This is a genomic window from Vibrio artabrorum, from assembly GCF_024347295.1.
Lineage (GTDB): Bacteria > Pseudomonadota > Gammaproteobacteria > Enterobacterales > Vibrionaceae > Vibrio > Vibrio artabrorum.
The window spans coordinates 692058-749728 of the sequence record NZ_AP025459.1; the positions used below are offsets into that span (position 1 = coordinate 692058).

Consider the following 57671-nt stretch of genomic DNA (forward strand, 5'->3'; position numbering starts at 1 on the left):
TAATGATGGATTCGTGTTAGGTACGTCTAGTATGACTAAAGAAGGCTCTAGCGTTGTTGAAGTGACGGGCTTAAAAGTTAAACCTAGCAATCCTCAGGGTCGTATCTACGATACGGAATACATTCTAGCGCACTTAGACGTTGATAAATAATCTCAAGAGTATTGATTGATTTGAAGCACCCTACTTGTTAACGGTCGGGTGCTTTTCTTTATCTAGGGTAGGCAAGCTTAATCTCATGCAGGCGCCACCAAGATTTTGTGAACGATGGATTGAGAGCTTCGACCCCATCCAAGCACCGATTCGCATCACGATCGCAAGCCCCATACCATGTCCTGCGTTATCTCGGCTTTGAAGCCCTCTCACAAAGGGCTTGATCACTTGCTTTGCTTCTTCCTCATCAATGCCCTTGCCATCATCAGATACACTAAGCTCAGCAATCCCATCCTTTAGCTCTAGCTGTACGGCTATTTGCGAGACCCCAAAACGTTCAGCATTACTGAGTAAATTCCCTAATTGCATTGACAGGTACTTGGGGTCACTCTGCACGATTATAGGCTGAGAGTTGGGTTTGAATTCGAGCTGATGGGTGGCCGAGGAATAGGTAGACAATTTATCTTCTAACCAGCTATTTAGTTCGATAACCTCAAGGTTAGGCTCAATATTAGCTTGATCAAGTCTTGCATAGCTTAATAGAGTAGATACCAACTCTTCCATAGTATCTAAATCACGATTGATGCGGGTAAAGTACTTGAGCTTTAGCGTTTCGCTATCGGTTTCTTCGAGAGCCTCAATGCCAAACCTGAGTCGAGCTATAGGGGTTTTTAGATCATGAGAAACTGCGCGACTTAGTAACTTATTGTCATCAACAAGTTGTGATATACGGTCGGCCATTCGATTAAATTCGGTTTCTATCTCAGCAATATATGATGACCGATTCACCTGTATACGTTGTTGAAGATCACCCATGCCGAAGGATTTGGTCACCTTACTTAGATTCAGTAACTGCCGAATCAATGGAGACACCCAGAGCAACAAAATAATCACGATCCCAACATAAAAAAGTGTGGTGTAGATTCGATTAAGTGCCAGTGACTGATCTTCTAAGGGCAATAAGTGAGTCTTAATATTAAGTACCTTGCCGATATTAGGTAAGCGATAGTGAAGTGAGACACCTTCATCTGATTCAAGGACTAAGAATCCTTGCGATTCAAACTGCAATTTTAATGAAGGTGGTAAAGGAAAACTCGTCTCATTAATCAGTGATAATTGTTCATCATTGCTCCGATTCCAGCCTTTGATAAGCGGTTGGCTATCTAACTTAGGATCATCAAGGGTGCGAGACAAGCTTGTCCCAGCTATCTTCAGCGCCACTATTCGCTCTCTCGCGACTGTTGATGCCGACGGAACTTCGTGTTGGGACGCATACTCAGTGATTGACCAACCTAAGATGACGATGGAAGCAAGGACGACTACAACTAGCGAAGCAATGAGTTTTCTCATATTAAGATAATAATCTACGAGTTATCATCACGGCAAAATAGATAGCCTTGACCACGAATAGTTTTGATTTTGTAGGCTTGCTGAGGGGCATCGTGGAGCTTTTTCCTTAGGCGTGAGATACGGTTATCAATCGAACGATCAAAGCCATCATATTCTATACCTCGCAACTCAGTAGTCAGGTCTGTACGGGGAATTACCGTTCCCACTTTAGAGGCTAACAACCAAAAAGCATCAAATTCATTGGCGTTGAGATCGAGATTGTAGCTGCCAACCGAGACTGATTTTGCTGTGGCATTTAGTGTTAAAGAATCAAACTGCAGTAATTGGCTCTGCTTTTCATCAGTAGAGCGGCGCAGTAGTGCTTTAATGCGAGCGAGCATGACTTTGGGGCGTACTGGCTTAGTGAGGTAGTCATCCGCACCCACTTCGAGGCCTTTGATTTCATCCCCATCTTCCACGCAAGCTGTCATAAACAATATGGGACCGGAATAGAACACTCGCGCCTCTTTGCAGACATCAAACCCATCTTTTACGGGGAGCATGACGTCCAGCAAGACAAGATCTGGGCTTTCTTCAGCGATCATCTGTAGCGCAAAATCCCCCTGACTTGCCACCGTCACGCTGTAGTCGTGATCGAGTAGATAATCTCCGATCCACTCGGCCAGCGATGTGTCATCTTCAACAACCAATATGTGTTTTTTGTCGCTCAAAATAATCTCCATCCTGATTGAGATTGCTTAGGTGCTTTATACACCCAAATCACCACCACTTTAACCTCGGCCAATATCCTATCTGTCGATTGCTCAATTAATCGATAAGCCGTGGTGTTTGTGCGTTCAAAGCTGTATTCATAGTGTTGCAAAAAATTGCCTTCCCAACAAATAACCCTTTGACTATCGGCTGCCTGTAATAAGCAGTATTTTCCCTTATTGGGGGTTTGCCATTTAAACTGAATGTTTTGATAGCAGGTCTGCCCTTTGTGAAGGGCAACGCATTGCTCCGGAGTTGCTGTGAAATTGACGGTTTGTTCAGCCGCTGACGCTGGCTGGGCATTCATCAACAAGAGAAAGAGACAACACAAAAAGAGTTTATTCATGCCTCCCCCTAAAATACATAGCTTACAGAGACGTTAAATAGCGAGCTATAATTCCCCAAACTAAAGGGGCTCTCCGTAATCTCATCTGATAGCGCAGTAATGCGGTAGATAGAGCGGAATACGAAGTTTTCGCTGATAGGGTAGGCTGCACCCACCTCTAGACTGTAGTTAAACGCACTTTCAGGTGTGTATTGGTAAAATTGCCCAGTTGCTTCTTCGTTGCTGACACCATAGACATTACGAGTTAATTGTTTAGACAGGTAGGTCACTCCACCTAGCGTATATAGGTTCAGGTTTCTCAACTGCCAAGACTTACCTAACCTTATTGTGCTTTGAAAGCCTTGGTTATTGTAATAATCACTCACGGCACGAAACTGAAATACGTAGTTTTCATCCCAATAGCGGGTAGCACGCATACCAGCACCGATATAGAGAGACTCATTAGACATCAGATACTCATTTCTTTGCGCTTCGTTCAATGAGCTAACGTCTAGGCCATTAGGTCGTTGCCATGTCATCTCGACATTTGCGGCCAAGAAATCAAGGGACCAGTGTTCTGAGTTCCAAAAGTTATACCCTAGATTGGTCCCATCTTGAGATAGATGAACCAACTCGACGAACAGCCCTTTATATTGATAAATGCCATTGAGCATAAACAGTGGCTGAATATCACTGTGTTCGATATCACGAATATCGACTTGATTGAGGGCAATAACACTCGCTCCAAGCTCAAAGTAACCACCGCTATCTAGGCGACTCCCACCTTGAGTTACATTGCTGGATATATCTTCGGCAGACGCCGCAATGGAAAAAACAAAACTACTTAAAAGAAGTAAGGTTAAAAGCGGTCGCACAAAATAGTTAGATAGGTACGTAATATCAATGTCCTCGCTACAATCTATGAGTCTTGAGTTATTCATTTTATTCCATCTTATTACTTTGAAGTAAGTCGATCACTTTGTCTACTTAGGTGGCTAAACGCACTATACCTTACAATGACATGGAGAGACTTTAAAGTGGCTTTTTTGTCTGAAATATGGCTGCGGCAGGGTGAAAAGAGATGACACTGGCAGATTTCAGAGTCGGATAAGTGAAAATCCCGTTTAACTATGTGTTAACCGGGATTTTGAACGGTGAGTTTGTGTTTGACAGCATTAAGAAAGACTGTAATTTTTCGGGATTTTGGCAATGTATACCGCCATATTTTAACTTGTTAGCGTCTGACTTACCGTTATGTCTTAATAGTGTTAGTGCTTTAAGAGTAATGGCTACTTCGCAAGTGATATTGTGAGTAGCCATTGAATTACAAGTTATTGTTTATCGAACTGATGAAGTGACAGTTTTAACGTCATCAACGCCAGCGCTCTTCTTCAAGACGAAGCCGATAAGGAAAATAGCCGCCGCACATCCAAGGAATAACAATCGTCCCCACATTGGGTTAGGAATCATTGTCATTATTAATAAGCCGGCCCCCATAACCATCACGAGCGTTCCAAGCTTGTTACGTTGCATGCGGTCGTAGATATCTTGATCTTCTTCAGAGATAACTTCCGTTTCGATATCTTTAAAGAAGGCTTCTTGGGTTTCTAGGTTTTCATTGCTTTCTTCTTTGTAGAACAAGGTTGAGGCACAGAAGAAGCCAGCCGTGAAGACTAAGTGAGCAATGATGGTTGTGGTGGTACGGAATTCTGAAATTTCACGTCCTGTTAGGTTTTCTAGTCCAAACCATGAACCGATCACTTGTGGGGTAAAGACATTAATCATCATGTAAGAAACGAAGGCGCCAAATACAACGGTTGCCCATGGTGCCCATTTAGGTGTTTTACGAATGAAAATACCAAAACACAGAGGTACAAGCATTGGTGCAGAAAGCAACGTTGACGTTTGCATCATCAAGTCAAATAAGCTGAGTTCTTTCAATGAAGTAAAGAATTGAGCAGTCAAGATGACTAATAGACCATTTACAATACAGGTGATTTGACCAACTCTTAGCTGCTCACGATCACTTGCTTGACCTTTGCGAATGATATTGGCATAGAAGCTACGAACGAAAATACCAGAGTTACGGTTAAGTGCTGAATCCATAGAGGACATGGTAGCAGCGAAAAGTCCCGCCATTAATAAACCAACGGTACCAATTGGCATAGCTTCGCGAGCAAAGACCAAGTAAACCGCATCACGAGCCTTATTTCCTAGGTCTGGGTATTGTGCTGCCGCGTCTGGATACATAATGGCAGATGCCCACGGTGGGATAAACCAAATAAATGAACCGACTAGCATCATCATCCCAGCTAACAGAGCGGCTTTACTTGCGTTTTTAGAGTCTTTTGCATTTAGGAATCGATATGAATCCTGCATGTTATTAATATTCTGTAATTGTTTTACAATGAAGAATAAGAATGAAGTCACGATCAATATTGGATAGTTCATATCAGGGCCAGAGAAGAACCCAGATGGGAATTCATGAACAATCTCACTGGGTCCGCCAACCATTACCAGAGCGACAATCGCACAAGCAATAGAAACAACCGCAATAACTAAGGTTTGGATAAAGTCCGACGCAACCACGCCCCACGCTCCACTTAATAAAGATATTATGAGGACAGCAAGGCCTGTTACCCAAATAGTGGTCATGATGTCGGCATTGAATACCGCAGATGCGAAGACACTTAAGCCATTCAACCAAACCCCACCGGTTATAATACTAAGTGGGATAATGATCCAAGTGAAAAATTGTTCATTAGTTTTATCGAAACGGCGTCGAATAGCTTCGGTTGGGGTGTCTACACGCATTTGACGAAAACGGCGCGCGAAGTAGAAGTAAGCGACAATATAGGCGAATATGTTACCGATGAACACACCTAAAACAGCAAAGCCATCACTAAACGCCTTACCAGCGGCACCAGTAAAAGTCCATGCTGAGAATTGTGTCATGAATGCGGTGGCACCAACCATCCACCAAAGCATTTTACCGCCCCCACGGAAATAGTCACTGGTACTGTTACTGGCCATCTTTTTAAATAGCAAACTGATTACTACCATTAAGGCAAAGTAACCCACTATTACGAGGTAATCATAATTCATAGAACTCATCCTGAAACGTTGTTTTAATTTTGATTATATACTAGATATTATTAGTGCCTTTTAATGTGATTAAAATCAAAACGGCAGTTCAATTTTGTGATTTGAGTTAGAAGTGTGATGTAAATCGTCTTTATTGAGCCGCTGAAATAAGGTTTTCATGAAGTAAATAGAGCAATGTTGTTCGTCAAGCTTTCTGCCCTCTCGATGGGGGGAAGTACTTTGGATTGGTCTGTTGGGGCAATCGTTCGTGAGAGTTTTCGTTTTGCGATCCATGACGTTGGAGGAGCCTGAATCAGGATTTGATCGGTATGGTGAGTGTTCAGTTGTTAGGCGGTGAATAACTTCAGTTTGAAATCATTTTTATCGTTCAGGTGTGAGACTTGTGTCAAGTACGATGAGGCGTTAGATTGTTGAGTTGCGGAATGAAGATATTAAAGAGGTCACCTCATTTTGATTAAGGTGACTTCTTTAACTTGTGTCTGATGTCACTCAGTGAAAGCTATTTAATTATACCCGCAACATCCGCGATTAACGTAGCAAGCTCATCCCATTTTTCATCATCAATGAGATCGGTTGGGATCATCCACGTACCACCACAAGCAAATACCGATGGAATCGCTAGGTAATCGTTGACATTGTTAGGGTTAACACCGCCAGTCGGCATAAAGCTTACTGGATAAACCGCAGTTAATGCTTTGAGCATGTTCACCCCACCTGAAGGTTCAGCGGGAAAGAATTTTAAGGTCTCTAGGCCAAGTTCCATGGCTTGCTCAACTAGGCTTGGGTTGTTTACCCCAGGGACGATTTGTACACCGCGTTGTTGGCAATATTTCACGGTTGTTGGGTTAAGACCTGGGCTGACAACAAAATCAACACCCGCTTCAATCGATTCATCGACTTGTTTCGTGGTTAGAACCGTCCCTGAGCCGATCAGCATGTCTGGGTAAGCTTCACGCATATTTTTGATCGCTTGCGCTGCGGCTGGAGTTCGGAAAGTCACTTCAGCACACGGAAGGCCGTTTTCAACCAGAACTTGCGCAAGTTTTGTTGCTTTATTCGCATCTTTAATGGCAATCACTGGAACGACTTTTATTTCACTTAAACGTTGTTTAACGGTTGTCATAGTTTGTCCTTAATATCATCAATTATGTCTTGGTCTTGCGACCGTAGCTTTGTCTGCTTGCCACTTTTTTGCTTAATTTGGGGCAAAAAAGTGCATTTCTCGCGGATTTATTTTGGGTTAGTTTAATTCGGGCATTTCTTGTGCTGGTATAATTGCTCCACGGAAACAAATGACGGTACCCGCTAGTTTATGCCCCATTTGAGCTGACTCAAGTAAGCTGCCACCAGAAAGTCGTTTGGCTAAGTAACCGGCACTGAATGAATCACCAGCTGCGGTCGTATCTACAATGTTGTCGACTTTTTGTGGAGCAACTTCTATTCGCTCATCTTGTGTGATCACAAAGCACGCTTCCCCACCGCGCTTAATAATAATTTCATTTACGCCGAAAGCTTGGGTGCGAGCAATCGCTTGCTCTTCATTCTTATCACCGTATAACATTTCTTCGTCATCGTAAGTTAAGAAGGCAATGTCTGTCAGTTTCAAAATCGCTTGGTAGGCCTGTTGAGCTTGTTGTGGAGTCTTCCATAGAGCAGGGCGGTAGTTATTATCAAAGGCAATTTGACAACCTTGCGCTTTGCAGGTCGTTAGAACGGTCACCAGTTTTGTGAGTGCTTCTTCAGGTAAAATTGCCAAGCTTACGCCACTTAAATAAATCAGGTCGTATTGGCTAAGAGTATCGATCACTGCGGCTTCTGACTGCTCAAGTAACCAGTAACGAGCAGCGGCATCACTACGCCAATATTGGAAGCTACGCTCACCATCGTCGCTGGTGGAAATGGAGTAAAGTCCAGGCAATTTTTTATCGGAGATATGTACATGAGAAGTGTTGATCGCTTCTTTGTTCCACGCCTCCAACATAGCCTGGCTAAATGGGTCTTTACCTAAACCTGTCACATAAGAAGTGACAATATTTGTATGGGTAAGACGAGAGAGATAAAGCGCGGTGTTTAGTGTGTCACCACCAAAGCTTTGTTTATATAATTGTTCACCGGCTTTTTGTAGCTCCACCATACACTCACCGATAACGGCAACACGACTGACTAGCATATATTTCTCCTAAAAACGTAATGAATCCATTATCTTTAATCGTACCATTAAGGTTTGTAAAAATGGAACGCTGTTTCTTTTTTATTTCTTTCGTAAAGGAATAGACAAAAAAGCCGATCAGATGATCGGCATGGTCTTAGTGACATCATTTGTTTCTTGGCCAGCACCATAACCCACAATAATACAACCAAAGGTTTTAAGCTTCGTAAAATACTCACTTGAATCTCGCGTTAGGCATACGTTTGGGGCTGATCGTTTTTATCGATAATTTACGATAGAAATTGGGTAAATCTTTAATGTTGACTGTCTAAATTATATTCAAATTGGACAGCCGAATGATTGATTATTCGATAAAGTCTTTACGCATTGGGGTAAAGTTATCGAGCAATACGCCTTTTTCTAGACAGCGACACCCGTGAACAATATTTGGCTTTTTATACAATGCGTCACCGGTTTTTACTATTTTGGTTTCATCACCAATAGTGAACTCAAACTCACCGGATAAAACATAAGTCACTTGTTCATGCGGATGACTATGAAGCGCACCGATTGCGTCTTTTTCAAAGTAGACTTCTACTGACATGATGTTATCGCTATAAGCCATAATTTTACGTGAAACACCATCACCTAGGTCTTCTAGTTGAATATCATTGTTGTATAGAAACATTATTAATCCTTACTTTAATTAGCGTGCTAACCAACCACCGTCGACAGCAACTGTGTAACCATTAATGTAGCTTGCTGCATCAGAGGCTAAGAATACACAAGGGCCAGCTATATCTTCTGGTTTGCCCCATCGATCAGCGGGAATACGTTCGAGAATCGCGGCATTTCGGTCTTCATCGGCACGCAGTGCGGCAGTATTATTGGTTGCCATGTAACCTGGGGCAATCGCATTCACATTGATGTTGTGTTTCGCCCACTCATTGGCCATTGCGCGGGTGATCCCCATAACTGCACTTTTAGAAGCGGTGTAAGAAGGGACACGGATCCCGCCTTGGAAAGAAAGCATAGAAGCGATATTGATGATTTTGCCTCCATTGCCTTGAGCTATGAACTGCTTCGCAACGGCTTGAGACATGAAGAACACCGTTTTAGAGTTGATGTTCATGACATCATCCCAATTCTGCTCTGAAAATTCGATAGCATCTTCACGGCGAATGATACCGGCGTTATTGACTAAAATGTCAATTTTGCCAAATTCAGCGACTGCTTTTTCAATGATCGTTGGGATATCGTCTTGTTCGAGCAAGTTAGCACGAATATTAAGGAATGTATGGCCACCCGCGTTCATTAATTCAATGGTTTCCTCTGGTGCCGTGTAGTTAACTCCAACTACTTTACAACCCGCTTGTGCTAACCCTAAAGCCATACCTTGACCAAGACCTGTATTACAACCGCTAACAATTGCGACTTTACCTTCAAGATTAAATGCATTCAGAATCATAGTTATTTCCTTTAATGCCTAGTGTGGCAATCAATTTAGATAGGGTACCCCCTTTAGGCCGGTAACATTATCAATATTGAAACTATGTTTCAATAATTATTGTAATCATGTTTTTTAAAAGTGATGCGGATCTACATTATTTTTAATCTATTGTGTTTTTTACTGAGTCGTTCTTAAAAAGAATGAGGTGAGGGGGAGAGTGAATGATGAATTTGGATCTTATTCTAGGCTGTTGAAGGTATCGGCAGTGATGGATAAGGAAAACAATCAAATGCTGTTTCATCGGTGAGGAAGCGAGGTTGTCTTACTGCTCATTATTACGAAACAATACAAACTAGTTAATTGACGGTGAACTTTGAGTTTTTGGATTAATACGGCGGGGTTATAAGCGGATGAATAAAAAGCAATTTGAGATTTAATTTAGGGTATAAAAGTTGTTTGGTTCAAAATGCATATTGGAAACAGTGACGAGTGATGCATCGAGCTAAGAAGCACTAAAAGTATAAAAATGCTCGATGAGATACATCGAGCATTTTTTGATTAAGATGTAAGCCTAAAATAACTTACAGTAGAGATTATTTTACTTGAGAGAAGAAAGTATTATAGTCTTCTAAGTGCCAATTTTTTGTAATTTTACCATCATGCACTTCGTAGATATCGACTGCTGGGAAATCGACAACTTGACCTTGACCTACAGTATCGCCCATCTTGCCGTTAAAATTGCCTTTGAAACGGTATCGAATCGTTGCAAAGTCACCAGTAATAAGTAAATGTTCTACTTCTACATGTAAGTTTGGTACGACCTTACGGAAGTTTTGAGAAGCTTCTAGTACACCTTCAATGCCTTCTTTTCTGCCTTCTGGCGGCGTCATGTCTTGAAAGTTTTCAAGCAAAGCTTCACGCGCATACATTTCTTCACCAGTATCCCAAAACTTAGCGTAGTTCATTGCTGCTTGCTTAATTTCTAATGTTTGAGCTGATTGATCCGCACTAACAAATATTTGAGGTGTAAGTTCACTCGCTTGAACTGCATTACCTGCTAACAATGAACCTGCTATTGCCATAGTTTTGATCGAGTTTTGAATTTTTGACGTTGTCATATAAGCACTCTTGTTCTTTAAGTTTAATTCGTTGATATCAATCACAGAATCCGTTGTATAAGTCTGTTTGCTATCCTTTTGCTTGAATAAAGTATATCTATTCAATGTCTATCTTATAATGGTGCTAATTGTGAATTCATTATTTGTCTCAGGTGAATAATGAGGCGATAAAAGAAGGTTTGCTAAATAAAATACTGCTAAGGTTTTGTCTGGTTTGTCACTTGTTCACCAGACGATGGATTAAAAACGGGTAAGATCAAAGCGTACGAGTGAGTACAATCAAACACTGCTAGATGGTATGCTGTTCTTCTACTTAATTTTAGTGTTTCAAAGGTAAAAAAAATGAACCCGATTTTAGCAATGTTGAAAGAGAACAATATTAGCGATGAGAAAATCAACGAGTTGTTCCAAGCGTTGACAGAGAATCCTCTTGCAGCAATGGCGACGATCAGCCAACTTGGTTTACCACAAGATAAACTTCAAATGCTAATGGGTCAGGTAATGCAAAACCCTGCACTGATCAAAGAAGCGGTTGAAGAACTCGGTCTAGACTTCTCGAAAGTTGAAGCAGCCAAAGAGCAACTTCAAAAATAAGTGAGTGAATGTGGGCTAATATTCATATTGTTTAGCGCAATCACCATGCAATGAAAAAGTCGTTAAAATACAGTGTTAGCCTGTTTAACGACTTTTTTTTGTGCTTGATGATGGCAAGTATGGCGTCAAGTCGTTTAATCTCGGCGAGTGATGTTTCACCATCAATCATTCTCATAAAGCAGTAAAACCAGTATCTCGTTCAAGAGAGTACTGTTACTATCGTTATCAATAGTCGGGGGGCGTATACCTTAGTTGGTGTTTGCTGAGATCGTTATTCGAGACCCGTTGAACCTGATTCAGTTAACACTGGCGTAGGGAACTATGATGACTTTGCCCGCAGCGTGACTCAACCATGATCTCTTATTGGTTTCACCTATCAACAATTTTTGTGGCCAAAGTTCGGTTCTCATACGTCTTTTAGACCGTAGGAGAGACCATGATACTGCATTCCAATTCTCAAATATTACCAAGCAATACTCACGCCTCAGCAGACCAACCTTTGTCGGTCAAAACGCCGATTGTTTTAACCATTGCGGGTTCTGACAGTGGTGGTGGTGCAGGCATTCAGGCTGATATTAAAGCGATATCAGCAACAGGCAGTTTTGCTTGTTCAGTGATTACCGCGATTACTTCGCAGAACACCCAAGGTGTTTCAGCTATTTTTTCTATCCCGCTCGGTCACGTTGCGAGCCAGTTAGATGCTGTCTTTACTGACCTTAATATCGTGGCAGTAAAAGTCGGCATGTTGGCGGATGCGCAAATTATTCAAGTTGTCGCTGAAAAAATGAAGCAATATCAACCCAAGCACTTAGTGATTGATCCTGTCATGGTGGCAACGAGTGGTGATCTTCTATTAGAAAACTCAGCCATCATGACACTCAAGCAAGAGCTGATCCCACTGGCAGACATCATCACGCCTAACTTACCAGAAGGTGCCGCGCTCACGGGCAAAGCTCGGCCTGAAAGCGAACAAGAAATGCAGACCATGATTGAAGATCTGCGCGCTTTGGGTGCCAAAGCGGTACTGTTAAAAGGTGGTCATTTGGAGAAGGATGAGAACAGTAATGATTTACTGATTCTACCCGCGACGTCAACGTTGATTCAAGCTAAGCGCTTTTATACAAAAAATACCCATGGGACGGGTTGTACGCTCTCTTCCGCAATTGCTTCTTTTCTCGCTCAAGGCAACACGCTCACAGAGGCGGTTGATCTAGGAAAACAATATATTTCACAGGCGATTGCGCATGCTGATGAACTGGAGATCGGGAAAGGACATGGCCCAGTAAACCACTTTTTCGCTGGTCACATGGATGTTCGTTAACCCGGTTGTTTGGCTATGACGAGATACCGTGAATTAAACAATTAGAGGTACAAGGAATGTAAAATGCTTGAGTCTTATTGGTGGTCTTTATCACTGTGGTTAGCGTGATGAGCTTTGCGAACGAAGAGGTAAAATACTCTGACAAGGCGTACTTAGACAGGCCACTGAAGAGCGATACATTTTAGATGAGTTGATTTATAGAACGCTTTTTACATCGTGTTTATTCTCTTGAATTAATTGTTATGTTATAACACATAATAAGTTCCCTGTTATAACCGTAAAGTATTTTATGAAGTTCTTCCGTATTGGCCTGATCATTATTGCTATCAGTGCATTTTCACTGTCTGTTTTGCTCTATTTTCAATCCGAACCACCCAAAGATATTTCAATCCAAATTACCCCTTATGAAGGCTCATTCGCTCATAAAAGGGAGTTATCAAGCTCACATTCTGACTCAAATATTAGCGCCCAAAAGCGAATGAAAGTGCATTACTTCGTGAAGGTTGGCGATACACTCAGTACGATATTCTCATCTTTGCACCTGCCTTATGGAACGTTTTATAAGGTGATGGAGGCGGATCTTGAGTCTTTGAAACTCGACACGATCAAGCCGGGTGATCGTCTAGAGCTGATTTTGGATAGTGAGTCGAGAGATTTAGTTGAATTGATTTATCACGAGAGTTTGGTTGAACAAGCGATCTTTAAAAGAAATGATGATGGCCATTTTAGCTACCAATTTGTGGAGTTGCCGAGTAAATGGAAAGAAAAGCTTTACTCCGGTACAGTGCTCGGCAGTTTTTCTGCATCGGCGTATAAATCGGGCTTAACGACGGCGCAGATCGCGAGTATTACTCGAACGTTAAGAGATAAAATTAACTTCTCAAAGCAGTTAAGAGCGGGTGATAAGTTTAACGTATTGGTGAATGAGCAATACACTGGTGACCAGCTAACAGGAAAAACAGAAGTGCAGGGGATATCGATTACGTTAAGAGGCAAGGAAGTGGCTGCGTTTCTTGCTCCTGATGGGCGTTTTTACGATAGAGAAGGGAACAGCCTTGAGCAAGCTTTCAATCGTTACCCGATAGATAAACAATTCCGAAGAATCACTTCGCCATTTAATCCGTTTAGAAAACACCCAGTGACTGGACGTATATCCCCTCATAATGGTACTGATTTCGCAACCCCCGTCGGCTCTCCGGTTTATTCAACTGGTGATGGTCGGGTTATCGCTATTCGTAACCACCCCTATGCGGGGAAATACATCGTGATTGAGCATAATAGTGTTTATAAGACTCGTTACTTGCACCTCAGTCGGTTCCTCGTTAAGAAAGGACAACAGGTCAAGCGTGGTCAGAAAATTGCGCTGTCTGGTTCGACAGGCCGTGTAACGGGGCCTCATTTACACTTTGAAGTCTTGGTGCGTGGAAGAGCGGTGGATTCAATGAAAGCTAACTTGCCTTTAGCCAGTTCAATCTCGCCTGAAAACAAAGCGGCATTTTTGACGAGAGTTGCCTCATTTGATGACCTGCTCTCTGAGCAAAAAAGTCGCACCAGTTAAATAGATTCAAGCCAAATTCAGCCATGGCTTATCATCGTTCCAACCCTTAGACGATTACTCACCAAAGGGTTGGAACGAGTTTTCATAAAATTATCTGGCTATTCTGGTGCTTAAGTGATTAATTACCCAATCTATCAAGTTCTTAAATTATCAAGCTATCAAGCTATCAAGCGCTAAAGCCATCAAGTCGTTAAGCTTTTGCTCGATTAGGCGACAACGACGGCGGTTCCGCTTGCGGATACCATCAACATGCCATTCCCGGTCCCTAATACTTCATAATCGATATCGACACCCACTACAGCGTTTGCACCCGCTTCAATGGCTTTCTGCTCTAACTCTTTAAAGGCGAAGTTACGGGCTTTTTCCAGTTCTTTTTCATAGGTGCCAGAACGGCCACCGACAAAGTCACGAATGCCTGAAAACATATCTTTAAAAACGTTAACCCCTAGAATCGCCTCTCCGGCAATAACCCCTTTATAGTCGACAATGCGTTTGCCTTCGACAGATTGCGTGGTGGTAATAATCATATTGTCCTCTTGTCTGTTCATTGTTGATGTTCAATAGGGCATGTTATTCGCGGTCGTTCGTCGTATTTATGCTTGAACTCTGATCTGAACGTGCGAATTCACTTCTTAACCATACCCTCAGTTTTAGCACACTTTCTTGCGTTAATTTATTCTTTGGGCAAACAAAGTAGAAATCTTGGTGCGGGTTAGCAACCGGTTTACCCAGTTCGACGAGCATCCCATGGCTGATGTCATCTTTCACAAACAAGCGATGTGTAACCAACACACCTAATGAACGAGTCGCAGCTTGCACAGCTTGAATGGAGACATCAAAAGTTAGATTACTATGAAATTTGGGCATTGGGATTTGGTAGTGATCACACCACACTTGCCAGTCGTGTTGTCGCCGGAGGTTAAAAACACCAATGGTTGAGTTTTGTTTAACCAGTTGCTCAACGGTTAATTCGGTCTGGTTTTTCAATAGAGCAGGGCTGCACACCAAGACCAGATCATCGTCGCCCAGTTTCTCGCAGTAATACTGTTGCCATTCATTTGGCTTGCCATGGACGAGTGCAACATCGACCCCTTCTTGCTCAATATCGAAAGGGCCCGTTAACGTAGAAATACGAATATCCAGTGAGGGAGCGGATGCTTGAAATTCGGGAACTCGTGGTATCCACCAGTGCATCGCGAGTGAATTCACCATGTTGAGGGTAATGCGATGATCGTTGGGTGTTTTGGCCAGCTCTTCGGTTGCCTCAATCACTTGCTCGAGCGCCGGAGCGATCTTTCGGTAATATCGCTTACCTGCGGCATTAAGAACAACGCGGCGACCGACTCGTTGAAATAGAGGTTTATTGACCTGTTGTTCCAATGACTTGATGGCCTGACTCACGGCGGAGTGACTCACATACAATACGCGAGCCGCTTCGGTCATACTGCCTGTCTCAGCCACAGCAACAAAAGCATAAATAGATTTAAGCGGAACGAGTTTTTTCATTGGTAAGTTTTCCTTACAGTTGTGGTTAATATTACTCGCTATTTTTAATCTCGTCACGCCTCTAAAGTATGGGCCAAAGGAGGTGATAATGATGTCGAATATTACCAAGGCGACAGCTTTCATGTTGCTGTCTACGTTCAGTTTGTCTTTAAGTGGTTTAATGGCCAAATATCTATCTGAAGCGATGTCTATTTCATTGCTGAGTTTGGTGCGCTTTTTTCTGCCCAGTCTGCTGTTATTCTTATTTCTGATGTTTTACAAAATCACGAAACCTTCGCTAGATATGTGCAAGCCATTGGTGATGCGAGCGATCTTTATGGTAGCGAGCCAGTGGTGTTTTCTTACGTCTTTGCAAACTTTAACCCTTGTTGAAGGCATCGTCTTGTTTAGTACGGGGCCATTATTTATTCCATTGTTAGAAAAATTAATATTCGGGGTGAAAATTCATCCCATGACGATCGTGTGTTTAGCGATGACTTTCTTCGGTGTAGTGATGATGGCTGGGGATTGGTCAACGTTTGAATTTGGCTCAGCGTTCTTTCGACCTGCACTGTTATTAGGATTATTGGCGGGGATGTTTAACTCTGGATCTCAAGTCAGCTTATATCGCGCATCTAAGACGAAGCTGACACCCGCAGAGCTTAACGCATGGACCTTTTTATTCGCTGCAATAATCGCGATACCTATGGTGGTGTTTACGTCGCTATCATCGGTTATTGATCGTGCAGGTGATGGTACTTTAGAGGCTTTATTGTCTTTTGATAACTTACGTTGGACTGGACTTGGCGTAACTGGCTTAGCCCTATTGATCATTAATACGCAAATCTTTCGCTCGAAAGCCTATCAGCTAGCAGACAGTGGTTCTCAACTGGCCCCCTTAATTTTCACTAACATGTTGTTTAGTGCGTTATGGCAGGTTTTATTTTTTGATGACATATTTTCTACTCAGCAGTTAATCGGTATTCACTTGATTGTCGTTGCGAGTATGACCAATATGCTAGTTGTGAAAAAACATCGCCGCGCTAATCCGCCGCCGCAAGCAACACTCAATTCAGCGACACTACGGTGTTGAGTTCTGATGTGAGTACGTGATGCTTGGTCGTGACTAAGTGATACGACAATAAAGTCTGATGTTTAAGTGCTAATTGTCACTTTCAACTGATAAACTGGTCGCATGATTGCCATAAGGCAACCCGTTTCATGATATGGTATCAGGGATACCGTTCTGAAAACGTTTAGAGACCAAGTTTAAGGGCATTGATTGATGGAACTTAAAGTAGATACCCACACCCACACGTACGCGAGCGGTCATGCTTACAGCACGTTGATTGAAAACGCTAAGTTGGCAAAACAAAATGGGTTAGCCATGTTTTGTACCACAGACCATTCGGAGTCGATGCCAGGCGCGCCACACTATTGGTTTTTCAGTAATCAACGAGTGCTTCCTCGTTTTATCGAAGACGTTGCAATCATCCGTGGTGTCGAGTCGAATATCATCAACACTCAGGGTGAAATCGACATTCATCCGAGCGTTGATAAGAACTTAGATTGGGTGATCGCGAGTTTCCACGAGCCTGTCTTTTGCCCATCGGATGTCGCAACTCACACACAAGCGCTGTTGAATGTGATTAAGAGTGGTCGGGTCGATGCACTGGGTCACTTAGGGAACCCGAATTTTGATTTCGATTTTGAAGCTGTGGTTCAGTGTGCGGTGGAACATAATGTTGCCATCGAAATTAATAACACGACACTTAAAGGCAATAGCCGTGTAGGCAGTATTGATCGCTGTTATGAAATTGCAAGAATAGCCAAAGAGAAAGGGGCGTTTATTACCACGGGAAGTGATGCGCATTTTTGCCTAGATGTCGGAGGATTGGATCTTGTCTCTTCCTTACTTGACGAAGTGGGTGTGGATTCGAATAAAGTGATCACTCATTCACCGCAGCAATTCTTGTCATTTTTGGCGCTACGTGGTCGCAACGAGATTTCAGAATACTCAGCACTTGTTTAAGAGAATGTCGGCGGGTTTGCATTTCGACACAATCAATTTTTGTGCGTGGCCTATTTTTGTATACACTAGCCGGAAAATAATAAAGTCGAAGCGCTGTAATAATGATGGCGCTATCTTCAAAGTCACAGTTTCACTTGGAGAAACAATGAAAACTCGCTCAATTCTTTTATCTGGCCTAATCGCTGCTGCAGTAATGTCTGGCAACGCATTTGCAAACGTTGACCTGAAGAAAAACATGCAAGAAATGAAGCTTGCATTCAAACAAGCAGCAGAAGCTCAAAGCATTGAAGAGATGCAGAAACCGATCGTTCGTTTAGACACGCTTGTTGCAGAACTGAAAACGGGTGTGTACCCAGTAGAAAAAGAAAAGAACTTCATGGAAGGCTTTAAAAAGATCAGCGCATCACTGGATAGCATTGAGCAGAAGCTAGACCAAGGTGACTTAGAATCGGCACAGCAAGAACTGCGTACTATTGACGGCCTTCGTAAGGAGTACCATGATAAGCGTAACCCAAGTATCTGGAGTAAGATCTTCGGTTAATTTGCTTATCTAGAGATTTTGCTGGCTAGATACGTAATACCAATCGCAGTCAATAACGGGTCATCATAGTTTGTTAAAAACCTCGATAACGTCGTTAGAATTTTTGATTGTAGAATAACGACTTAGCGAAGGTGCTTGTCGAAAAGAGCGGCCTTGTTGTCAAGCTTTTTCCCTACGCTATTCCTGAACACATACTTACTGTGATTGGTATAGCAAACAGCAAAACCACAAGATTCGATTTCTAAACGCCGCCTTACCTTGCCCTTATCCCGGGTGGTAAGGCGGCGTTTTTTGTTGTCTGCCGTCACTCTCAGGAGTCACGATGGAACGGCAATACTATTAGATCGGTGATTCTCCGGCTAACTTATTGCTTAAGTGCTCCATCGCATAATCGATGAACACTCGCAGTCGAGCCGGCATATACTTGGTTTGTGCAAACTGCATCGCGATTGCACCGTGATAGTTACTCTTGATGGTCCAGTCATTCAATACTTGAACGACGCTGCCTTCTGCTAACGCGTCTTGAATCACGAAGTCATGGAAGATGCCAATCCCCAATCCTTCTTTCACGCCTTTAAGTCGCATTTGAGAGTGGTTCACTGCGTATCGACCACTAACGGAGACGGTATGAAACTCATCATCTTTGAGAAAGTCCCAAATGTGGTCTTTATCCGTTTCTGCAAGGTACAGACAATCGTGTTGACTAAGATCTGTCGGGTGAGAAGGTGTCCCTTTATAGCCCAAATAACCAGGACTGGCGCAAAGTACCAAGTTAGTCTTACCTAGCTCTTTGAGTACCAAGCTCTCATCGGGTTTGTCGGTAAGACGGAATGCAATATCGATACCTTGGCGTAGTATGTCGATATCACCATCAGCAGCGCGTAACTTAAGTTGGATCTCTGGATACTGATTCAGAAATGGCACGACAAAAGGCTGAAGTACAGAGTTCAAAAACGCTTCTGGCGCGGCCACTGTGAGTGAGCCAGAAGGCTCGGTATGATCCGACGTCGATAGCTCAACGGCTTGCTGTGCTGCGTTAATCATGATCACACTCTGGTCGTAAACCAATTGGCCAGCCTGAGTGATAATAAGTGTACGTGTGGTTCGTTCGAATAGCTTTACTGAAAGGGCCTTTTCTAAGCGAGTGATTAGCTTACTCAATGCTGAAGGCGTGACTCCTAACTGCTTGGCGGCCGCAGTAAAACTGCCTTCATTGACCACTAAAATAAATGAGGCGAGATCGGGAAGTAGGGCAATGAGTTTGGGATTGACCATAAGTATCCATAAGAGTCAGCAATGAGCGTAATGGTTATTGTGAGTGATTCGACAAGATTTGTGAATTAGTTTCATTAATTGGCAAAAGTAAAATTAGTCGTGATGATGTTTAACTGTCGATCTGCCTCTTCTTCAGCTCAATGCATTTGATGAAATCACCTAACGCCCGGCAACATATAGACTCATGCGACTTAGTGGACTATCCATCTAACTTACTGTCAATAGCTATCTGACATAGCCATACCAAATATTACAAACTCGCGACATTAAAGCCGATATGATTCTAGAACTTTATGTTCATCAGATGGTCACAAGACTATACAAAAATAATCGGTATCAATAATGGCGAAAATTTGGCTTGTCTCTGCTGCGAGCGTTGCATTGCTTGGCGGCGGCGCGTATTTTTATCTGCAATCTTCCACTCAACCAGAGGCGTTTCCAACGCTGGCGGTGGAAAAGGGAACCATTGAAAAACAAGCGGTAGCGGTCGGCAATATTGTCCCAGCGCACTCGGTGTCTATTAAGTCGCAAATCGATGGCATCGTGGGCGAGATGTACGTGGAGGTCGGTGAGAAAGTCAAGCAAGGCCAAGCATTGATTAAGGTTCGCCCGAACCCGACGCCGCAAGCATTAACCGACGCATCAACAGATCTAATGCGCAGCGAGGCCGACTTAGAATCCGCTAAACAAAAGCTGGCAAACCTTGAAAGCTTGGTGAAGCAAGACATCATTCCAAAGAATTACGATGAATACGTTAGTGCGCGTTCAACCGTGAAATCGGCTCAAGCGAACGTACTGCAAAAACGCCAGAACCTCGAATTAATTCGCAGCGGTGAAGTCTCCATTGGTGACGCTCGTTTAACCTCAACCATTTATGCACCAATTGATGGCACAGTATTAAACCGCAAAGTCGAAGTCGGTGAACCAATCATCTCGACCGAATCTAGCCAAGCCGCGACAGAAATGATGTCTCTGGCGGACATGAACAGTCTGATCTTCAAAGGCAGCGTCAGCGAGCACGATGCCGCGCAGCTTTCACTGGGCATGCCTGTATTACTTACCGTTGCGCCTTATCCTGATATGGAAATTTCCGGTGTGTTAACCAAAGTTGCGATCCAATCAGAGAACCTTAACTCGCCAGAAGGTAACGCGACGGCAAAAAGCTTTGATAACGGATTTGAAGTGGAAGTTGGCGAACTGAAGATCCCGAAAGAGATCTTACTGCGTTCGGGCTTCTCATCCACTGCACAAATCATACTGAAGAAATCTGAGGACGTATTAACCTTGCCAGAACGAGCACTGCAATTTGATGGCGATACACCAAACGTATTGATTCCAGATAACTCAGAGCAAGGTTTTCACACACAAAAAGTGAAGCTTGGTTTGTCGGATGGCATCAACGTAGAAGTGTTGGACGGCGTTAAGCTAGACGAAGAAATCATCGATAACAGCATGATGATGGGAGTCGCGCATGGCTAAGCGAAACTTATCTAAAATCGGATGTGCGATTCTGGCCGCCACATTCAGCTTACCAAGCTATGCCATCTCGATTGAACAAGCGTGGCAGCAGGCGAAGCAAAGTGACCCAAACTACGAGAAAGCCAAAATTGGTGTTCAACTTGGTGAAGTGGGTGTTGATGCAAGCCGTAGTTCACTCTTACCCGGTTTGAGTGCGACAGCATCAGCGAATTGGAGCGAATCTACCGACAATACCAATAGTTATGGGGCATCGCTTTCTCAAACCATTTGGGACAGCAGTTTGTGGTCGGATCTAGACCAAGCGAATGCCAACTACATCAAAGCTCAGCTTAAACTGGCTCAATCCCATAATGAATTAGCACGAAGATTGCTTTCATCGTATTTGGATGTGGCAAGTGCACAGGGGGATTTACAGTTGGTGCAATCCAAGTTGGAAGAAGGCAACAAACTGTTGAAGATCATTGAGAAGCGTTACCTCGCGGGTAAAGTGAAATCGGTGGATGTAGAAGAGATTCGAGCAACACAAGTTGCGGATAGAGTCGGTATCTTGAATGCGCGTTCTGATTTAGAAGTGAAGCGAGCGGAACTGGCTGCGTTGATCAATCAAATCCCGCAAAACGTCGATCAAATTCGTACTGACTCACTTGTTCAACCGGCCTTGTTGGTGGACTCTCAAGAGCAATGGTTAAAGCTCGCGAAGGACAGTAGTCCAGAACTTTTAGTGGCCGTGCAAAACGTGAAAGCCAGTGAATTTGCCAAAGATTCTGCACAAGGTGGGTATTACCCAACGTTAAAAGGGAACGTTGGCTACAACGATGATGACCGACGTAAAGACGGCGAGTTCAATGCAGGCATTACACTCAGTGTGCCCATTGATTTGAACGGCGCAACACGAGCTAGAGTTGATGAGGCATCACTCAATACCCTAAGTGCAAAGCAAGATCTACGTCGAGTGGAAATCGATATTCAAAAGCGTGTGATCCAGCAGTTCACTCAAGTCAACATCAACTGGAACCAAGTTTTGATGGCAGACGAATTGGTTACTTCTCGTGAGAAAGTGCTGCGCAGCAAAGAGAAGCTTTATGATGCGGGTCTGCTCGAAGTATCAGAAGTTATTAGTGCACACAACAGCTTGTTTGAGGCGAAAAACAGCCTACAAACCTATTTGTATAACTATTGGCGCCAGCGTATCGGCTTGTTGCAAACCGCAGGTAAGTTAGATGACGACACTATGGCACTGATCTCCCGAGCGTTTAATTCATGACCAGTTTATTGCAGCAAACCTTATTGCAGCAAACATGGCAAACGCTGATGGCACATCGCATGAAAAGCATGCTCGCGATCATTGCCATTGCGTGGGGCGTAATATCTGTGGTGGTTCTGATTGCGCTGGGAGAGGGCTTTTATCGCCATCAAACTCAGCAGTTGTCGTTTATGGTCAATAATGTGCAAGTCGCGTTTCCATCGAACACCAGCAAACCTTGGCACGGCTTACCTTTACGACGTCAGATTCAGATCCCGCAGGATAAAGTCGATATGATCAAACAATCTGATTTTGTGAAATCTGCATCCAGTGTGTATGCCAAGTGGGATGCAAACATCACCAATGAAAAAGGCCAAAAACTAACGAGTTTCGTTAGTGGCATAGACCCGTACTATTTCTCATTGATTCAACGCAAGTTGGAATCGGGTTCGCGTAATCTGTCACCCAGTGATATTGCCAATCACACTCGCGTAGCGATTTTGGGCGACCAAATTGCCAAGATGGGTGAAATCAGTATCGGTCAAATGGCCAAAGTTAATGGCGTGCCATTTTTGGTCATCGGCATTATGAAAGACGAAGATGCGGGCATTTCATTTGGTGATAGCCGCAAAGTCTTCATCCCTCAAACTACCTACCTTGATTTGTGGGATGCCAAACCTTGGATGCTGCTACTCAAGCCTGCCGACGGTATGGATGGCGACGCATTCCGACAAGCCATTGTTAACTTCTATGCCAAGCAATTGCACTTCGACCCAACCGACAAAGAAGCGATTAACTTGCCAGACTTCAGTGAGGGCGCAGCGGTGATCACGGGTATTTTCCGTGGCATTCAAATCTTCCTTGGGGCAAGCGGTGCGATGACCATGGCCGTTGGCGCTCTTGGTGTCGCAAATATTATGTTCCTCTCTGTGACAGAACGAACGCGAGAAATCGGCGTGCGCTTGGCGATTGGTGCAACGCAAAAATCCATACTCAACCAGTTCATCCTTGAAGGGCTCATTTTGGTGGCGGTCGGTACAGCTCTCGGCTTAATGGTTGCTTATTTAGTGGTCGCATTGCTTGGCTCCATTACCTTACCAGAGTGGTTAGGCTTTCCGGTTATCACGCCAGACTCTATCGCTTGGTCACTGTTAGTTACGCTAGTTCTGGCGTTGCTGGCGTCTTACTTTCCGGCAAGGCGAGCATCGCGTCTCACCCCCGTAATAGCATTAAGTGCGAGGGCGTAAATATGTTGCTACCAATGAGACAAATCTTTCAGGAATTGGCAGCAGAAAAGCTGCGTTTGGGTTTAACCATTCTTGCTGTGGCATGGGCGACCTTGTGTATTGCTGCCATGTTGGCGGTGGGCGAGGGCATTCGTCAGGGTGTATTGAGAACTGCGCAAAATGGCAACGGTAATCTGATTTACTTAACCGGAGGCATGGCGACCGTTGATTATGGCGTCTTCCACCAAGGTAAGTTTCTAACCTTAAAAGCCGACGATACCGACGTAATTAAAGCCCTGCCAGAGGTGAAAAGCGTTGCGCCAACCGCAGTTTGGGATGAGCGCATTACGGTCGGTGATCGAGGAATATGGCAAAAGCCACTAGCTGTCACGACAGACTTCGCATCTATGACCAACTTAATCCCAATGGATGGTGGTCGTTGGCTCAATCCGCTCGACCAAAAGCAGATGCGTAAGGTGGTTGTGTTGGGTTATTCACTCGCCGCGGATCTGTTTAATCCTAATGAAGACTTCAGTTGGTTTGCTCCTGTGACACTGCAAACCAATCCGGTCGGTGAAAAGGTCAAGATTGGCAGTGAAGAGTTCACTGTGATTGGCGTGTTGAAGAAAAACAGCGCCGAAGTTGAGCAGGGTGACCAAATCAACTACGCCAGCTTTGTGCCGTTAGCCACGTGGCAACGCTTTCATTCTAACAGTGATATTGGAGCCATCAATGTCGAGCCGCAAGCTCATGCTGATCGTGAAAAGTTGGCAAAGACTATTCGTCAGGTGATTGCTCGTAAACATGGCGCCAGTGTGAGTGACGAGCAAGTCGTCCAAGTGGAAGACATGTTCCTTAAACAGAAAAGCATGCAACAGTTCTTAGTTGGTCTACAAAGTTTTCTTGGCATCATTGGCTTTGTCACGCTGGCCGTGGCGGGCGTCGGGATTGCGAATGTGATGTACGCGACCGTAAAACGTTCCACCCGAGACATCGGTGTGCGCATGGCAGTCGGTGCCACGCCCACGGCCATTCGTCTTCACTACCTAGTGCAATCACTGATGACTATGATGCTCGGTGGTGTATTGGGGTTAGGTGTAACGTACGCACTTGTATCGGCCATCAGCGCCATAAACCTAGAAGGCAACACCTTCTATGAACACCTCGGGAAACCGGTCCCTGAGCTGTCTTGGGTTGTTGTTGCGATTGTGATTTCCACCTTGGTGTTTATTGGTGTCGCTTCTGCATGGCTGCCCGCAAATCGCGCCGCAAAAGTGAGCCCGTTGGAGGCACTACAAAGTGAATAACAATAATTCTGGAGACAAGATGTCGAACACGTCACTGGTTGATTTGACCAACATTTGTAAATATTACTCAAGCGGAGAGGCGGAAGTGCGTGCGCTAGACGGCGTCGACTTGATCATCAATCAAGGTGAGTTTCTTTCCATTCTTGGTCCGTCGGGCTCGGGTAAATCGACCCTGATGAACATGCTTGGTTGCTTAGATAAACCGACCGATGGTGAATACCAATTGGGTGGTCAAAACGTCGCGAATTTAAGCCCGAACGAGCTAGCCAGTATTCGTAACCAAAAGATAGGCTTTGTCTTCCAAAGCTTTAACTTATTGGAATACGCGACAGCGTTGGACAACGTGGCACTGCCGTTGGTTTACTCTGGTATGAAAGCCAAAGAACGTCGCCAGCGCGCCGCAAAATTGCTAGAGCAAGTCGGGCTAGGGGATCGTCTCGACCACAAACCAAACCAGCTTTCTGGTGGTCAAAAGCAGAGAGTGGCGATTGCGAGAGCCTTGGTCAACGATCCGCAAATCATCTTAGCGGATGAACCAACAGGGGCGCTAGATTCAAAATCTGGCGCAGAGATAGAGGCTTTGTTTAATCGTCTTCACGCGGAGGGACGAACATTGATTATCGTGACACATGATAATTCGCTTGCTGAACGAACTAAGCGAATCGTGACGATCAAAGACGGTAAGGTATTGTCTGACCGTAAAGGGCAACAGTACTTAGCCGAGTGCGTTGATCTTTGACTAGAGGCTGTTGTGTTACCTGAATCATTTATATGTTCTAGACTGCTCTCCATTGATGGTATTTAGGCTGAGAGCATATGCTAATGTAAAACAGGTTTGCCAGTCGTTTTCGAAGGCTTCTTGAATGATGTGGTCGGATAGTGTCATGGGCTTGTTTCTCATCTTATCTTGGGTATTTGTGTAACGGCCGCACATTCTGAGAGAAATAGTAATTCACCACTATATTGTTTTGAGATTAAAAATTGAGATTTGATATGAAAGTGAAATCAGGTCGAATTTTCGGTGGATATGGCGTTAAAAAGAACAAGAGAGGGGCGTTAATGTGCCCTGTGTCACTGGGATGAACTATTATTCATGCCTCAGGTTCATTAATGTTTTTCCAACTGGAGGGATAATCGAAATACAGATGTTCAACTAGAATGGTGACATAAGTTTTACAGTGTAAATGATAGAATTGAAATCGTTTACATCCCTACATAAAGCGGCGCGCGATGCTGCTGAATAATAACTAGGAAGGAATGGGCAATGTCTTCTGCATTTTACCAACAGATTCAAACTCAAATCGAAGAAGTTAAACAAGAAGGTCTTTACAAGTCTGAGCGCATTATCACTTCTGCTCAAAAAGCAGCGGTTTCTATCTCGACGGGTGAAGAAGTGCTTAACTTTTGTGCAAACAACTACCTAGGCCTTGCTAATCATCCTGCGCTTATCGAAGCAGCTAAAGATGGTATGGACCAGCACGGTTTTGGTATGGCTTCAGTGCGTTTCATCTGTGGTACTCAAGACTCTCACAAAGAACTCGAGCAAAAGCTATCTAAGTTCCTTGGTAAAGAAGACACGATCCTTTACACCTCTTGTTTTGATGCAAACGCTGGTTTGTTCGAAACAATTCTAGGCAAAGAAGACGCAATCATTTCTGATGCTCTAAATCACGCATCTATCATTGATGGTGTTCGTCTGTGTAAAGCAATGCGTTTTCGTTACTCGAACAACAATATGGAAGAGTTAGAGCAGCAACTTATCGCGGCTAAAGAAGCGGGTGCTCGTCACACACTAATCGTAACTGACGGCGTGTTCTCTATGGACGGCGTAGTGGCGAACCTTCCGGCTATCTGTGACTTGGCTGACAAGTACGGCGCACTAGTCATGGTTGATGACTCTCACGCTGTGGGCTTCATGGGTGAAAACGGCGCGGGTACTCACGAGTTCCACAACGTTGTAGACCGTATCGATATCATCACAGGTACGCTTGGTAAAGCAATGGGTGGCGCTTCAGGCGGTTACACTTCGGGTAAGAAAGAAGTGATCGACTGGTTACGTCAGCGTTCTCGTCCATACCTATTTTCAAACTCTGTTGCACCTGCAATCGTATCGGCGTCTATCCGCGTTCTAGACCTTCTTGCGGAATCTGGCGACCTACGTACTCAACTATGGGAAAACTCAGCTCACTTCCGTACTCGCATGGAAGCTGCTGGTTTCACTATGGGCGGTGCTGACCACGCAATCATCCCAATCATGTTGGGTGATGCAAAAGTCGCGGCTGAATTCGCAGAGCGCGCACTAGAGAAAGGCATCTACGTTGTCGGTTTCTCTTTCCCTGTTGTACCAAAAGGCCAAGCTCGTATCCGTACGCAAATGTCTGCTGCACACTCTCGTGAGCAACTAGACCGCGCAATCGATGCGTTCATCCAAGTTGGTCAAGACATGGGTATCATCTAATTCTTGTTGTTTGATAAAACCAACAGCTAACAGAATATAGATAACAATAAGATTTAGATTCTCGCCTTACAGTTAGGCGAGATGAACGGGATAACATTATGAAAATTAAAGCACTTTCTAAGCTTAAGCCTGAAGAAGGCATTTGGATGACCGAGGTTGAAAAACCTGAAATGGGTCATAATGATCTTCTTATCCGTATTAAGAAAACCGCAATTTGTGGTACAGACGTACATATCTACAACTGGGATGAGTGGTCACAAAACACAATCCCAGTACCTATGGTCGTCGGTCACGAATACGTGGGTGAAGTGGTTGGCATCGGCCAAGAAGTTCGTGGTTTTGAAATCGGCGACCGTGTCTCTGGCGAAGGTCACATCACATGTGGTCACTGTCGTAACTGTCGTGGCGGCCGTACACATCTTTGTCGTAACACAACGGGTGTGGGTGTTAACCGCACTGGTGCGTTCTCTGAGTTCCTTGTGATCCCTGCGTTCAACGCCTTTAAGATCCCGGCGGAAATTTCTGACGATCTCGCTTCAATCTTTGACCCGTTTGGTAACGCAGTACACACCGCGCTTTCTTTCGACCTAGTCGGTGAAGACGTGCTAATTACTGGTGCTGGTCCAATCGGTATCATGGCTGCAGCTGTTGCTAAGCACGTTGGCGCTCGTCACGTTGTAATCACTGATGTAAACGAATACCGCCTAGATCTTGCGAAGAAAATGGGTGTGACGCGCGCAGTAAACGTGATGGAAGAGAAGCTTGAAGACGTAATGGCTGATCTTAGTATGACTGAAGGTTTTGATGTAGGCCTAGAAATGTCTGGTAATCCATCTGCGTTCAACAGCATGCTGACTAACATGAACCACGGCGGTAAGATCTCTCTACTGGGTATTCCACCATCAGACATGGCAGTAGACTGGAACCAAGTAATCTTTAAAGGCTTGGTTATTAAAGGTATCTACGGTCGTGAGATGTTCGAAACTTGGTACAAGATGGCTTCACTAATCCAATCTGGCCTAGATTTGACGCCAATTATCACGCATCACTTCAAGGTTGATGACTTCCAAGCAGGCTTCGACGCTATGCGTAGCGGGCTTTCTGGCAAAGTTATCCTTGATTGGGAATAAGTGAAAATCTAAAAAGGTTTGACGTTTTATTAATGGTGGCTTTACTGGGTACGACCACAGTGAAATGGCAGATATAGCCCCATTTAACCCTCAAAAAAGCCCCAATTTAGCCCCAAAACTCGATGGAATCGCCCCATTAAATTTTTGGGGCTTTTTTATGTGTTTTATTATTTAATTTCAGATGTTTATAAGATTTTCTTGAACGTATCCGCTTTCAATGAAGTGGGCTGCCTAAATTTCATCTTCAGAGGTAACGGCCCGCTCTGTTAACTCACTAATTCGATGGTATGCCCCACACCGACGCTAAAATTAGCTATGTCGTAGTAGATTTAGAGGTGCCATCATGTCCGCTATAACAGTTATTGGTATATATCTCGGGAAGTCGGTTTTCCATCTCATTGGTCATGACCATTCTGGCCGCGAAATTTACCGACACAAATTGAGCCGAGTTTAGCTCGTTCAATTCATCTCCCAACAAGAAACGACAACCATAGCAATGGAAGCCTGTTGTGGTGCACATTGGCTAGCTCGAAGATGCCAAGAATATGGTCATAATGTTAAGCTGATACCAGCACAGTATGTAAAGCCATTCGTTAAGAGCCACAAGAATGACTTCATTGATGCTGACGCTGCTACGAGACCTAATATGAGATTTGTTTCTGCTAAGAGTGAACAAGCTCAAATTAGTACGGTTATTTGGAGAATCAGAACGGGATATATGGCGTTGTTGCGTAATTCAATGGAACTAAATCAAGAACCTACGATCTGAGCAGCTACGTCCACTCTATCTCGTAGCCCTATGCCTAAACCACGTTACAAAACAACTAACTGGAAGCAATACAACCAATCACTCATTAACCGTGGTTCTCTGACCTTTTGGATTGATGAAGAAGCAATAAGCGGATGGGCGCAAAGCAAACAGAATAAGCGCGGGAGGCCGCGTCGGTTCAGTGATTTAGCTATCACGACAGCACTCATGGTCAAACGAGTTTTTTCTATGCCATTGAGAGCGCTGCAAGGATTTATCGACTCGATATTTAGGTTAGCCCATGTACCGTTAAGTTGTCCGCATTACACCTGCATCAGTCGTAGAGCCAAGCAAGTTGAGGTTTCATTTAAGACTAAAACGAGAGGAGCGATACAGCACCTAGCTATTGATGCTACTGGCCTTAAGGTTTATGGCGAAGGTGAATGGAAAGTCAAAAAACATGGGACGGATGGCAAGCGTAGAGTCTGGCGAAAGCTGCATATTGCAGTCGATACCAACACTCATGAGATCATTGCCGCCGAGCTAAGTTTATCGACGGTTACAGATGGAGAAGTACTCCCGAACTTACTGAAACAAACACGCCGAAGTATCCTTAAGGTGTCTGGTGATGGCGCTTACGACACGAGAGCGTGTCACGCTGCTATTAAGATTAAGGGAGCTATTGCGCTTATTCCCCCAAGAGAAGGGGCTGCCTTTTGGGAGCGTGGTCACCCTCGAAATCTCGCCGTGGGTTGCCAGAAATTATACGGCTCAAATAAGTATTGGAAAGAGCGGTATGGATACCACAAACGTTCACTCTCAGAAACAGCGATGTATCGAGTTAAACAGTTGCTAGGAGGGAAACTGAGCTTAAGAAATTACAATGCCCAGGTGGGTGAAACTTACGCGATGATAAAAGCGTTGAACAAGCTTACTGGGTTAGGTATGCCTGAAACTTGTCGCATTGACTAAGAAACAAGCGAAACGGGTTGGCTCTATCTCTAAATTTAATTACGCAACAAAGCCCCTAGACAGGGGGAACGTAATTATTAAAATAATAGTGACACTATTAGAACGTAGTGATGAAGTGGCGAGCAATATATGACAAGTCATTGGGCAATAATAATTATTGTAGATAGCATGAATACAATCGACACTGATAGCGATGAATACATTTAATATATAAGGTAATACTGTATGAAAAATATTGCACTTTTACTCAGTGACGGATTCGAAGAAGGTGAGGCAATCAACGTGGTTGACATATTACGTCGCTTGCAGCTTTCGGTGAAGGTATTGTCTTGCGATCAAACCGTTAACCTTACCTCCTATCATGGGGTAAAAATTGTTGCAGATGACTTATTATCCGCCAACATACAATGTGATTTTGATGCAATTGTTCTTGTTGGTGGTCCACCGAACACCGACAAACTGGGTACAGACAGTCAGGTGATCAGCTTTATTGAAAGACACATCAGCATGAGGGCTTATATTGCAGCGCTATGCTCTTCTGGTGCAAAAGTACTAGCCAAGAACTCGCTGCTGGGCTCTCACCACTACGTTTGCTGTGGAACCTTCCATCAAAACTACTCTGATGGCTCATACATCAATCAGCCCGTTGTAATGGATGGTCAATTTATTACTGGTCAAGATTACGGATACACCATCGATTTTGCATTTGCAATCGCTGAAGTTCTACTCGGTAATACCAGAACCAGATCTAATGATGTTAGTGATGTAGACTGGGTAGCAAAGCATATTAATTATCGTCGATTTACTGAATACAGAATTTAAGAAATAACCATAGAAGCTTGTAATCAATAATCTTATATTTCTTATATAAAAAGTGCCAACAAGACAATTATCTTGTTGGCACTTTTACTGTACTTTCTTATCTTATAGATCTAAGTCAATAACTTGTAGATATAGTGGACGAGAATTACCTTTGGCGTTGTTGCGTAATTCAATGGAACTAAATCAAGAACCTACGATCTGAGCAGCTACGTCCACTCTATCTCGTAGCCCTATGCCTAAACCACGTTACAAAACAACTAACTGGAAGCAATACAACCAATCACTCATTAACCGTGGTTCTCTGACCTTTTGGATTGATGAAGAAGCAATAAGCGGATGGGCGCAAAGCAAACAGAATAAGCGCGGGAGGCCGCGTCGGTTCAGTGATTTAGCTATCACGACAGCACTCATGGTCAAACGAGTTTTTTCTATGCCATTGAGAGCGCTGCAAGGATTTATCGACTCGATATTTAGGTTAGCCCATGTACCGTTAAGTTGTCCGCATTACACCTGCATCAGTCGTAGAGCCAAGCAAGTTGAGGTTTCATTTAAGACTAAAACGAGAGGAGCGATACAGCACCTAGCTATTGATGCTACTGGCCTTAAGGTTTATGGCGAAGGTGAATGGAAAGTCAAAAAACATGGGACGGATGGCAAGCGTAGAGTCTGGCGAAAGCTGCATATTGCAGTCGATACCAACACTCATGAGATCATTGCCGCCGAGCTAAGTTTATCGACGGTTACAGATGGAGAAGTACTCCCGAACTTACTGAAACAAACACGCCGAAGTATCCTTAAGGTGTCTGGTGATGGCGCTTACGACACGAGAGCGTGTCACGCTGCTATTAAGATTAAGGGAGCTATTGCGCTTATTCCCCCAAGAGAAGGGGCTGCCTTTTGGGAGCGTGGTCACCCTCGAAATCTCGCCGTGGGTTGCCAGAAATTATACGGCTCAAATAAGTATTGGAAAGAGCGGTATGGATACCACAAACGTTCACTCTCAGAAACAGCGATGTATCGAGTTAAACAGTTGCTAGGAGGGAAACTGAGCTTAAGAAATTACAATGCCCAGGTGGGTGAAACTTACGCGATGATAAAAGCGTTGAACAAGCTTACTGGGTTAGGTATGCCTGAAACTTGTCGCATTGACTAAGAAACAAGCGAAACGGGTTGGCTCTATCTCTAAATTTAATTACGCAACAAAGCCCATTGAAGCGACTTTCGTTTGAGCTTCGCTGATCGCGCCAACTGAAAAGGTTGTGCCAAGCTGTTCTTTGAGAAGAGATTGGATTTTTCGAACACTGAGGTGATATTGCCCCGCAAGAACCCCAATGTAACTTAATAAGTTCGGCCCTATAATCCCTTGCGATGCATCGTCAGGCTTTTGAGCCTTGACGGCTTCTTTGCAGTGCCGACATTGACCTGAAAATAAACGGTATTCGGTGATATCGACAGTGGGCTTGGGAATATCAAAGACTTGGTGTCGGTAGTAAGGGCCGTCATGAACATCAATGTCAGACTGTTCGCAACAAGGACAACTATCAGGGAAGCAATCAATAATGATATCCGTGTCTTTTAACGGGGAAAGTTTTCGTTGATGCCCTGTGTGGCCTTTTTTAGCTCCTCTCGAATTGCGACCACCAGAGCTTTCATCTTTTTTCGCTCATGGCGATCTTTAGGACTGTCTGATGAGGGCGATTTTGAAGAGTTTTTGGAGCTAGTGGTAAGCTTATCTTCATAGTGCCGGAGCTGTTCCCACAGCTCATCAATAAGCACCTTAGCCTCATTCAGATCAGAGATTTTAGGTGGTGCGTCTTGGTATTTAGGAGCTTTTTTTCTAGTCATATAACTATGATGAAGCTCAAAAATGATCACTCAATACCTAAAGTGGGATCAAGTGCTAGAGGTCACAGTTTTTATGTCAATAGGGTTTGGTGAACACTTACCAAATAAGTATTGGAAAGAGCGGTATGGATACCACAAACGTTCACTCTCAGAAACAGCGATGTATCGAGTTAAACAGTTGCTAGGAGGGAAACTGAGCTTAAGAAATTACAATGCCCAGGTGGGTGAAACTTACGCGATGATAAAAGCGTTGAACAAGCTTACTGGGTTAGGTATGCCTGAAACTTGTCGCATTGACTAAGAAACAAGCGAAACGGGTTGGCTCTATCTCTAAATTTAATTACGCAACAAAGCCTTACAAAACCTCTAATACATCGCTCAGCTTCATTATTGGTTAAGGGGATTGACGCTTTCTTGAGGAAAACCCACAAGCTCTCTCTATGTTTGAGCAGTAACTTGCATCGCCCCCGATATCGCTTGACCATGACATCAGTCCCTTTGCTCAACCAATGATCGAACGATTTCTGCAACCTACGCATTCTTCGTAAGTACAGCGCATAATTTAACTCATCTTGTTCATAACGATGCCGAGTATGGAAAATGGCGTTCGTCAGCAAACAAAGATGTCTGCCAATATAAGCGGTGTGGCCACCGCCACTATAATCCGCCATTTGCTGAAGGTTACGCTTCACATGTGCCCAACATAACTGATGACGGTCTGCGGCTATCCAGTTATAGCTAGGGCACTGGTCGCTGACCACAATGCCTGCATAGTCTTCATCAATGACCTTTTTCGCTGATGAGGTCGAGCGCGAATAAAGTATTTGCTCATAGACAAGGTCATCACTTGCCACTAACCAACACCAGCGAAGGCTTTGTTCATCATTTCGGTGATGAGAGGTCTCGTCAGCATGAATCAAAGGCGCTTTCTTTAATGCTTGTTTTATCGCTTGATGTAATGGCGTTAGCATTGAAGCGGCGTTGTTGCGTAATTCAATGGAACTAAATCAAGAACCTACGATCTGAGCAGCTACGTCCACTCTATCTCGTAGCCCTATGCCTAAACCACGTTACAAAACAACTAACTGGAAGCAATACAACCAATCACTCATTAACCGTGGTTCTCTGACCTTTTGGATTGATGAAGAAGCAATAAGCGGATGGGCGCAAAGCAAACAGAATAAGCGCGGGAGGCCGCGTCGGTTCAGTGATTTAGCTATCACGACAGCACTCATGGTCAAACGAGTTTTTTCTATGCCATTGAGAGCGCTGCAAGGATTTATCGACTCGATATTTAGGTTAGCCCATGTACCGTTAAGTTGTCCGCATTACACCTGCATCAGTCGTAGAGCCAAGCAAGTTGAGGTTTCATTTAAGACTAAAACGAGAGGAGCGATACAGCACCTAGCTATTGATGCTACTGGCCTTAAGGTTTATGGCGAAGGTGAATGGAAAGTCAAAAAACATGGGACGGATGGCAAGCGTAGAGTCTGGCGAAAGCTGCATATTGCAGTCGATACCAACACTCATGAGATCATTGCCGCCGAGCTAAGTTTATCGACGGTTACAGATGGAGAAGTACTCCCGAACTTACTGAAACAAACACGCCGAAGTATCCTTAAGGTGTCTGGTGATGGCGCTTACGACACGAGAGCGTGTCACGCTGCTATTAAGATTAAGGGAGCTATTGCGCTTATTCCCCCAAGAGAAGGGGCTGCCTTTTGGGAGCGTGGTCACCCTCGAAATCTCGCCGTGGGTTGCCAGAAATTATACGGCTCAAATAAGTATTGGAAAGAGCGGTATGGATACCACAAACGTTCACTCTCAGAAACAGCGATGTATCGAGTTAAACAGTTGCTAGGAGGGAAACTGAGCTTAAGAAATTACAATGCCCAGGTGGGTGAAACTTACGCGATGATAAAAGCGTTGAACAAGCTTACTGGGTTAGGTATGCCTGAAACTTGTCGCATTGACTAAGAAACAAGCGAAACGGGTTGGCTCTATCTCTAAATTTAATTACGCAACAAAGCCGGTCTTCTTTCCTGTTAGCGTAGCTTTTGTTTTTAATTGACTTAATTTAAAGGGTATTTTTATTGGATACGCTTGGTTGAGTAGCAAAAAATGACACCATTAAGGGCAATTTAACGCATTTTACCAACTGCTGATTCTTGTATGATGAAATCAAACAGGCGTTGTTGCGTAATTCAATGGAACTAAATCAAGAACCTACGATCTGAGCAGCTACGTCCACTCTATCTCGTAGCCCTATGCCTAAACCACGTTACAAAACAACTAACTGGAAGCAATACAACCAATCACTCATTAACCGTGGTTCTCTGACCTTTTGGATTGATGAAGAAGCAATAAGCGGATGGGCGCAAAGCAAACAGAATAAGCGCGGGAGGCCGCGTCGGTTCAGTGATTTAGCTATCACGACAGCACTCATGGTCAAACGAGTTTTTTCTATGCCATTGAGAGCGCTGCAAGGATTTATCGACTCGATATTTAGGTTAGCCCATGTACCGTTAAGTTGTCCGCATTACACCTGCATCAGTCGTAGAGCCAAGCAAGTTGAGGTTTCATTTAAGACTAAAACGAGAGGAGCGATACAGCACCTAGCTATTGATGCTACTGGCCTTAAGGTTTATGGCGAAGGTGAATGGAAAGTCAAAAAACATGGGACGGATGGCAAGCGTAGAGTCTGGCGAAAGCTGCATATTGCAGTCGATACCAACACTCATGAGATCATTGCCGCCGAGCTAAGTTTATCGACGGTTACAGATGGAGAAGTACTCCCGAACTTACTGAAACAAACACGCCGAAGTATCCTTAAGGTGTCTGGTGATGGCGCTTACGACACGAGAGCGTGTCACGCTGCTATTAAGATTAAGGGAGCTATTGCGCTTATTCCCCCAAGAGAAGGGGCTGCCTTTTGGGAGCGTGGTCACCCTCGAAATCTCGCCGTGGGTTGCCAGAAATTATACGGCTCAAATAAGTATTGGAAAGAGCGGTATGGATACCACAAACGTTCACTCTCAGAAACAGCGATGTATCGAGTTAAACAGTTGCTAGGAGGGAAACTGAGCTTAAGAAATTACAATGCCCAGGTGGGTGAAACTTACGCGATGATAAAAGCGTTGAACAAGCTTACTGGGTTAGGTATGCCTGAAACTTGTCGCATTGACTAAGAAACAAGCGAAACGGGTTGGCTCTATCTCTAAATTTAATTACGCAACAAAGCCAATCAAACACTAGGAGGTGGTTATGAATTACTTTTTGGCAGTCGATATTGGTGCTTCTAGTGGAAGGCACTTATTAGCGCATATTGAGAATGAACAAATAGTGCTTGAAGAAATATATCGATTTGAAAATAAACTCTCATCAGTCGATGGTCAACTATGTTGGGAGCTGGATAATCTATTTAGTCATATTCTCGAAGGGCTAAAACAATGTGTCACGATCGGCAAGATACCAAAAAGCGTCGGTATTGACACTTGGGGTGTTGACTTCGTTCTTCTGGATAATGAAGAGAATATTATCGGTAATACGGTATCGTATCGAGATAGTCGTACAAAAGGTGTTATGGATGATATTTGTGATCAAGTTGGGCACCAAGAAATCTATAACAAAACTGCCATTCAGTTTATGGGTTTTAATACCTTATATCAGATGAAGTCTGTGGGTTCAAAAGAGAAGCAACAAGCCTGCTCGTTTTTGATGATTCCAGATTATATCAACTATCTGCTAACGGGTGTTAAAGCGAATGAGTATACCAATTCAACAACAACTCAAATGCTAAATATTGATACTGATGATTGGGATAAAGATTTACTTGAAGTATGTGGTATCAGCAAAGATATCTTCACTAAACCCCAATACCCTGGTCATCAGCTTGGAAACCTTAAATCCTCAATACAAGAGGCGATTGGCTTTGATTGCGAAGTAGTATTACCAGCTTCACACGATACAGCTTCTGCTTTTATTGCCAGTGTTTTAGAACTCGAAGACGATGGTGTAATTTTGAGTTCTGGTACTTGGTCATTGTTGGGCACTGAACTTGAGAAACCGATAGTTTCTGATATTTCTCGTCAAAGCAATTTCACTAATGAAGGTGGTTACGACAAACGATTTAGATTTTTGAAAAATATTATGGGTCTTTGGATCGTTCAAGAAGTTTCACGAATATTGGAATACAGGTATTCATATGCAGAATTAGCCGATCAGGCAAGAGAAGCCAGTGATTTTACCTCTGTTATCGATGTCAATAATGAACGCTTCTTTGTGAGTGAAAACATGATCGAAGAAATTGTCGATTATTGTAAAGAAACTGGACAAGACATCCCACAAACAACAGGTGAAGTCTGCATGTGTGTTTATCGAAGCCTAGCCAAGTCTTATAACCAGTACATTGAAGAACTTATCAGTATTACCGGAAAAACCGTAGATAAAGTCAATATCATTGGTGGAGGGTGTAAAAATCAGTTTCTCAATGAGTTAATTGAACAGGAAACCAAGAAAGAAGTTATTGTCGGCCCAGTAGAAGCAACTGGTATGGGTAATATTATTGTACAAATGTTATCCATGGGCGAAATTGCTCATTTAAAACAAGCGAAAAATTATATTAGAAACAGCATTTAATTAGGAATTATCATGGAACAGAGTTTAAAAAATAGATACGAACTGAGTAAGTCACTTTACGCTAAATGGGGCATTGATGTAGATGCTGTTCTTGAGAAATTAAAAGGCGTTAAGGTCTCTATTCATTGTTGGCAGGGTGATGATGTTACGGGCTTCGAGGAAGCGGCTCATGAACTGTCTGGTGGTATCTCTGCTACTGGTAGCTACCCGGGTAAAGCAACAAATGCACAAGAGTTACGTGCTGATTTAGACAAAGCACTGAGTCTAATCCCAGGCAAGCACAAGATTAACCTCCACGCTCTTTATGCAGAAACACATGGTGTAGCGGTTGAGCGTGATGAGTTGAAACCAGAACACTTTGCTGGTTGGGTCGAATGGGCGAAAGAGCGTGCTCTAGGCCTAGATTTCAACCCTAGTATGTTCTCTCACCCGAAAGCGAGTGATGGTTTGACACTGTCTCACCCTGATAAAGAGATCCGTGATTTCTGGATTAAGCACTGTATTGCTTCACGTAAAATTGGCGAATATTTCGGTAAGGAATTGGATCAAACGTGTCTGACAAATATCTGGATTCCAGACGGCTATAAAGACACCCCAAGTAACCGTTTTGCGCCGCGTCAGCGCCTAAAAGATTCTCTAGATGAGATTTTTGCTGTTGACGTTGACGAGCAGTTCAACAAGGACTCAGTAGAATCAAAAGTATTCGGTATTGGTGTTGAATCTTACACGGTTGGTTCGCATGAGTTTTATATGGGTTATGCGGTCGCGAACAATAAGCTTTGTTTGCTAGACAATGGCCACTATCACCCGACCGAGTCGGTTGCGGACAAGATCTCATCAATGCTGCTTTATCAAGATGAGCTTGCTTTGCACGTTACTCGCCCTGTTCGTTGGGACAGTGATCATGTCGTAACGCTAAATGACGAAGTTAAAGAAATCGCGAAAGAGCTAGTTCGTACAGACAGCTTGGACAAAATATACCTGGGTTTAGATTTCTTTGATGCAAGCATCAACCGCGTAGCTGCGTGGGTATTGGGTACTCGCAATATGCAAAAAGCGCTACTTGAAGCGATGCTTATGCCACATGACAAGCTGACTGAGTTGCAAGATAAAGGCGACTTCACACAGCGCTTGGTTCTGATGGAAGAGCTAAAAACCTATCCAATGGGTGATATTTGGAACTATTTCTGTGAATTGAATGATGTACCAGCAAACGAAGATTGGTTTAGAGCGATCGAAGTTTATGAGCAAGACGTTCTGTTTAAGCGAGGCAAATAATGGATAAGTTAGCATTTATACAAGAGTTTAAAAAGACGACCAACGACGCATGGTTGAAAGGATGGCATGAGCGTAATGGGGGCAATTTGTCCTACCGTTTGACTCAATCCGAAGTAGAGCAAGCTCGTCCATTTTTTGAAGAAACATCGCAATGGCTGGAGATCGGTGTAACGGTTTCCAATCTTGCAAATGAATACTTTATCGTTACCGGTAGTGGTAAGTACTTTCGAAACGTAGAAGTTTGTATTGAAGAAAATGCTGGAATTATCCAAGTTTCAGAAGATGGCACTCAATACCGAACACTTTGGGGTCTTGTTAACGACGCGAAACCGACGAGTGAGTTGCCTGCGCACCTTATGAATCATTCAGTCAAGTTTGACGCGACGGGTGGAGCGCATCGAGTTGTTATGCACTCTCACACGACAAATTTAATCGCGCTTACCTTTGTTTTGCCGCTGGAAGCTGAGACGTTTACTCGTGAACTATGGGAAATGGCGACGGAGTGCCCAGTTGTATTCCCTGCTGGTGTGGGCATTGTCCCATGGATGGTTCCCGGTGGTCGTGCTATTGCTGAGTACACTAGCGAACTGATGAAAACGTACGATGTGGCTATTTGGGCTCATCACGGTACATTCTGTTCTGCGGAAGACCTAAGTCTCGCGTTTGGCTTGATGGATACCGCAGAGAAGGCCGCTGAAATACTAGTAAAAGTTCTCGCGATGGGTGGCAAACGTCAAACTATTCAACCAGCAGAGTTCAAAGAGCTAGAATCTGCATTTAACGTTACGTTGAATGAAAAAGCATTGGCTTGAGGAGGCGTTAGGTGATTAGAAAAGCGTTTAAACTCAAAGTTAACATGGATCAGTTTGAAGAATACAAAAAGCGTCACGACAATATTTTTCCTGAGTTAATTGATGTACTTAAAGCTGCGGGAGCAAACAACTACTCTATCTTCCTAGACGAGGAGACAGGTTGTCTGTTTGGTTATGTTGAGTTAGAATCTACTAATAAATGGAACGATGTTTCAAAAGCTGAAGCTTGCCAGAAGTGGTGGAGTTATATGGAAGATATCATGGAGACGAATCCAGATAGCAGCCCTAAATCCACAGAGTTAACAGAGATGTTTTATCTAGCGTAACTATGATCCGCTAATGCTATGAAACAAATTAGTATCAAGAGGTAAATATGAACAAGCCGAATATTATTGTAATTTTTAGCGATCAGCAGCGTTGGGATACGTTGGGTTGTTACGGTCAGGAACTGCCTGTAACACCAAACCTAGACGAGCTTGCACGAGACGGTGTTATGTTCGAGAACGCATTCACAGTCAACCCTGTATGTGGTCCAACACGTTCAACGATGCAAACTGGGCTGTATCCAACCGAAACCGGTTGCTTCCGAAATGACATTATTCTTCCCCAAGGTCAAAAAACCGTGGCTCACTTTCTTTCTGATGAAGGTTACAGTGTCGGTTACGTCGGTAAATGGCACTTAGCTTCAAATAACACTGCTCATGAGGGCTTTGTTGTAGCGGCACCGACAGAAAGCTCAGGTGAAACTATCGATAATTGCTTCACAGCAATACCAAACCAGTATCGAGGTGGTTATAAAGACTTTTGGGTTGCTTCCGATATCCTTGAAGGCACATCGCATGGCTATGGCGGACATATGTTTGACATCGATGGCAACAAGGTAAGTTGGGATGAAGATGTATATCGCGCAGATTTTTTGACTGACTTGACGACAGACTACATCGATAATTACCAAGAAGAGAAGCCGTTCTTTTTATTCTTGTCTTATCTAGAGCCACATCATCAGAATGACAAAAATACGTATGAAGGCCCCCATGGCTCTCAAGAGAAATGGAGTAACTTCAAAGTCCCTGGTGATCTAGAACCGTTTGTTGATGGTAATTGGGCAGAAGAATACCCAGATTATTTAGGTTGTTGTAATAATCTCGACCAAAATGTTGGAAAGATTCGCCAAGCGGTAAAAGATAAAGGCTTAGATGATAATACTGTAATCGTTTATCTGAGTGACCACGGCTCTCACTTCAAGACTCGCAATGGTGAATACAAGCGTTCATGTCACGACTCTTCGATTCGTATTCCGTTCGTGATTTACGATCCACGTGCGAAAGCAGGTCAGGTGATAGATGACCATGCAAGCATCATTGATGTAGTTCCAACTCTGCTGAAGGCTGCGGGCGTTAAAGTACCTAGCTACATGCAGGGTCAGCCGCTTCAAGATCTGTATATTGACAACGCTAAGAAGAGTAATGCTAGCTTTATTCAGATCAGTGAGTCACAGATTGGCCGTGCTATTCGTACTGATTCATGGACGTATTCGGTATCAGCTCCGGATCAAAGTGGTTTAATCGAGAAAGACAGCGGGGTGTACCAAGAAGAGTTCTTGTACAACCTAGTTGATGATCCTAATCAGTTAGAAAACTTGGTGGCTAATGAAGATCTGAAGCCGGTGAAAGCGGAGCTAAGAAAGCTTTTATTGGAAGAGATCTATCGTATTGAAGGGGTACAACCGGAAATCATCGAAGCGTAACTGTTGGTGTTGAACACACATTTATATGTTCATTGCAAAAGTCCATAGTGGTAACACTGTGGACTTTTTTATTGTCATCTTTCCAGCAACAGTTTCGATCTCAATGCTAATGGGCACCTTGGAGGTGCAACCTATGATTCGGCTGTGCAATCGGTTTGTGCTCATTCGTAAGCAACTATGAGGAAACCATTATTGGGCGAGGATAGTTCGTTGATACGGTGGGGTAAATGAAGATATGGTTCGGCGGGAGGTTATACCAATTCCATTAAATTTGTGATCTAATATGGACTCTGAAAGGAGTCTATATGAACTCAGATTTATCAAAACTTATCAGCACAACCTCCAACGCTAGGTTAAGACTAAGATTACTCGCCGCATCTCACTTTATTGATGGTAAAAATCGAACTGAAATCGCTTCATTTCTTAAAGTCAGTCGCCTTAGTGTGAACAAATGGATAAAAGCCTATCTCGATTATGGCGTTGAGGGACTAACAGAAAAACCTCATACGGGAAGGCCTTCCAGACTGACTACTGAGCAAAAAGCACACCTTAAAGAATACGTCACTTCAAATGCGATAAAACCTGAAGGTGGGCGTTTACAAGGGAGTGATATCGCACAATTCATCTTTGATGAATTTGACGTTTCTTACCAACCATCCGGTGTATACCGCTTGTTGCATGAACTTAACTTGAGCTGGATAACAACGCGTTCAAAGCACCCAAAACAATCAGAAGAAACCCAAGAGTCTTTTAAAAAAATTCCAAATAGAAACGATCCTTAAGATCCCTGGCCATATCCACTTACAAGAAGTACTTGTTTGCTTTCAAGACGAAGCTAGATTTGGTCAGCGCAATACCACAACCAAGATTTGGGCTGAAAAAGGAACTCGACCTAGAGCCGTTCAACAGCAGCAATTTGAGTACGCTTATTTGTTTGGAGCTATTTGTGTCAATACGGGCGAAGCTGAAGCGATTGTTTCACCGTTAAGCAACATGGAAGCCATGACGAAGCACCTTGAATTGATCTCAACGGCGACACCTATTGGTAAACACTCAGTGATTATTATGGATCAAGCAAGCTGGCATCAAACACACTTAGCCAATCACTTTAAGAACATCACGATAATCCATATCCCGCCCTATTCACCAGAATTAAACCCAATAGAGCAAGTTTGGCAATGGCTTCGTCAGTACAGGTTAGCGAATCGGTGTTTTGAGAACTATAACGATATAGTGAACTCGGTGTGCGAAGCTTGGAACAGTTTTTGTGAAGATAAACGCAGAGTCCAATCTCTCTGCTTTAGAGACTGGACTAGATTGATAAGTTAATTAATGGAATTGGTATTACAATCCCATCGAGTATGAGACAGACTCTTATAGTCTCGCATAGGTTGTTTCCTCTTTACTTTTGGTCGAGCAAAGAAGTTACATATACCGTTGTCACGGTCAAACCTATGCGAGTCACCCCAGCAGAGCTGGGGGTTTATCAATGTTTAATTAAAAACTATATAGTAAACCTAAACGATAACGTAATTGATAGCCTGAAACAGTAGCGCCAACTGGAACACCAGCAAATGTAATATATGGTGTAATGCCTGGTGCAACTTTATAATATGTTTTAAACTCAATTTCGTGTTTAAAGTCGTGCTTATCCCAATAGTATTGGTCATCTAACCCTTTATGGTAATCATATTCTAACTGAAACGTTAGAGCTTTCGTTGCTTTGTACCCTACTTTAGCCTGATATTGACTTTTTTGTTTAATGTATTTTGTACTATTTGATGGAACGGTAATTTCGTGCTTATATTTTAATTCAGTAAAAATACCATAATCCCAATTTGATTGTAAACCTAATTGAGGCGTATACATTACACCACTAGATGTTGATGTGAAGTCAATTTTAGGTATTAAAGTGTGAGTTTCATTTACATGATAACGGTAACCTAACTGTATTTCACTACTTGATAATGCATATGTATCAAGAGTTTTACCTTTATTAACTATTTGAACACCAAAAAAAGTATTACCTGAACTACCACCTATTTTTACCAATGTTGCATTTTCATTAACAGGGTTAAACTCATGCGCTCTTGGTAAGTACTCTTGACGGATGTCTAAAACAGCTGCAGAAACTGAAGTAGCTAACATTAATGGAGCAAGGGTAAGTGTTATCAGTTTAATTGATTTCATTTTAACTTCCTAAGTTTTATTTATTATCAACTATAAGCCAGAGAGGAATAAAACATAAATTCGTGACAGAGCTCTCATTTGCATTTATTATTATGTGCTAATGGAACTTTTGTTCTAAGGTTTATTTTCAATCCACAGTTTATTTTTAAATCATCAACAAATTAGATATAAGATTGATTATTGTTTTTTATTGAGACATTTTTTGCATGGTCATTCCGCTTAATTAAACGCGGCAAATATTGTCACCAAGATAATCAAAAATCTATATTTAAAAATGTGTACTGATGGGGTTATATGTTATGAATAGTTAACAACAATAAATGATACAATATTACTTAATGATTCATTATTAAACATATGTTCACTAATTTAAAGCAATATTTCTTACAACCACTTTAATGATCTAGCTCACGATTTCCCTTCTTTTCACAAAAATAAACCCGTATTTTGATTTTAATCATACGCGATTTCATTTAAATTTGTCATTATCATATTACTTACAAATATGAACTTAGTGATGTACAACTAAAAGTGGGGTTTTATTATGAATTATGATTATCTTGTGATCGGAGGCTACTTTGTCCTTATGGTGGTAATTAGCTTACTATTTAAAAAAATGGCAACTAATAGTACTAGTGATTACTTCCGTGGGGGAGGTAAAATGTTATGGTGGATGGTTGGCGCTACCGCCTTTATGACACAATTTTCCGCTTGGACTTTTACCGGTGCAGCAGGTAAAGCATTTAGTGATGGTTTTGCCGTTCTTGGCGTTTTTATCGGTAATATAGTGGCTTACGTTTTTGCTTATTTCTATTTTGCAAAACGCTTCCGTCAAATGCGTGTCGATACGGCGTTGTTGCGTAATTCAATGGAACTAAATCAAGAACCTACGATCTGAGCAGCTACGTCCACTCTATCTCGTAGCCCTATGCCTAAACCACGTTACAAAACAACTAACTGGAAGCAATACAACCAATCACTCATTAACCGTGGTTCTCTGACCTTTTGGATTGATGAAGAAGCAATAAGCGGATGGGCGCAAAGCAAACAGAATAAGCGCGGGAGGCCGCGTCGGTTCAGTGATTTAGCTATCACGACAGCACTCATGGTCAAACGAGTTTTTTCTATGCCATTGAGAGCGCTGCAAGGATTTATCGACTCGATATTTAGGTTAGCCCATGTACCGTTAAGTTGTCCGCATTACACCTGCATCAGTCGTAGAGCCAAGCAAGTTGAGGTTTCATTTAAGACTAAAACGAGAGGAGCGATACAGCACCTAGCTATTGATGCTACTGGCCTTAAGGTTTATGGCGAAGGTGAATGGAAAGTCAAAAAACATGGGACGGATGGCAAGCGTAGAGTCTGGCGAAAGCTGCATATTGCAGTCGATACCAACACTCATGAGATCATTGCCGCCGAGCTAAGTTTATCGACGGTTACAGATGGAGAAGTACTCCCGAACTTACTGAAACAAACACGCCGAAGTATCCTTAAGGTGTCTGGTGATGGCGCTTACGACACGAGAGCGTGTCACGCTGCTATTAAGATTAAGGGAGCTATTGCGCTTATTCCCCCAAGAGAAGGGGCTGCCTTTTGGGAGCGTGGTCACCCTCGAAATCTCGCCGTGGGTTGCCAGAAATTATACGGCTCAAATAAGTATTGGAAAGAGCGGTATGGATACCACAAACGTTCACTCTCAGAAACAGCGATGTATCGAGTTAAACAGTTGCTAGGAGGGAAACTGAGCTTAAGAAATTACAATGCCCAGGTGGGTGAAACTTACGCGATGATAAAAGCGTTGAACAAGCTTACTGGGTTAGGTATGCCTGAAACTTGTCGCATTGACTAAGAAACAAGCGAAACGGGTTGGCTCTATCTCTAAATTTAATTACGCAACAAAGCCTGTCGATACACCAACCGAAGCAATCCGTCGTCGCTTTGATAACACTAGTGAACAATTTTTCACATGGCTTATCATCCCGTTAAGTATAATCAATGGTGGTATCTGGCTAAATGGCTTAGGAGTGTTTGGTTCTGCAGTTTTTGACGCTGATATAACAACGACCATCTGGATAACAGGCCTTGCAGTATTAGCTATATCACTACTTAGTGGAGCTTGGGGTGTTGTTGCATCAGACTTTATTCAAACCTTGGTTATTGCTATCGTTTCAATCGCTTGTGCCATAGTTGCACTTGTTGCAGTGGGTGGCCCAGGGGAAATTATCAACAACTTCCCTTCAGGTTTCATGGTTGGACCTGATATGAACTATCCATTACTTATTGTTTGTTCTTTTTTCTTCTTTCTAGTGAAGCAACTCCAAGGCATCAATAATATGCAAGATGCTTACCGCTTCCTTAACGCAAAAGATTCAAACAATGCGAGTAAAGCAGCATTAATGGCAGGCTTAATGATGCTTGTTGGCACTATCATTTGGTTTATTCCACCTTGGGCATCTGCAATTTTATACCCAGATGCTGCACAACAATATTCTGAACTTGGTGCAAAATCACGTGATGCCGTTTACTTAGTATTTGCACGTGAAACCATGCCAATTGGTACTGTCGGCTTATTAATGGCTGGTTTATTTGCGGCTACTATGTCTTCTATGGATTCAGCACTAAACCGTAATTCAGGTATTTTTGTACGTAGCTTCTACGCTACTATTGTTCGTAAAGGTAAAGCTTCCGACAAAGAACAACTTCGTATGGGACAAATTGCCTGTATCGTTAACGGATTACTAGTTATCCTGATGGCTCAATTCTTCTTATCACTAAAAGAAGTCAGCCTATTTGATCTTACAATGCGCGTAACAACTCTATTACAAGGTCCAATTCTTGTACCACTTTGTTTTGGTATGTTCATTCGCAAAACGCCCAAATGGGCACCTTGGGCTACCGTTTTATTTGGTGCGTTTGTATCTTGGTCTGTTATCGAAATCTTTACACCACAAACTGTAGGTGCTTGGTTTGGTCTTGAGAATCTCACTGCTCGTGAAATTTCTGAATTTAAAACAACAATCACCATCGTCGCACACCTAGTTTTCACTACGAGTTTCTTCTGGGCTACTACCCTATTCTATAAAGAAGAGACAAATCCAAATAGTGAACGCCAAGCTAAGTTCTTTGTAGACATGGAAACTCCAGTAATCGCGTCTGAAGGTCAAGATATTGTTGACCGTATGCAACGTGAAAAACTAGGTACTTTGGTAATGATAATGGGCGCAGGCTTGTTATTGATGATCCTCATTCCAAACCCAATGTGGGGTCGCCTATTATTCTTATGCTGTTCAGCGTCCATATTTGGACTTGGGTATCTATTGAAAAAAAGTGCCGGAATTGATCCTAAGATAGAACAAAGTTTAAAAGCTTCTTAAAATCAATAATCAAAGTACTGCTATCATTAAAGTTTAGATAGCAGTGTTTTATCAAATATCGTTGTTAATAAAATATTTATTGTAAATTTATAGGTTTAATTATGATTATAAATGACTCTTGGGCAATTCAAGCTTGGTCAGATGTATTTACAAAAGTAAAAAAAACAAGTAACGACATCTCAATTCCTTTCCCGTCACTGACTTCAGATGGCATTTATGAAAATACACATGCACCATGGGCTTGGGTTGTCGGTTTTTGGCCTGGCTTACTGTGGCTTTTATATGAAAAAGAACACTATGATCCATTCAAAAATATCGCTATTTCACGTGAAGATATAATGGATGGTGCTTTAGATGAATATGTTAATATTCACCATGATGTTGGCTTTATGTGGCAATTAACTTCAGTCAAACAATGGGAACTCCTTGGTACTGAAAAGGGCGTTGTTGATCAAATCATCTTGAAGAACAACGATGCCATATACGACTATCCGTTAGTTTCTGACGGGCATACCTAGTCCTATGACTTTGTTTATAGCCTTGACGTTCGCCATGATTTCACCCACTTGAGCGTTGTAACATCTCAAACTCAATTTACCGCTTGTTAGTCCCTTGTATCGGGACATCGCGGTCTCAGATATTGAACGATAGTGATATCCAGACTCAGCTTTCCACTCCGCTATTGTCCCATTTTTCAGAGCTGTTACTGCTTCGTTTCTGGGGTGACCGTCCTCCCAAGGTACTGCATTCTTTCGAGGGGGGATCAACGGAGTACAGCCTTTATTTTTCAGAGCCTCGTGGCAACTTTTTGTGTCATAAGCTCCATCTGCAGATACGGCTGTGACCTTTCTGCGTAGTGGGTTGAGCAACGTCGGTAGCACTTCACTATCGCCAACATTTACAAGGCTGACTTCCGCGCTAATAGCTTCGTGAGTATCCACATCTACAGCTAAATGCAGCTTACGCCATGTTCTGCGTTTTTCTGCACCGTGCTTTTTTACTTTCCATTCACCCTCACCAAAGACTTTAAGCCCAGTGGAATCAATGGCTATATGGCGAATAGCGCCTCTAGATTTATTGCGATATTTGACCTGAACCGTCTTCGAGCGTTTACTAATACAGGTGTAGTCGGGAGAGGTCAGCGGAACGTAATCGTTCACCAAGGTAACTTGACTCGATATTAACGGGGGGAACAGCCTATAGATCAAAGATGTTGGGGTACGGTCTCTTCGCCACAACAGCCGTGATGATCTCACTCAACACTGACATTGTCGACAAGCCACGTTTTTTGCAGGTTTCGATGAGGGTATGTATCCTACTGCGGAATTTATCGCCTGCATCCGAGGTCGTTCCGAAGCTGATTTTCCTTTGGATTACAAAACCTCTAATACATCGCTCAGCTTCATTATTGGTTAAGGGGATTGACGCTTTCTTGAGGAAAACCCACAAGCTCTCTCTATGTTTGAGCAGTAACTTGCATCGCCCCCGATATCGCTTGACCATGACATCAGTCCCTTTGCTCAACCAATGATCGAACGATTTCTGCAACCTACGCATTCTTCGTAAGTACAGCGCATAATTTAACTCATCTTGTTCATAACGATGCCGAGTATGGAAAATGGCGTTCGTCAGCAAACAAAGATGTCTGCCAATATAAGCGGTGTGGCCACCGCCACTATAATCCGCCATTTGCTGAAGGTTACGCTTCACATGTGCCCAACATAACTGATGACGGTCTGCGGCTATCCAGTTATAGCTAGGGCACTGGTCGCTGACCACAATGCCTGCATAGTCTTCATCAATGACCTTTTTCGCTGATGAGGTCGAGCGCGAATAAAGTATTTGCTCATAGACAAGGTCATCACTTGCCACTAACCAACACCAGCGAAGGCTTTGTTCATCATTTCGGTGATGAGAGGTCTCGTCAGCATGAATCAAAGGCGCTTTCTTTAATGCTTGTTTTATCGCTTGATGTAATGGCGTTAGCATTGAAGCGGCGTTGTTGCGTAATTCAATGGAACTAAATCAAGAACCTACGATCTGAGCAGCTACGTCCACTCTATCTCGTAGCCCTATGCCTAAACCACGTTACAAAACAACTAACTGGAAGCAATACAACCAATCACTCATTAACCGTGGTTCTCTGACCTTTTGGATTGATGAAGAAGCAATAAGCGGATGGGCGCAAAGCAAACAGAATAAGCGCGGGAGGCCGCGTCGGTTCAGTGATTTAGCTATCACGACAGCACTCATGGTCAAACGAGTTTTTTCTATGCCATTGAGAGCGCTGCAAGGATTTATCGACTCGATATTTAGGTTAGCCCATGTACCGTTAAGTTGTCCGCATTACACCTGCATCAGTCGTAGAGCCAAGCAAGTTGAGGTTTCATTTAAGACTAAAACGAGAGGAGCGATACAGCACCTAGCTATTGATGCTACTGGCCTTAAGGTTTATGGCGAAGGTGAATGGAAAGTCAAAAAACATGGGACGGATGGCAAGCGTAGAGTCTGGCGAAAGCTGCATATTGCAGTCGATACCAACACTCATGAGATCATTGCCGCCGAGCTAAGTTTATCGACGGTTACAGATGGAGAAGTACTCCCGAACTTACTGAAACAAACACGCCGAAGTATCCTTAAGGTGTCTGGTGATGGCGCTTACGACACGAGAGCGTGTCACGCTGCTATTAAGATTAAGGGAGCTATTGCGCTTATTCCCCCAAGAGAAGGGGCTGCCTTTTGGGAGCGTGGTCACCCTCGAAATCTCGCCGTGGGTTGCCAGAAATTATACGGCTCAAATAAGTATTGGAAAGAGCGGTATGGATACCACAAACGTTCACTCTCAGAAACAGCGATGTATCGAGTTAAACAGTTGCTAGGAGGGAAACTGAGCTTAAGAAATTACAATGCCCAGGTGGGTGAAACTTACGCGATGATAAAAGCGTTGAACAAGCTTACTGGGTTAGGTATGCCTGAAACTTGTCGCATTGACTAAGAAACAAGCGAAACGGGTTGGCTCTATCTCTAAATTTAATTACGCAACAAAGCCGGCGTTCGTCGTCGTTTTGGTGCTACAAATGAGCAAGTATTTACTTGGGCGACCATGCCAACCAGCATCGTTTATACCGGTATTTGGCTAAATGGTTTGGCACTGTTTGTCAGTGCGGTATTTAAAGTAGATATTGAGACAACAATCGTAGTTACAGGTCTAATCGTCCTGTTTATTTCTGTTATCGGCGGCGCGTGGGGTGTTGTAGCATCCGACTTTGTTCAGATGGTGGTCATTATGGCCGTGACCGTGGTATGTGCTGTTGCCGCTCTAATTAAGATAGGTGGTCCTACGAACCTAATTGAACAGTTCCCTGCGGATTCGATCATGGGTTCAAATATGAACTATCCGCTGTTGTTCGTGGCATGGTTCATCTTCATGTTCGTGAAGCAACTTCAAAACATCAACAACATGCAGGACTCTTATCGATTCTTAACAGCTAAAGATTCGACCAATGCTCGTAAAGCTGCGCTACTTGCGTTTGTTCTTATGCTGATTGGTCCTGCTATTTGGTTCTTGCCTCCTTGGGTGTCGGCAGTGATCTACCCAGATGCAGCCACAGTGCACGCAGCACAGCTAGGTAAAAAAGCAGCGGATGCGGTTTACTTGGTATTCGTTGAGAATGCGATGCCTGTTGGTATGGTTGGCCTACTTATGTCTGCGGTATTTGCCGCGACCATGTCTTCAATGGACTCTGGCCTTAACCGTAACTCCGGTATCTTTGTTCGTAACTTCTATGCACCAATCATTGATAAAAAGGCTGACGACAAGAAACTAATGCGTGTAAGCCAAGTGGTTACTGTGGTGTTTGGTGCTCTGATTATCGCAGTTGCCCTATTCATTAACTCTCTTCGTGGATTGAGCTTGTTCGATGCGATGATGTACGTCAGTACGCTACTGCAGATGCCAATATTGGTCCCATTATTCTTCGGTATCTTCATCAAGAAGACGCCAGATTGGGCGGCATGGGCAACATTGGCTGTCGGTATTATTGTCTCTTACCTTGTTAGTTTCGTGATTACTGCCGATGTTGTAGCAAACTGGCTGAACTTAGACACGCCATTTACGGGCCGTGAAGCGAAAGACCTAAAAGTCTTACTCGGTATCATGGGTCACTTGTTCATCACGGGTGGTTTCTTCTGCCTAACCACTAAGTTCTACAAAGAGCCAGTTGGTGAACGTGAATCTGAACTGACTGAGTTCTGGAGCGATGTTGCTACTCCTGTAGTAGAAGAAGCAGGTCAAGATGAGTTGGATCGTCAACAACGCAACATGCTAGGCAAATTGATTCTTGTATTTGGTGTTCTAGTGACGCTAATGGTACTCATCCCGAATCCATCCTGGGGACGAATGGCCTTTGTCTTCTGTGGAGCGGTCATTGTGACGGTTGGTAGTTTGCTTCTGAAAAGTGCAAAACAAGCCGATAAGCTTACGACTAGTAGCGCCACATAATTCTAATGCCCCCATGAGGAGCTACGCAGTTCACAGTAGCTCCTTTTTTTAACCAGTAACTAAAAGAAGTACATAATAAACGCGGAAGGGAGATCTAAACGTGAAAATGAACGTGAACACACTCGCCATACTTATTCCTCTAACCCTATATAGCGCATCTGGCATTTCAGCTCCAGGTTATAAACAAGGCGCAACGTTACCTACGACATTTCAAAATACTATCTACGCAGTTGATCACGGTGTTATCGTCGACGATGGCATCGATGATTCTGCTGCATTGCAAGCTATTATTGACAATGAGGTTACCGCTTCTACGAGTAAAAATACGGTGATAATACTGCCACAGGGCACTATTAACCTGAGTGATGAAATCCATATTGACAAGTCAGGGTTAGTTATCAAAGGGGCGGGAAGCGATCCAGCCACGGGTACTCAAATAGTCGTTAAGTCTTGGTCACCTTATGGTGTGGATGCCAGTAATGCTCCTGATTTTGATAAGAAATACTGGCCTGGTTTTGGCGTATTTCGTGTCGAAACTCGAGAGAAGCATGTCAAGGAACCCGCTTACGAGGGGAGCGTCAACTTCCACTGGAAACACAGCATTGAGTTTGCACAACCTGCAAAAATGGGTGACAACACCATTGTAATAGAATCAGGAAAAGCCGGTGAGTTTAGCCAGGGCGATCTTATTTATGTCGGTGCCGCCAACGACAAAGCGTTTTTGGATAAAGGGCAAGTGCCAGAATCGAGAAGAAGTGGTAGTCACATAAAAACCGGTCACATGCGCACACAGATTTTTAAAGTGACAGCGGTAAACAGTGGCAACAATTCGGTCACCCTTGATGGCGCTCTAGAGTTTGATATCCCGCTAAACAATGAGAGTGGTTACAACAGCCGTGTCATGCCAGTCAGTGCGGTAGAAAACTTTGGTCTGCAAGACTTCTTTCTAACCATGGACACGAAAGGCAGCCATTGTGAGGGCTACAATCGCAACCAGTTTTCGGCGAGCAACCCTAATGGCGTCTTGTATCGATATGAGAACGTATGTGCACAAGATGCGATTCACGGCATCATTCTCAAGTGGGCGTATAACGGCTGGGTTGATAATGTCCGTATCGACATGATCGGTTCACATCCTATTGTCAGTGAGTTCGCCAAAGCAGTCACCATCTCCAACAGCACGATCGACGGCTCGTGGAATAAGGGGGCTGGCGGAAATGGCTATGTTCGTGGCTCTAAGTTATACAACAGCTGGATCCACAATAACGATATTCGTAACATTCGACACCTCGCTCTCCAATGGTCAGCGACTGGAAATATCGTCGAGCACAATACACTGAATGTTGATATGAACTTCCACGGTGGCTGGGAGCGAAATAATTTGGTTCGCTTAAATCATATCGCCGTGCCGTACGAGCATCGCAGTTGGTCTAATGGGGCGCCAGAATCGGGGTCAACGTGGCAACCGATTTGGGTTGGCTCCGGCGACCACGCCAGTAAGTGGTCAGGACCGACAGGGCCTAATAATGTCCTAACCAACAATACACTGGAGAAAGCAAAGAGTTCGGGTGAGAGTATTACTCGATGGGGGCTATTCGATGAACCTGATGTCGAGTACGCGCTCAATTGGGATGGCAGCCAGTACAAACATCTCAATATTAATGAAGAGCCAATAGCGACTTGGAATCAAGCGTTGGCAGAGGGCGTTCATCAGCAGATACCAACTTCTGGTGTCACTGTGGCTGGAGGTTCTTGGCCTCCGGAGGGGGTCGATCCAGAGGAGCCTGTTGATCCAATCGATCCACCTGTATCTGAAGGGTGTGATGTCATCACCCAATATAGTTGGGGGCAGAAAATGGAGTTGGACTTATCCCAAGCAAGCTGTGTAGCGATTGATAGAGATCTCGCAGGAAAGACAGTGCAATTGTGGGACAGTGATGCAAATAATAGTTGTGATTTCAGGGGGACGTTATCCAGCATTGATGGTAGCGGCTCAGTTAACGTGACATCAAACTATGTGAGCAGTAATAGCCTAACAGGTAAGCTGGTTAAAGTGATACCAAATAATAATTGTCAGTATGTTAAATTTAGGTCGTACTAAGTTACATACTTGCCCCGTCCTGATATGGGTTGACACTTCTAACCATACGCTCGATGTAATTCATCGGGCGTTTGGTATTCTAAGGACGTATGTGGCCTCATTTGATTATAGATCTTGATATGATTTTTAAACTGATGCTTCAATTGATATTTTATGTAATTTCATTAAGGAAGTTTTATGATTGTTCGCAAAATTTATGATTGCTATTTCTCTTGCTTGTCCTAGGGGTGTAATGGCGGATGATATAGACTTCATTTTATTGGTTGAAACCATAAAGTATGAGGTTACATCATTTCTTCCGTTTGCAAAGAAGCAAGCATCGGATGTAATCTCGTAAAGTCGCACTTCAGGAGAGGCTTAGAAGCGAGTCATCATTGCACTTATCAATTATCGTTTAGGCAATGCCTACATTTGGGCTAATGACCACAATGTCGTCGTTTCATTAACCAAGCGGATTGCCGATGGACACTTATCTCAGTCTGTACCGCAAGGAAGCATTTTAGAATCCGTTAGTCAGATGCAAGCGTCAATCAAGCCATTTTCATTGAGTTCAATGAAAACGGCTATTGGACGATCTGCAATCCAATAGCCATGGTTTTGAAAAACAAGAGCTAGTGGCAGGTTAAGCATGAGTTGTCACGTTTAATAGGGTGGTTTGCACATCACTTCACTGAGCGGGCGATGACAGAGTCTTAGTCTCTTTACTTGAGCTAATAATAGCTCCGCACAACCTAATGCATCACTGGCTGCGGAGTGGGCCTGATAATCGGGCAAATTATAGTGTTGGCGCAGATCATCGAGTTGGAAGCTAGCATGGCCACTATTTTTTCCTAAATAGCTAAATCGCTTCTCAAGCATCAAGGTGTCTATCATGTAACAAGGCAGCTTTTCCAATTGATAGCGCCTTTTGAGATACGACGATAAAAAGCCATACTCAATGCCCGCACTGTGGGCAATGATAGTTTTGCCTGCACAATGTTCGATTAATAGATCGAGTGCTGGCTCGGGCTCCACCCCCTGTTTTTGAACTTGAATGGGCATAATTTCATGAATGATAGCGCTCTCTGGTCGCACAATAACGTCGTAGCGCAGAATCACTTCGCTAACACTGGTTAAATCAATCTCTTCATAGTTTAACTCAACCGTTCCAATAGAGAGGATCCTATCAGTGTCAGGATTTAATCCTGTCGTTTCAAAATCGAGTGCGACAAATTGTTGTTCAGACAACGGGCGCTCTGCATTAGGGAGCGGGTGGGCAAAGTAATGCTCGAGGGCATGAGAAGACCAGCGTTTAGCCTGCATGGATTGGTGCAAAGCTTCAATATTGTCGCCTTTAGAGAATAGCTTTTGTAGGGCTTTGGCCAGCATGTTAGAACCCGCCTACAAATTTGAGTTTAGCGACATCCTGCAGTTCGCTGATTATCTTGAACGCTTCTTTGAGGTGCTTGCGTTCAAAACTGCTGAATTCGTCAGGGCGGATGTGGTTATCCGGAGTATCACCACGAAGCTGTGCGTTGAGCTGGTGCCTAAAACGAACTTGAGTTAGAAAACGGTACGCGCCGATAATGTTGTCGCAACTGTTTTGAGACAAGGTGCCTTGCTCAACTGCATATCGAAATCGCTCTTCAGTCCCTGTTAGCGACCCTCCAGCGGCAAGGCTGTATATTCGAGCAAGATCGATGATGAGATTCAACGCAAATTTTTTGATGTTGAGTGATTTAGTGTTATCACCACTTTTTTCTAGTACCAGGCTATTGAAAATACCAAGTGGCGGTGATGTTTCGATGGCATCGCGTGTTAGTGCCGGGATAAAGCGAGGGTTTGCATGAATGGTCTGGTGTAGGTGGTTTTGAAGCGTATCAACAAGTTCCGCGTTCCCGTACACGCAGCGTATTTCCATGAAGACACTGATGTTGAGCAGTTTATTGTATTCTGGACTAGCTACCCATTTTGTATAGTATTCTTTCCAGCGACCTACACTCTGATTCCATTTTGCTGTGGCTGCCATGTACTTGCCATCACAAAGGGGATAGCCCACTGCGGCTAATCCATTACACACTCGCATTGCAAAGTAAGTGAAGTAGAATCGATCATCCTTGGTTGCATCTTCTGCGAGTACGAGAGCATTGTCTTGATCAGAGAGCATGTGTACTTCGTTTCTTGCATGCGACCCAGCAACCATCCAAGCGTATTCACAAGGTGGTGGACCGAGCACTTCTTCAGTTAGTTGGATTATTCGTCTATTGAACGCATCCATGATCATCGACATCACCTGACCATGAATTTCGGCGCTCACGCCACTTTCGACCAAGGCTTGGAAAATAGTTTCTTTTTCATCTCGTAAACTCGCAAGCGCATTGATCGAGTTGGCGTACTTGATTTTTTCAATGAGGAAGAGCGATTGAGTACAATGGTTATGAACTAGATGTGTAGTCGTTAATAAGCCTTTTACTTCGTTATTGGCGATTACAGGCAGGCATCGAATATTATACTGCAACATGAGTGAAATCGCTTGAATCACTTTGTCTTCGCTATTGATCAAAATGGGGTTACGTGTCATGACTTCATAAATAGGTCGCTGGGTATCTATGCCCTGAGCGACAACATGTTGGGTCATATCACGGTCGGTGACCAAGCCGACAATTTCATGTTCTTTTAGTACCACGGCGCATGAGCTGTGACGCTTACCACACATGGCCTTGGCGACATCCATGATCGAGTCGTCGTAACTTGATACTGTGATATTTTCGCTGGCGACTTCTCCAACCGTACGAAAGAACAAGCTTTTCTCTTCTTTGTTGACGATAGAACGTATGGCGGAGTTCAAACGGGTTTTTGCCGTAGCGGCAAAGTAGTCTTTAAGCTCGGGATGTTGCTTGCACGTCTCTTGAATGTTTGCATGTGGTATAAGATAAAGTAGCGAGTCTTCAATAGCTTCCGCTCGGTAGCCATCTTCTGCTTCATTAAGGGGCTCAAGGAAAGTAAACCCAAACTGATCCTCTTCACCGAGACGGGCTCGGAGTTTATTGATTTGGGTACGCTGCTCTATTGCGCCTTTTCGAATCACATAGAGGTACCGTTTCTCGCACATCGAGTGAAACTCAATACTTTCTCCCTTGGCTAGGTATTTGACTGTGACTGAGCCTGCTAGTGATTCAACCACCTGTTTTGGTAGAAGGTCGAAAGGGTCAAGGTGAATCAAAAAGTCGAAAATGTTATTTGAAGCTGAAGTACCCATGTAAATCCCTTAAATGAAATGGTGTTTCAATAAAGTGCTTGGCGGCAAAAAAAGCAGCACGAGTGCTGCTTTTTTAACTGTATTAATGTCAGACAGGGTAATTGTGATAGCCCAAGTGCTCAGAAACATTGCGGCCAGCCGAGTGGAGCTGGGCAATGTACTCTTGTTTGCGGTTTTCTTCGAATCGGATAGTAGGAAACGAAACAGAGATAGCCGCAATAGGGTCACCAAATCGGTCGTAAACCGGTACTGCAATGCAACGCAATCCTGGCTCTTGTTCTTCGTTGTCTTCACCAAAATGCTGCTCACGAACAAGGTTCAATTCTTCAAGCAGTTGGTCTGCGTTTTCATGCGTATGCTGCGTGTGTTTTTTAAACTTAACATCAGCCAAGAGAGCTCGTACTTCTTGCTCATCCATATGAGACATCAACACCTTACCAATAGCTGTGCTGTAGAGCGGGTTGCGGCGACCGATGCGTGAGTGCATACGTAGATGATAACTGGAGTCTATCTTGTGTAGGTAGATGATGGAGTCTTCGTCAATGGAGCCCAAGTGGACAGTTTCATTGATTATCTTGGAGATTTTCGCCATCTCAGTATTAGCAAGATTAATGAGGTCGACATGCTCTAAAGCTTTTGAACCTAACTCAAATAATTTTAATGTCAGTGAGTATTTATCGGCTTCCCCTTCCTGCTCAACAAACCCGAGTGTCTTCATGGTTTGTAAAAAGCGATAGGTTGTCGCCTTTGACATCATCAAGCGTTGAGATAGCTCGGATACACCAATCTCTTTTTGGTTAGCCAGTGCTGAGAGGATGTTAAATACTTTTAATACTGACGATACAGCTTCCGGTTGAGTTGATTTTTCCATTTCACGCTCTGAGTCATTTTCGATAGTACCTGATTATACCTGATATGTTCGAGCGAGTCAGTAGTTTCGAAAAGCCATTTCATTAATTTAAAACCAATAATTGAGATGTCAATCACATTATTTGTAGTTAACTTTAAAAATTAAAACGCAATTTCAAAAATAACTTTAGATCGTATCATTTTTTGTGTAATGTAAGTTTCAACAGAGTGAACACCGGCCTTTTTTTGTTCACCACACATTCACTACAAAGGTACAGATTATGATTCTTGATTCGTTTAGCCTTGAAGGCAAGGTAGCAGTGGTAACTGGTTGTGATACCGGTCTTGGGCAAGGAATGGCTATCGGGCTTGCTAAAGCAGGTTGTGACATTGTTGGCGTGAACATTGTTGAACCGTCAGAGACGATTGCGATGATCGAAGAGACAGGTCGCAAGTTTGTTGATATTCGCGCTAACTTAATGAAGTTAGATGATATTCCAAGCATCGTC

At 43.4% G+C, this 57671-nt stretch carries 51 protein-coding genes, 6 pseudogenes and 1 riboswitch (2 of these 58 cut by a window edge); of the genes and pseudogenes, 35 read left to right on the plus strand and 22 right to left on the minus strand.

The window, feature by feature from the left end; all coding sequences use genetic code 11:
* On the plus strand, positions 1-151 hold the end of the coding sequence (locus OCU36_RS17180) for a CC0125/CC1285 family lipoprotein (protein WP_261839763.1). 305 nt of this gene lie to the left of the window's left edge; 151 of the gene's 456 nt are visible here — the last part of the coding sequence; the start codon falls outside the window, past its left edge; the stop codon is at positions 149-151.
* A 30-nt stretch (positions 152-181) separates the two neighbouring features.
* On the opposite strand, the gene OCU36_RS17185 is transcribed toward OCU36_RS17180, so the two are convergent.
* The 10 genes from OCU36_RS17185 to OCU36_RS17230 all read right to left on the minus strand — a co-directional run bounded on the left by OCU36_RS17185 (position 182) and on the right by OCU36_RS17230 (position 10503).
* On the minus strand, positions 182-1372 hold the full coding sequence (locus OCU36_RS17185) for an ATP-binding protein (protein ID WP_261839764.1): 1191 nt from the start codon (positions 1370-1372) through the stop codon (positions 182-184).
* Between the two features lie 143 nt (positions 1373-1515).
* Positions 1516-2211 carry a response regulator transcription factor gene (locus tag OCU36_RS17190; RefSeq protein ID WP_261839765.1) on the minus strand — a complete coding sequence of 232 codons (696 nt, stop codon included), beginning with the start codon at positions 2209-2211 and terminating at the stop codon, positions 1516-1518.
* Entirely contained in the window at positions 2208-2597 is a 390-nt protein-coding gene (locus tag OCU36_RS17195; protein WP_261839766.1) for a DUF3019 domain-containing protein, read from the minus strand. Before OCU36_RS17195 ends, OCU36_RS17190 begins: the two co-directional genes overlap by 4 nt.
* 8 nt (positions 2598-2605) lie before the next feature.
* Complete coding sequence (locus OCU36_RS17200) at positions 2606-3517, minus strand: MipA/OmpV family protein (protein ID WP_261839767.1); 912 nt, start codon at positions 3515-3517, stop codon at positions 2606-2608.
* 397 nt (positions 3518-3914) lie between these two features.
* Complete coding sequence (locus tag OCU36_RS17205; RefSeq protein ID WP_261839768.1) at positions 3915-5681, minus strand: sodium:solute symporter family protein; 1767 nt, start codon at positions 5679-5681, stop codon at positions 3915-3917.
* Between the two features lie 499 nt (positions 5682-6180).
* Positions 6181-6804: a bifunctional 4-hydroxy-2-oxoglutarate aldolase/2-dehydro-3-deoxy-phosphogluconate aldolase gene (locus OCU36_RS17210; RefSeq protein WP_261839769.1), complete on the minus strand. Its 624-nt coding sequence runs from the start codon at positions 6802-6804 to the stop codon at positions 6181-6183.
* 117 nt (positions 6805-6921) lie between these two features.
* Positions 6922-7851, minus strand: a complete 930-nt coding sequence (locus OCU36_RS17215; protein ID WP_261839770.1) for a 2-dehydro-3-deoxygluconokinase — start codon at positions 7849-7851, stop codon at positions 6922-6924.
* 343 nt (positions 7852-8194) lie between these two features.
* On the minus strand, positions 8195-8518 hold the full coding sequence (locus OCU36_RS17220; RefSeq protein WP_261839771.1) for a cupin domain-containing protein: 324 nt from the start codon (positions 8516-8518) through the stop codon (positions 8195-8197).
* An 18-nt stretch (positions 8519-8536) separates the two neighbouring features.
* Positions 8537-9298 carry a 2-dehydro-3-deoxy-D-gluconate 5-dehydrogenase KduD gene (kduD, locus tag OCU36_RS17225; protein WP_261839772.1) on the minus strand — a complete coding sequence of 254 codons (762 nt, stop codon included), beginning with the start codon at positions 9296-9298 and terminating at the stop codon, positions 8537-8539.
* Between the two features lie 575 nt (positions 9299-9873).
* Positions 9874-10503, minus strand: a complete 630-nt coding sequence (locus OCU36_RS17230; protein ID WP_261839773.1) for an ester cyclase — start codon at positions 10501-10503, stop codon at positions 9874-9876.
* A 237-nt stretch (positions 10504-10740) separates the two neighbouring features.
* Between OCU36_RS17230 and OCU36_RS17235 the strand changes: the two genes are divergently transcribed.
* The 3 genes from OCU36_RS17235 to OCU36_RS17245 all read left to right on the plus strand — a co-directional run bounded on the left by OCU36_RS17235 (position 10741) and on the right by OCU36_RS17245 (position 13871).
* Complete coding sequence (locus OCU36_RS17235; RefSeq protein WP_261839774.1) at positions 10741-10992, plus strand: DUF2999 domain-containing protein; 252 nt, start codon at positions 10741-10743, stop codon at positions 10990-10992.
* A gap of 223 nt (positions 10993-11215) precedes the next feature.
* A riboswitch (TPP riboswitch) is annotated at positions 11216-11327 on the plus strand.
* Positions 11328-11428: 101 nt separating this feature from the next.
* Positions 11429-12313 carry a bifunctional hydroxymethylpyrimidine kinase/phosphomethylpyrimidine kinase gene (gene thiD, locus OCU36_RS17240; RefSeq protein ID WP_261839775.1) on the plus strand — a complete coding sequence of 295 codons (885 nt, stop codon included), beginning with the start codon at positions 11429-11431 and terminating at the stop codon, positions 12311-12313.
* 289 nt (positions 12314-12602) lie between these two features.
* Positions 12603-13871: a peptidoglycan DD-metalloendopeptidase family protein gene (locus tag OCU36_RS17245; RefSeq protein ID WP_261839776.1), complete on the plus strand. Its 1269-nt coding sequence runs from the start codon at positions 12603-12605 to the stop codon at positions 13869-13871.
* 206 nt (positions 13872-14077) lie between these two features.
* On the opposite strand, the gene OCU36_RS17250 is transcribed toward OCU36_RS17245, so the two are convergent.
* Positions 14078-14398, minus strand: coding sequence for a heavy metal-binding domain-containing protein (locus OCU36_RS17250; protein WP_192891963.1), 321 nt, complete (start codon positions 14396-14398; stop codon positions 14078-14080).
* 43 nt (positions 14399-14441) lie between these two features.
* Positions 14442-15377 (minus strand): LysR substrate-binding domain-containing protein, encoded by a 936-nt coding sequence (locus OCU36_RS17255; RefSeq protein ID WP_261839777.1) that lies wholly within the window; start codon positions 15375-15377, stop codon positions 14442-14444.
* Positions 15378-15468: 91 nt separating this feature from the next.
* On the opposite strand from OCU36_RS17255, the gene OCU36_RS17260 reads away from it, so the two are divergent.
* The 3 genes from OCU36_RS17260 (at position 15469) to OCU36_RS17270 (ending at position 17929) form a co-directional block, all read left to right on the plus strand.
* Positions 15469-16449, plus strand: a complete 981-nt coding sequence (locus OCU36_RS17260) for a DMT family transporter (protein ID WP_261840739.1) — start codon at positions 15469-15471, stop codon at positions 16447-16449.
* Between the two features lie 192 nt (positions 16450-16641).
* Complete coding sequence (locus tag OCU36_RS17265) at positions 16642-17388, plus strand: phosphatase (RefSeq protein WP_261839778.1); 747 nt, start codon at positions 16642-16644, stop codon at positions 17386-17388.
* 145 nt (positions 17389-17533) lie between these two features.
* Positions 17534-17929, plus strand: coding sequence for a cytochrome b562 (locus OCU36_RS17270; RefSeq protein ID WP_261839779.1), 396 nt, complete (start codon positions 17534-17536; stop codon positions 17927-17929).
* A gap of 339 nt (positions 17930-18268) precedes the next feature.
* On the opposite strand, the gene OCU36_RS17275 is transcribed toward OCU36_RS17270, so the two are convergent.
* Entirely contained in the window at positions 18269-19204 is a 936-nt protein-coding gene (locus OCU36_RS17275) for a LysR family transcriptional regulator (RefSeq protein WP_261839780.1), read from the minus strand.
* A gap of 342 nt (positions 19205-19546) precedes the next feature.
* Here OCU36_RS17275 and OCU36_RS17280 point away from each other — a divergent pair, with 342 nt between their 5' ends.
* From OCU36_RS17280 to OCU36_RS17330, 11 genes and pseudogenes are all read left to right on the plus strand, one after another.
* Positions 19547-20683: an efflux RND transporter periplasmic adaptor subunit gene (locus OCU36_RS17280; RefSeq protein ID WP_261839781.1), complete on the plus strand. Its 1137-nt coding sequence runs from the start codon at positions 19547-19549 to the stop codon at positions 20681-20683.
* Positions 20676-21947 carry a TolC family protein gene (locus OCU36_RS17285; protein WP_261839782.1) on the plus strand — a complete coding sequence of 424 codons (1272 nt, stop codon included), beginning with the start codon at positions 20676-20678 and terminating at the stop codon, positions 21945-21947. Before OCU36_RS17280 ends, OCU36_RS17285 begins: the two co-directional genes overlap by 8 nt.
* Positions 21944-23173 (plus strand): ABC transporter permease, encoded by a 1230-nt coding sequence (locus tag OCU36_RS17290; RefSeq protein ID WP_261839783.1) that lies wholly within the window; start codon positions 21944-21946, stop codon positions 23171-23173. The genes OCU36_RS17285 and OCU36_RS17290 overlap by 4 nt, the downstream gene beginning before the upstream one ends.
* A 2-nt stretch (positions 23174-23175) precedes the next feature.
* On the plus strand, positions 23176-24459 hold the full coding sequence (locus OCU36_RS17295) for an ABC transporter permease (RefSeq protein WP_261839784.1): 1284 nt from the start codon (positions 23176-23178) through the stop codon (positions 24457-24459).
* Between the two features lie 19 nt (positions 24460-24478).
* The gene (locus OCU36_RS17300; protein WP_261839785.1) at positions 24479-25198 is read left to right on the plus strand and encodes an ABC transporter ATP-binding protein; all 720 of its coding nucleotides are present in this window, start codon (positions 24479-24481) and stop codon (positions 25196-25198) included.
* A 525-nt stretch (positions 25199-25723) separates the two neighbouring features.
* Positions 25724-26917: a glycine C-acetyltransferase gene (locus OCU36_RS17305; RefSeq protein ID WP_261839786.1), complete on the plus strand. Its 1194-nt coding sequence runs from the start codon at positions 25724-25726 to the stop codon at positions 26915-26917.
* A 98-nt stretch (positions 26918-27015) separates the two neighbouring features.
* Positions 27016-28047, plus strand: coding sequence for an L-threonine 3-dehydrogenase (gene tdh / locus OCU36_RS17310; RefSeq protein ID WP_261839787.1), 1032 nt, complete (start codon positions 27016-27018; stop codon positions 28045-28047).
* Between the two features lie 343 nt (positions 28048-28390).
* Positions 28391-28768, plus strand: a pseudogene (locus OCU36_RS17315) (IS110 family transposase); the annotation flags it as partial.
* Positions 28769-28846: 78 nt separating this feature from the next.
* A complete protein-coding gene (locus OCU36_RS17320; protein WP_261837391.1) occupies positions 28847-29767 on the plus strand; it encodes an IS5 family transposase in 921 nt (306 codons plus the stop codon).
* 225 nt (positions 29768-29992) lie between these two features.
* Positions 29993-30589 (plus strand): DJ-1/PfpI family protein, encoded by a 597-nt coding sequence (locus tag OCU36_RS17325; protein WP_261839788.1) that lies wholly within the window; start codon positions 29993-29995, stop codon positions 30587-30589.
* A gap of 232 nt (positions 30590-30821) precedes the next feature.
* Positions 30822-31742: an IS5 family transposase gene (locus tag OCU36_RS17330; protein WP_261837391.1), complete on the plus strand. Its 921-nt coding sequence runs from the start codon at positions 30822-30824 to the stop codon at positions 31740-31742.
* A gap of 422 nt (positions 31743-32164) precedes the next feature.
* Here the strand turns inward: OCU36_RS17330 and OCU36_RS17340 are convergent, their stop codons facing one another.
* Positions 32165-32434, minus strand: a complete 270-nt coding sequence (locus OCU36_RS17340) for a DUF6444 domain-containing protein (RefSeq protein ID WP_261839789.1) — start codon at positions 32432-32434, stop codon at positions 32165-32167.
* Between the two features lie 103 nt (positions 32435-32537).
* Here OCU36_RS17340 and OCU36_RS17345 point away from each other — a divergent pair.
* Positions 32538-32735, plus strand: a pseudogene (locus OCU36_RS17345) (IS5/IS1182 family transposase); the annotation flags it as partial.
* 55 nt (positions 32736-32790) lie between these two features.
* On the opposite strand, the pseudogene OCU36_RS17350 reads toward OCU36_RS17345, so the two are convergent.
* A pseudogene (locus OCU36_RS17350) lies at positions 32791-33429 on the minus strand (IS66 family transposase); the annotation flags it as partial.
* A gap of 61 nt (positions 33430-33490) precedes the next feature.
* Here OCU36_RS17350 and OCU36_RS17355 point away from each other — a divergent pair.
* From OCU36_RS17355 to OCU36_RS17390, 8 genes are all read left to right on the plus strand, one after another.
* Positions 33491-34411: an IS5 family transposase gene (locus OCU36_RS17355; protein ID WP_261837391.1), complete on the plus strand. Its 921-nt coding sequence runs from the start codon at positions 33491-33493 to the stop codon at positions 34409-34411.
* Positions 34412-34701: 290 nt separating this feature from the next.
* Positions 34702-35622, plus strand: a complete 921-nt coding sequence (locus OCU36_RS17360) for an IS5 family transposase (RefSeq protein WP_261837391.1) — start codon at positions 34702-34704, stop codon at positions 35620-35622.
* A 76-nt stretch (positions 35623-35698) separates the two neighbouring features.
* Positions 35699-37072: a rhamnulokinase gene (gene rhaB / locus OCU36_RS17365; protein WP_261839790.1), complete on the plus strand. Its 1374-nt coding sequence runs from the start codon at positions 35699-35701 to the stop codon at positions 37070-37072.
* A gap of 12 nt (positions 37073-37084) precedes the next feature.
* Positions 37085-38350 carry an L-rhamnose isomerase gene (locus OCU36_RS17370; protein WP_065677831.1) on the plus strand — a complete coding sequence of 422 codons (1266 nt, stop codon included), beginning with the start codon at positions 37085-37087 and terminating at the stop codon, positions 38348-38350.
* Positions 38350-39162, plus strand: coding sequence for a rhamnulose-1-phosphate aldolase (rhaD, locus tag OCU36_RS17375; RefSeq protein WP_065677830.1), 813 nt, complete (start codon positions 38350-38352; stop codon positions 39160-39162). The genes OCU36_RS17370 and rhaD overlap by 1 nt, the downstream gene beginning before the upstream one ends.
* A gap of 11 nt (positions 39163-39173) precedes the next feature.
* Complete coding sequence (rhaM, locus tag OCU36_RS17380) at positions 39174-39488, plus strand: L-rhamnose mutarotase (RefSeq protein ID WP_065677829.1); 315 nt, start codon at positions 39174-39176, stop codon at positions 39486-39488.
* A gap of 47 nt (positions 39489-39535) precedes the next feature.
* Entirely contained in the window at positions 39536-40909 is a 1374-nt protein-coding gene (locus OCU36_RS17385; RefSeq protein WP_065677828.1) for a sulfatase-like hydrolase/transferase, read from the plus strand.
* 305 nt (positions 40910-41214) lie between these two features.
* Positions 41215-42238, plus strand: a protein-coding gene (locus tag OCU36_RS17390) for an IS630 family transposase (RefSeq protein WP_390206953.1) whose coding sequence is annotated in 2 segments (ribosomal slippage) — positions 41215-41669 and positions 41668-42238 — 1026 coding nt in all. Because the reading frame shifts where the segments join, the coding sequence is not laid out codon by codon here.
* A gap of 168 nt (positions 42239-42406) precedes the next feature.
* Here the strand turns inward: OCU36_RS17390 and OCU36_RS17395 are convergent.
* A complete protein-coding gene (locus OCU36_RS17395) occupies positions 42407-43099 on the minus strand; it encodes an oligogalacturonate-specific porin KdgM family protein (protein ID WP_261839792.1) in 693 nt (230 codons plus the stop codon).
* Between the two features lie 544 nt (positions 43100-43643).
* Here OCU36_RS17395 and OCU36_RS17400 point away from each other — a divergent pair.
* The 4 genes and pseudogenes from OCU36_RS17400 to OCU36_RS17415 all read left to right on the plus strand — a co-directional run.
* Positions 43644-43949, plus strand: a pseudogene (locus OCU36_RS17400) (sodium:solute symporter family transporter); the annotation flags it as partial.
* Positions 43950-44027: 78 nt separating this feature from the next.
* A complete protein-coding gene (locus OCU36_RS17405) occupies positions 44028-44948 on the plus strand; it encodes an IS5 family transposase (protein WP_261837391.1) in 921 nt (306 codons plus the stop codon).
* A 25-nt stretch (positions 44949-44973) separates the two neighbouring features.
* Positions 44974-46473 (plus strand): sodium:solute symporter family transporter, encoded by a 1500-nt coding sequence (locus OCU36_RS17410; protein ID WP_261840741.1) that lies wholly within the window; start codon positions 44974-44976, stop codon positions 46471-46473.
* 101 nt (positions 46474-46574) lie between these two features.
* Positions 46575-46991: a hypothetical protein gene (locus OCU36_RS17415; protein ID WP_261839793.1), complete on the plus strand. Its 417-nt coding sequence runs from the start codon at positions 46575-46577 to the stop codon at positions 46989-46991.
* Here the strand turns inward: OCU36_RS17415 and OCU36_RS17420 are convergent.
* A pseudogene (locus OCU36_RS17420) lies at positions 46968-47621 on the minus strand (IS5 family transposase); the annotation flags it as partial. The gene OCU36_RS17415 and the pseudogene OCU36_RS17420 overlap by 24 nt on opposite strands.
* 49 nt (positions 47622-47670) lie before the next feature.
* Positions 47671-48486: pseudogene (gene tnpC / locus OCU36_RS17425) on the minus strand (IS66 family transposase); the annotation flags it as partial.
* Positions 48487-48547: 61 nt separating this feature from the next.
* Here tnpC and OCU36_RS17430 point away from each other — a divergent pair.
* The 3 genes from OCU36_RS17430 to OCU36_RS17440 all read left to right on the plus strand — a co-directional run bounded on the left by OCU36_RS17430 (position 48548) and on the right by OCU36_RS17440 (position 53075).
* Positions 48548-49468 (plus strand): IS5 family transposase, encoded by a 921-nt coding sequence (locus OCU36_RS17430; protein ID WP_261837391.1) that lies wholly within the window; start codon positions 48548-48550, stop codon positions 49466-49468.
* Positions 49469-49576: 108 nt separating this feature from the next.
* Complete coding sequence (locus OCU36_RS17435) at positions 49577-50974, plus strand: sodium:solute symporter family transporter (protein ID WP_261839794.1); 1398 nt, start codon at positions 49577-49579, stop codon at positions 50972-50974.
* Between the two features lie 100 nt (positions 50975-51074).
* Positions 51075-53075, plus strand: a complete 2001-nt coding sequence (locus OCU36_RS17440) for a glycoside hydrolase family 55 protein (protein ID WP_261839795.1) — start codon at positions 51075-51077, stop codon at positions 53073-53075.
* A 38-nt stretch (positions 53076-53113) separates the two neighbouring features.
* Here the strand turns inward: OCU36_RS17440 and OCU36_RS20115 are convergent, their stop codons facing one another.
* From OCU36_RS20115 to kdgR, 4 genes are all read right to left on the minus strand, one after another.
* A complete protein-coding gene (locus OCU36_RS20115) occupies positions 53114-53218 on the minus strand; it encodes an integrase core domain-containing protein (RefSeq protein ID WP_167352292.1) in 105 nt (34 codons plus the stop codon).
* A gap of 499 nt (positions 53219-53717) precedes the next feature.
* Positions 53718-54443: an exonuclease domain-containing protein gene (locus OCU36_RS17445; RefSeq protein ID WP_065677438.1), complete on the minus strand. Its 726-nt coding sequence runs from the start codon at positions 54441-54443 to the stop codon at positions 53718-53720.
* A 1-nt stretch (position 54444) separates the two neighbouring features.
* A complete protein-coding gene (locus OCU36_RS17450) occupies positions 54445-56313 on the minus strand; it encodes a DUF294 nucleotidyltransferase-like domain-containing protein (RefSeq protein WP_261839796.1) in 1869 nt (622 codons plus the stop codon).
* Between the two features lie 88 nt (positions 56314-56401).
* Positions 56402-57184, minus strand: coding sequence for a DNA-binding transcriptional regulator KdgR (gene kdgR, locus OCU36_RS17455; protein ID WP_065677436.1), 783 nt, complete (start codon positions 57182-57184; stop codon positions 56402-56404).
* Between the two features lie 259 nt (positions 57185-57443).
* On the opposite strand from kdgR, the gene kduD (OCU36_RS17460) reads away from it, so the two are divergent.
* On the plus strand, positions 57444-57671 hold the 5' end (the start) of the coding sequence (kduD, locus tag OCU36_RS17460; RefSeq protein WP_065677435.1) for a 2-dehydro-3-deoxy-D-gluconate 5-dehydrogenase KduD. 534 nt of this gene lie beyond the right edge of the window; 228 of the gene's 762 nt are visible here — the first part of the coding sequence; the start codon lies at positions 57444-57446; its stop codon lies beyond the right edge, outside the window.

Bases quoted from the DNA above. Each gene is read 5' to 3' on its own strand.
- OCU36_RS17305 (WP_261839786.1), top strand. From the start codon at position 25,724: ATGTCTTCTGCATTTTACCAACAGATTCAAACTCAAATCGAAGAAGTT.
- OCU36_RS17360 (WP_261837391.1), top strand. From the start codon at position 34,702: ATGCCTAAACCACGTTACAAAACAACTAACTGGAAGCAATACAACCAA.
- OCU36_RS17200 (WP_261839767.1), bottom strand. From the start codon at position 3,517: ATGAATAACTCAAGACTCATAGATTGTAGCGAGGACATTGATATTACG.
- OCU36_RS17260 (WP_261840739.1), top strand. From the start codon at position 15,469: ATGTCGAATATTACCAAGGCGACAGCTTTCATGTTGCTGTCTACGTTC.
- kdgR (WP_065677436.1), bottom strand. From the start codon at position 57,184: ATGGAAAAATCAACTCAACCGGAAGCTGTATCGTCAGTATTAAAAGTA.
- kduD (WP_261839772.1), bottom strand. From the start codon at position 9,298: ATGATTCTGAATGCATTTAATCTTGAAGGTAAAGTCGCAATTGTTAGC.
- OCU36_RS17325 (WP_261839788.1), top strand. From the start codon at position 29,993: ATGAAAAATATTGCACTTTTACTCAGTGACGGATTCGAAGAAGGTGAG.
- OCU36_RS17415 (WP_261839793.1), top strand. From the start codon at position 46,575: ATGATTATAAATGACTCTTGGGCAATTCAAGCTTGGTCAGATGTATTT.
- OCU36_RS17210 (WP_261839769.1), bottom strand. From the start codon at position 6,804: ATGACAACCGTTAAACAACGTTTAAGTGAAATAAAAGTCGTTCCAGTG.
- OCU36_RS17195 (WP_261839766.1), bottom strand. From the start codon at position 2,597: ATGAATAAACTCTTTTTGTGTTGTCTCTTTCTCTTGTTGATGAATGCC.
- OCU36_RS17330 (WP_261837391.1), top strand. From the start codon at position 30,822: ATGCCTAAACCACGTTACAAAACAACTAACTGGAAGCAATACAACCAA.
- OCU36_RS17290 (WP_261839783.1), top strand. From the start codon at position 21,944: ATGACCAGTTTATTGCAGCAAACCTTATTGCAGCAAACATGGCAAACG.
- OCU36_RS17285 (WP_261839782.1), top strand. From the start codon at position 20,676: ATGGCTAAGCGAAACTTATCTAAAATCGGATGTGCGATTCTGGCCGCC.
- OCU36_RS17270 (WP_261839779.1), top strand. From the start codon at position 17,534: ATGAAAACTCGCTCAATTCTTTTATCTGGCCTAATCGCTGCTGCAGTA.
- OCU36_RS17435 (WP_261839794.1), top strand. From the start codon at position 49,577: ATGCCAACCAGCATCGTTTATACCGGTATTTGGCTAAATGGTTTGGCA.
- OCU36_RS17255 (WP_261839777.1), bottom strand. From the start codon at position 15,377: ATGAAAAAACTCGTTCCGCTTAAATCTATTTATGCTTTTGTTGCTGTG.
- OCU36_RS17215 (WP_261839770.1), bottom strand. From the start codon at position 7,851: ATGCTAGTCAGTCGTGTTGCCGTTATCGGTGAGTGTATGGTGGAGCTA.
- OCU36_RS17405 (WP_261837391.1), top strand. From the start codon at position 44,028: ATGCCTAAACCACGTTACAAAACAACTAACTGGAAGCAATACAACCAA.
- tdh (WP_261839787.1), top strand. From the start codon at position 27,016: ATGAAAATTAAAGCACTTTCTAAGCTTAAGCCTGAAGAAGGCATTTGG.
- OCU36_RS17450 (WP_261839796.1), bottom strand. From the start codon at position 56,313: ATGGGTACTTCAGCTTCAAATAACATTTTCGACTTTTTGATTCACCTT.
- OCU36_RS17320 (WP_261837391.1), top strand. From the start codon at position 28,847: ATGCCTAAACCACGTTACAAAACAACTAACTGGAAGCAATACAACCAA.
- OCU36_RS17445 (WP_065677438.1), bottom strand. From the start codon at position 54,443: ATGCTGGCCAAAGCCCTACAAAAGCTATTCTCTAAAGGCGACAATATT.
- OCU36_RS17250 (WP_192891963.1), bottom strand. From the start codon at position 14,398: ATGATTATTACCACCACGCAATCTGTCGAAGGCAAACGCATTGTCGAC.
- OCU36_RS17235 (WP_261839774.1), top strand. From the start codon at position 10,741: ATGAACCCGATTTTAGCAATGTTGAAAGAGAACAATATTAGCGATGAG.
- OCU36_RS17205 (WP_261839768.1), bottom strand. From the start codon at position 5,681: ATGAATTATGATTACCTCGTAATAGTGGGTTACTTTGCCTTAATGGTA.
- rhaD (WP_065677830.1), top strand. From the start codon at position 38,350: ATGGATAAGTTAGCATTTATACAAGAGTTTAAAAAGACGACCAACGAC.
- rhaB (WP_261839790.1), top strand. From the start codon at position 35,699: ATGAATTACTTTTTGGCAGTCGATATTGGTGCTTCTAGTGGAAGGCAC.
- OCU36_RS17280 (WP_261839781.1), top strand. From the start codon at position 19,547: ATGGCGAAAATTTGGCTTGTCTCTGCTGCGAGCGTTGCATTGCTTGGC.
- OCU36_RS17355 (WP_261837391.1), top strand. From the start codon at position 33,491: ATGCCTAAACCACGTTACAAAACAACTAACTGGAAGCAATACAACCAA.
- OCU36_RS17220 (WP_261839771.1), bottom strand. From the start codon at position 8,518: ATGTTTCTATACAACAATGATATTCAACTAGAAGACCTAGGTGATGGT.
- OCU36_RS17300 (WP_261839785.1), top strand. From the start codon at position 24,479: ATGTCGAACACGTCACTGGTTGATTTGACCAACATTTGTAAATATTAC.
- OCU36_RS17340 (WP_261839789.1), bottom strand. From the start codon at position 32,434: ATGACTAGAAAAAAAGCTCCTAAATACCAAGACGCACCACCTAAAATC.
- OCU36_RS17370 (WP_065677831.1), top strand. From the start codon at position 37,085: ATGGAACAGAGTTTAAAAAATAGATACGAACTGAGTAAGTCACTTTAC.
- OCU36_RS17245 (WP_261839776.1), top strand. From the start codon at position 12,603: ATGAAGTTCTTCCGTATTGGCCTGATCATTATTGCTATCAGTGCATTT.
- OCU36_RS17295 (WP_261839784.1), top strand. From the start codon at position 23,176: ATGTTGCTACCAATGAGACAAATCTTTCAGGAATTGGCAGCAGAAAAG.
- OCU36_RS17430 (WP_261837391.1), top strand. From the start codon at position 48,548: ATGCCTAAACCACGTTACAAAACAACTAACTGGAAGCAATACAACCAA.
- OCU36_RS17385 (WP_065677828.1), top strand. From the start codon at position 39,536: ATGAACAAGCCGAATATTATTGTAATTTTTAGCGATCAGCAGCGTTGG.
- OCU36_RS17265 (WP_261839778.1), top strand. From the start codon at position 16,642: ATGGAACTTAAAGTAGATACCCACACCCACACGTACGCGAGCGGTCAT.
- OCU36_RS17275 (WP_261839780.1), bottom strand. From the start codon at position 19,204: ATGGTCAATCCCAAACTCATTGCCCTACTTCCCGATCTCGCCTCATTT.
- OCU36_RS17395 (WP_261839792.1), bottom strand. From the start codon at position 43,099: ATGAAATCAATTAAACTGATAACACTTACCCTTGCTCCATTAATGTTA.
- thiD (WP_261839775.1), top strand. From the start codon at position 11,429: ATGATACTGCATTCCAATTCTCAAATATTACCAAGCAATACTCACGCC.